At 66.9% G+C, this 54,507-nt stretch carries 50 protein-coding genes, 3 tRNA genes and 3 pseudogenes; 32 read left to right on the forward strand and 24 right to left on the reverse strand.

Going from position 1 to position 54,507, the window contains the following annotated elements; all coding sequences use genetic code 11:
• The 3 genes and pseudogenes from VB777_RS15150 to VB777_RS15160 all read left to right on the forward strand — a co-directional run.
• Positions 1-143: pseudogene (locus VB777_RS15150) on the forward strand (photosystem II D2 protein (photosystem q(a) protein)); the annotation flags it as partial.
• The gene (psbC, locus tag VB777_RS15155; RefSeq protein ID WP_197154551.1) at positions 127-1,515 is read left to right on the forward strand and encodes a photosystem II reaction center protein CP43; all 1,389 of its coding nucleotides are present in this window, start codon (positions 127-129) and stop codon (positions 1,513-1,515) included. The pseudogene VB777_RS15150 and the gene psbC, both read left to right, overlap by 17 nt.
• 390 nt (positions 1,516-1,905) lie before the next feature.
• The gene (locus VB777_RS15160) at positions 1,906-2,766 is read left to right on the forward strand and encodes a hypothetical protein (protein ID WP_323249958.1); all 861 of its coding nucleotides are present in this window, start codon (positions 1,906-1,908) and stop codon (positions 2,764-2,766) included.
• Here VB777_RS15160 and VB777_RS15165 read toward each other — a convergent pair.
• Complete coding sequence (locus VB777_RS15165; RefSeq protein ID WP_323249959.1) at positions 2,763-3,425, reverse strand: nucleoside triphosphate pyrophosphatase; 663 nt, start codon at positions 3,423-3,425, stop codon at positions 2,763-2,765. The two genes, VB777_RS15160 and VB777_RS15165, sit on opposite strands and share 4 nt — an antisense overlap.
• A gap of 157 nt (positions 3,426-3,582) precedes the next feature.
• Here VB777_RS15165 and VB777_RS15170 point away from each other — a divergent pair, with 157 nt between their 5' ends.
• Together VB777_RS15170 and VB777_RS15175 are read left to right on the forward strand one after the other, a co-directional pair.
• A complete protein-coding gene (locus tag VB777_RS15170; RefSeq protein WP_197154538.1) occupies positions 3,583-3,993 on the forward strand; it encodes an Npun_F0494 family protein in 411 nt (136 codons plus the stop codon).
• A 59-nt stretch (positions 3,994-4,052) separates the two neighbouring features.
• Entirely contained in the window at positions 4,053-5,564 is a 1,512-nt protein-coding gene (locus tag VB777_RS15175; protein ID WP_197169923.1) for a cobyric acid synthase, read from the forward strand.
• Here VB777_RS15175 and VB777_RS15180 read toward each other — a convergent pair.
• Positions 5,480-7,102: a nitrilase-related carbon-nitrogen hydrolase gene (locus tag VB777_RS15180; RefSeq protein ID WP_197154535.1), complete on the reverse strand. Its 1,623-nt coding sequence runs from the start codon at positions 7,100-7,102 to the stop codon at positions 5,480-5,482. The genes VB777_RS15175 and VB777_RS15180 overlap by 85 nt on opposite strands.
• A gap of 54 nt (positions 7,103-7,156) precedes the next feature.
• Between VB777_RS15180 and VB777_RS15185 the strand changes: the two genes are divergently transcribed.
• From VB777_RS15185 to VB777_RS15195, 3 genes are all read left to right on the forward strand, one after another.
• Positions 7,157-7,498: a phasin family protein gene (locus VB777_RS15185; RefSeq protein WP_197154534.1), complete on the forward strand. Its 342-nt coding sequence runs from the start codon at positions 7,157-7,159 to the stop codon at positions 7,496-7,498.
• 78 nt (positions 7,499-7,576) lie between these two features.
• Positions 7,577-8,290: an FKBP-type peptidyl-prolyl cis-trans isomerase gene (locus tag VB777_RS15190; RefSeq protein ID WP_197154532.1), complete on the forward strand. Its 714-nt coding sequence runs from the start codon at positions 7,577-7,579 to the stop codon at positions 8,288-8,290.
• A gap of 199 nt (positions 8,291-8,489) precedes the next feature.
• Positions 8,490-9,089, forward strand: coding sequence for a superoxide dismutase (locus VB777_RS15195; RefSeq protein ID WP_197154530.1), 600 nt, complete (start codon positions 8,490-8,492; stop codon positions 9,087-9,089).
• Positions 9,090-9,337: 248 nt separating this feature from the next.
• Here VB777_RS15195 and queA read toward each other — a convergent pair whose 3' ends face one another.
• From queA to lipB, 6 genes are all read right to left on the reverse strand, one after another.
• A complete protein-coding gene (gene queA / locus VB777_RS15200) occupies positions 9,338-10,429 on the reverse strand; it encodes a tRNA preQ1(34) S-adenosylmethionine ribosyltransferase-isomerase QueA (RefSeq protein ID WP_323250020.1) in 1,092 nt (363 codons plus the stop codon).
• A gap of 50 nt (positions 10,430-10,479) precedes the next feature.
• A complete protein-coding gene (locus VB777_RS15205) occupies positions 10,480-12,327 on the reverse strand; it encodes an APC family permease (RefSeq protein ID WP_323249964.1) in 1,848 nt (615 codons plus the stop codon).
• 11 nt (positions 12,328-12,338) lie between these two features.
• Positions 12,339-13,742, reverse strand: coding sequence for a dihydrolipoamide acetyltransferase family protein (locus VB777_RS15210; protein ID WP_323249966.1), 1,404 nt, complete (start codon positions 13,740-13,742; stop codon positions 12,339-12,341).
• A gap of 51 nt (positions 13,743-13,793) precedes the next feature.
• A complete protein-coding gene (locus VB777_RS15215; RefSeq protein ID WP_197154524.1) occupies positions 13,794-14,237 on the reverse strand; it encodes a YlqD family protein in 444 nt (147 codons plus the stop codon).
• A gap of 102 nt (positions 14,238-14,339) precedes the next feature.
• Complete coding sequence (locus tag VB777_RS15220) at positions 14,340-16,331, reverse strand: AMP-binding protein (RefSeq protein WP_323249968.1); 1,992 nt, start codon at positions 16,329-16,331, stop codon at positions 14,340-14,342.
• A 30-nt stretch (positions 16,332-16,361) separates the two neighbouring features.
• Positions 16,362-17,057, reverse strand: a complete 696-nt coding sequence (lipB, locus tag VB777_RS15225) for a lipoyl(octanoyl) transferase LipB (RefSeq protein WP_323249970.1) — start codon at positions 17,055-17,057, stop codon at positions 16,362-16,364.
• Between the two features lie 51 nt (positions 17,058-17,108).
• Between lipB and hpf the strand changes: the two genes are divergently transcribed.
• From hpf to VB777_RS15250, 5 genes are all read left to right on the forward strand, one after another.
• Entirely contained in the window at positions 17,109-17,699 is a 591-nt protein-coding gene (gene hpf / locus VB777_RS15230) for a ribosome hibernation-promoting factor, HPF/YfiA family (protein WP_197154518.1), read from the forward strand.
• Positions 17,700-17,779: 80 nt separating this feature from the next.
• Complete coding sequence (gene deoC / locus VB777_RS15235; protein ID WP_197169917.1) at positions 17,780-18,469, forward strand: deoxyribose-phosphate aldolase; 690 nt, start codon at positions 17,780-17,782, stop codon at positions 18,467-18,469.
• Entirely contained in the window at positions 18,450-19,244 is a 795-nt protein-coding gene (gene recO / locus VB777_RS15240; protein ID WP_197169916.1) for a DNA repair protein RecO, read from the forward strand. Before deoC ends, recO begins: the two co-directional genes overlap by 20 nt.
• Entirely contained in the window at positions 19,241-20,635 is a 1,395-nt protein-coding gene (locus VB777_RS15245; protein ID WP_197169915.1) for an MFS transporter, read from the forward strand. Before recO ends, VB777_RS15245 begins: the two co-directional genes overlap by 4 nt.
• 82 nt (positions 20,636-20,717) lie before the next feature.
• The gene (locus VB777_RS15250; protein WP_323249974.1) at positions 20,718-22,010 is read left to right on the forward strand and encodes a glycosyltransferase family 4 protein; all 1,293 of its coding nucleotides are present in this window, start codon (positions 20,718-20,720) and stop codon (positions 22,008-22,010) included.
• A gap of 74 nt (positions 22,011-22,084) precedes the next feature.
• Here VB777_RS15250 and VB777_RS15255 read toward each other — a convergent pair.
• Positions 22,085-22,156, reverse strand: a tRNA-Thr gene (locus VB777_RS15255).
• A 10-nt stretch (positions 22,157-22,166) separates the two neighbouring features.
• Positions 22,167-22,248, reverse strand: a tRNA-Tyr gene (locus tag VB777_RS15260).
• Positions 22,249-22,357: 109 nt separating this feature from the next.
• Between VB777_RS15260 and aroQ the strand changes: the two genes are divergently transcribed.
• From aroQ to VB777_RS15275, 3 genes are all read left to right on the forward strand, one after another.
• Positions 22,358-22,801, forward strand: coding sequence for a type II 3-dehydroquinate dehydratase (gene aroQ, locus VB777_RS15265; RefSeq protein WP_322757244.1), 444 nt, complete (start codon positions 22,358-22,360; stop codon positions 22,799-22,801).
• Entirely contained in the window at positions 22,798-23,496 is a 699-nt protein-coding gene (locus VB777_RS15270; RefSeq protein WP_322757245.1) for a tRNA-(ms[2]io[6]A)-hydroxylase, read from the forward strand. The genes aroQ and VB777_RS15270 overlap by 4 nt, the downstream gene beginning before the upstream one ends.
• A 331-nt stretch (positions 23,497-23,827) precedes the next feature.
• Positions 23,828-24,826, forward strand: coding sequence for an aKG-HExxH-type peptide beta-hydroxylase (locus VB777_RS15275; RefSeq protein ID WP_323249977.1), 999 nt, complete (start codon positions 23,828-23,830; stop codon positions 24,824-24,826).
• On the opposite strand, the gene VB777_RS15280 is transcribed toward VB777_RS15275, so the two are convergent.
• Together VB777_RS15280 and VB777_RS15285 are read right to left on the reverse strand one after the other, a co-directional pair.
• Positions 24,800-26,569: a hypothetical protein gene (locus VB777_RS15280; RefSeq protein WP_323249978.1), complete on the reverse strand. Its 1,770-nt coding sequence runs from the start codon at positions 26,567-26,569 to the stop codon at positions 24,800-24,802. The two genes, VB777_RS15275 and VB777_RS15280, sit on opposite strands and share 27 nt — an antisense overlap.
• A gap of 1,239 nt (positions 26,570-27,808) precedes the next feature.
• The gene (locus VB777_RS15285; RefSeq protein ID WP_197154490.1) at positions 27,809-28,429 is read right to left on the reverse strand and encodes a 1,2-dihydroxy-3-keto-5-methylthiopentene dioxygenase; all 621 of its coding nucleotides are present in this window, start codon (positions 28,427-28,429) and stop codon (positions 27,809-27,811) included.
• A 130-nt stretch (positions 28,430-28,559) separates the two neighbouring features.
• Between VB777_RS15285 and VB777_RS15290 the strand changes: the two genes are divergently transcribed.
• Positions 28,560-29,282 carry a precorrin-2 C(20)-methyltransferase gene (locus tag VB777_RS15290; RefSeq protein ID WP_323250022.1) on the forward strand — a complete coding sequence of 241 codons (723 nt, stop codon included), beginning with the start codon at positions 28,560-28,562 and terminating at the stop codon, positions 29,280-29,282.
• Here VB777_RS15290 and dusB read toward each other — a convergent pair.
• Positions 29,279-30,295, reverse strand: a complete 1,017-nt coding sequence (gene dusB, locus VB777_RS15295; protein ID WP_323249981.1) for a tRNA dihydrouridine synthase DusB — start codon at positions 30,293-30,295, stop codon at positions 29,279-29,281. The two genes, VB777_RS15290 and dusB, sit on opposite strands and share 4 nt — an antisense overlap.
• 28 nt (positions 30,296-30,323) lie before the next feature.
• On the opposite strand from dusB, the gene VB777_RS15300 reads away from it, so the two are divergent.
• Complete coding sequence (locus VB777_RS15300; protein WP_323249983.1) at positions 30,324-30,803, forward strand: DUF1823 family protein; 480 nt, start codon at positions 30,324-30,326, stop codon at positions 30,801-30,803.
• Between the two features lie 54 nt (positions 30,804-30,857).
• On the opposite strand, the gene VB777_RS15305 is transcribed toward VB777_RS15300, so the two are convergent.
• Complete coding sequence (locus VB777_RS15305; protein WP_323249985.1) at positions 30,858-31,172, reverse strand: linear amide C-N hydrolase; 315 nt, start codon at positions 31,170-31,172, stop codon at positions 30,858-30,860.
• 204 nt (positions 31,173-31,376) lie between these two features.
• On the opposite strand from VB777_RS15305, the gene alsS reads away from it, so the two are divergent.
• The 5 genes and pseudogenes from alsS to VB777_RS15330 all read left to right on the forward strand — a co-directional run bounded on the left by alsS (position 31,377) and on the right by VB777_RS15330 (position 38,338).
• Complete coding sequence (gene alsS, locus VB777_RS15310) at positions 31,377-33,020, forward strand: acetolactate synthase AlsS (protein ID WP_323249987.1); 1,644 nt, start codon at positions 31,377-31,379, stop codon at positions 33,018-33,020.
• 13 nt (positions 33,021-33,033) lie between these two features.
• Complete coding sequence (budA, locus tag VB777_RS15315) at positions 33,034-33,888, forward strand: acetolactate decarboxylase (RefSeq protein ID WP_323249989.1); 855 nt, start codon at positions 33,034-33,036, stop codon at positions 33,886-33,888.
• 234 nt (positions 33,889-34,122) lie between these two features.
• Positions 34,123-35,901: pseudogene (locus tag VB777_RS15320) on the forward strand (amidohydrolase).
• The gene (locus tag VB777_RS15325; protein ID WP_323249991.1) at positions 35,898-36,824 is read left to right on the forward strand and encodes a CobW family GTP-binding protein; all 927 of its coding nucleotides are present in this window, start codon (positions 35,898-35,900) and stop codon (positions 36,822-36,824) included. The pseudogene VB777_RS15320 and the gene VB777_RS15325 overlap by 4 nt, the downstream one beginning before the upstream one ends.
• Positions 36,821-38,338: an MFS transporter gene (locus tag VB777_RS15330; RefSeq protein WP_323249993.1), complete on the forward strand. Its 1,518-nt coding sequence runs from the start codon at positions 36,821-36,823 to the stop codon at positions 38,336-38,338. The genes VB777_RS15325 and VB777_RS15330 overlap by 4 nt, the downstream gene beginning before the upstream one ends.
• A gap of 20 nt (positions 38,339-38,358) precedes the next feature.
• On the opposite strand, the gene VB777_RS15335 is transcribed toward VB777_RS15330, so the two are convergent.
• A complete protein-coding gene (locus VB777_RS15335) occupies positions 38,359-38,742 on the reverse strand; it encodes a L,D-transpeptidase (RefSeq protein ID WP_197154467.1) in 384 nt (127 codons plus the stop codon).
• Positions 38,743-38,860: 118 nt separating this feature from the next.
• Here VB777_RS15335 and der point away from each other — a divergent pair, with 118 nt between their 5' ends.
• From der to proC, 6 genes are all read left to right on the forward strand, one after another.
• Positions 38,861-40,225 carry a ribosome biogenesis GTPase Der gene (der, locus tag VB777_RS15340; protein WP_323249995.1) on the forward strand — a complete coding sequence of 455 codons (1,365 nt, stop codon included), beginning with the start codon at positions 38,861-38,863 and terminating at the stop codon, positions 40,223-40,225.
• Entirely contained in the window at positions 40,226-41,182 is a 957-nt protein-coding gene (locus VB777_RS15345) for an energy-coupling factor transporter transmembrane protein EcfT (RefSeq protein WP_323249998.1), read from the forward strand.
• A gap of 22 nt (positions 41,183-41,204) precedes the next feature.
• Positions 41,205-41,471 (forward strand): PipX family protein, encoded by a 267-nt coding sequence (locus tag VB777_RS15350; protein WP_197154455.1) that lies wholly within the window; start codon positions 41,205-41,207, stop codon positions 41,469-41,471.
• Between the two features lie 12 nt (positions 41,472-41,483).
• The gene (locus VB777_RS15355) at positions 41,484-42,143 is read left to right on the forward strand and encodes a YggS family pyridoxal phosphate-dependent enzyme (RefSeq protein WP_197154453.1); all 660 of its coding nucleotides are present in this window, start codon (positions 41,484-41,486) and stop codon (positions 42,141-42,143) included.
• Positions 42,144-42,213: 70 nt separating this feature from the next.
• A complete protein-coding gene (locus VB777_RS15360) occupies positions 42,214-42,786 on the forward strand; it encodes a cell division protein SepF (RefSeq protein WP_197154444.1) in 573 nt (190 codons plus the stop codon).
• A 14-nt stretch (positions 42,787-42,800) separates the two neighbouring features.
• Positions 42,801-43,646 carry a pyrroline-5-carboxylate reductase gene (gene proC / locus VB777_RS15365; RefSeq protein WP_323250000.1) on the forward strand — a complete coding sequence of 282 codons (846 nt, stop codon included), beginning with the start codon at positions 42,801-42,803 and terminating at the stop codon, positions 43,644-43,646.
• A gap of 65 nt (positions 43,647-43,711) precedes the next feature.
• Here the strand turns inward: proC and plsY are convergent, their stop codons facing one another.
• The 5 genes from plsY to VB777_RS15390 form a co-directional block, all read right to left on the reverse strand.
• Positions 43,712-44,368, reverse strand: coding sequence for a glycerol-3-phosphate 1-O-acyltransferase PlsY (gene plsY / locus VB777_RS15370; protein WP_323250002.1), 657 nt, complete (start codon positions 44,366-44,368; stop codon positions 43,712-43,714).
• Positions 44,369-44,463: 95 nt separating this feature from the next.
• Positions 44,464-45,510: a DUF3086 domain-containing protein gene (locus VB777_RS15375; protein ID WP_416238372.1), complete on the reverse strand. Its 1,047-nt coding sequence runs from the start codon at positions 45,508-45,510 to the stop codon at positions 44,464-44,466.
• A gap of 68 nt (positions 45,511-45,578) precedes the next feature.
• On the reverse strand, positions 45,579-46,052 hold the full coding sequence (locus VB777_RS15380; protein ID WP_323250004.1) for a DUF3119 family protein: 474 nt from the start codon (positions 46,050-46,052) through the stop codon (positions 45,579-45,581).
• Complete coding sequence (locus VB777_RS15385) at positions 46,052-46,819, reverse strand: ABC transporter permease (RefSeq protein WP_323250006.1); 768 nt, start codon at positions 46,817-46,819, stop codon at positions 46,052-46,054. Before VB777_RS15385 ends, VB777_RS15380 begins: the two co-directional genes overlap by 1 nt.
• A complete protein-coding gene (locus tag VB777_RS15390) occupies positions 46,816-48,159 on the reverse strand; it encodes an MFS transporter (RefSeq protein WP_416238373.1) in 1,344 nt (447 codons plus the stop codon). Before VB777_RS15390 ends, VB777_RS15385 begins: the two co-directional genes overlap by 4 nt.
• Positions 48,160-48,385: 226 nt before the next feature.
• On the opposite strand from VB777_RS15390, the gene VB777_RS15395 reads away from it, so the two are divergent.
• Positions 48,386-48,456, forward strand: a tRNA-Gly gene (locus VB777_RS15395).
• Positions 48,457-48,469: 13 nt separating this feature from the next.
• On the opposite strand, the gene VB777_RS15400 is transcribed toward VB777_RS15395, so the two are convergent.
• From VB777_RS15400 to VB777_RS15410, 3 genes are read right to left on the reverse strand one after another with little or no spacing between them, the layout of a single operon-like run.
• Entirely contained in the window at positions 48,470-49,627 is a 1,158-nt protein-coding gene (locus VB777_RS15400; protein WP_323250010.1) for a glycosyltransferase family 9 protein, read from the reverse strand.
• A gap of 24 nt (positions 49,628-49,651) precedes the next feature.
• Complete coding sequence (locus tag VB777_RS15405) at positions 49,652-51,022, reverse strand: WcbI family polysaccharide biosynthesis putative acetyltransferase (RefSeq protein WP_323250012.1); 1,371 nt, start codon at positions 51,020-51,022, stop codon at positions 49,652-49,654.
• Between the two features lie 8 nt (positions 51,023-51,030).
• The gene (locus tag VB777_RS15410; protein WP_416238374.1) at positions 51,031-52,548 is read right to left on the reverse strand and encodes an APC family permease; all 1,518 of its coding nucleotides are present in this window, start codon (positions 52,546-52,548) and stop codon (positions 51,031-51,033) included.
• Between the two features lie 68 nt (positions 52,549-52,616).
• Between VB777_RS15410 and VB777_RS15415 the strand changes: the two genes are divergently transcribed.
• Positions 52,617-52,775, forward strand: coding sequence for a hypothetical protein (locus VB777_RS15415; RefSeq protein ID WP_323250016.1), 159 nt, complete (start codon positions 52,617-52,619; stop codon positions 52,773-52,775).
• A 282-nt stretch (positions 52,776-53,057) separates the two neighbouring features.
• Here the strand turns inward: VB777_RS15415 and VB777_RS15420 are convergent, their stop codons facing one another.
• On the reverse strand, positions 53,058-54,179 hold the full coding sequence (locus VB777_RS15420) for an ATP-binding protein (RefSeq protein WP_323250018.1): 1,122 nt from the start codon (positions 54,177-54,179) through the stop codon (positions 53,058-53,060).
• 199 nt (positions 54,180-54,378) lie between these two features.
• Between VB777_RS15420 and VB777_RS17505 the strand changes: the two are divergent.
• Positions 54,379-54,507 (forward strand): annotated as a pseudogene (locus VB777_RS17505) (IS256 family transposase); the annotation flags it as partial.

Here is a 54,507-nt window from a genome sequence, read left to right on the forward strand (position 1 = left end):
CTGAGGATCCTGAATTCGAGACCTTCTACACGAAGAACATCCTTCTGAATGAAGGTCTGCGGGCCTGGATGGCCCCGGCCGACCAGCCGCACGAAAACTTCGTCTTCCCTGAAGAGGTTCTGCCCCGTGGTAACGCTCTCTAATCCCAACCTCAGTTCGGTCGGGGGCAAGGACCTCGATTCGACTGGTTACGCCTGGTGGGCGGGCAATGCCCGCCTGATCAACCTCTCCGGTCGCCTGCTCGGCGCCCATGTGGCCCACGCTGGCCTGATGGTGTTCTGGGCCGGCGCCATGATGCTCTTCGAGGTGAGTCACTTCACCTTCGACAAGCCCATGTACGAGCAGGGTCTGATCCTGTTTCCCCACGTCGCCACCCTTGGTTACGGCGTTGGTCCCGGCGGTGAAGTCACCGATCTCTACCCCTTCTTTGTGGTGGGGGTGCTCCACCTGATCAGTTCCGCCGTTCTTGGCCTGGGCGGCCTGTATCACGCCCTGCGTGGTCCGGAAATTCTGGAGAACTATTCCGCCTTCTTCTCCCAGGATTGGCGTGATAAGAACCAGATGACCAACATCATCGGCTACCACCTCATCCTTCTCGGTGTGGGCGCCCTGCTGCTGGTGTTCAAGGCCATGTTCTTCGGCGGTGTCTATGACACCTGGGCCCCCGGCGGCGGCGATGTACGCATCATCACCAACCCCACCCTCAGCCCTGGTGTGATCTTCGGTTATCTCACCCGAGCCCCCTTCGGCGGCGAGGGCTGGATCATCGGGGTCAACTCGATGGAAGACATCATCGGTGGCCACATCTGGATCGGTCTGATCTGCATCTTCGGTGGCATCTGGCACGTCATCACCAAGCCCTTCGGCTGGGTGCGTCGTGCCTTCATCTGGAATGGTGAGGCCTATCTCAGCTACAGCCTTGGCGCCCTGAGCTTCATGAGCTTCATCGCTTCGGCCTACATCTGGTTCAACAACACCGCCTATCCCTCCGAGTTCTACGGCCCCACCAACGCCGAGTCCTCCCAGGCCCAGAGCTTCACCTTCCTGGTTCGTGACCAGCGCCTCGGCGCCAACATCGGTTCGGCCATGGGCCCCACCGGTCTGGGTAAGTACCTGATGCGCTCCCCCACCGGCGAGATCATCTTCGGTGGTGAAACCATGCGCTTCTGGGACTTCCGCGGCCCCTGGCTGGAGCCCCTGCGTGGCCCGAACGGTCTGAGCCTCGACAAGCTGCAGAACGACATTCAGCCCTGGCAAGTGCGCCGCGCGGCTGAATACATGACCCACGCGCCGAACGCCTCCCTCAACTCCGTGGGCGGCATCATCACCGAGCCCAACTCGGTGAACTTCGTGAATATCCGCCAGTGGCTGGCCTCCACCCAATTCGTGCTGGCCTTCTTCTTCCTGGTGGGTCACCTCTGGCACGCCGGTCGCGCCCGCGCCGCTGCCGCCGGTTTCGAGAAGGGAATCGACCGTCAGGCCGAGCCCACCCTGTCGATGCCTGATCTCGACTGATTCAACCCAGGGCTTGCCCTGCGAATCAACCACGACTGGTGCCTGATCTGCCCTCACCTCGCGGTGGGGGTTTTTTATTGTTTCTGCGTCTGTGACTTCTTCCCAGATCCACAACCGCCGGATCAGCAGCCGGGAAGGATCAGATGAACAGGAATGAATAATCTCGGCTCATGCCTGCCTACGGCACCGCGATTCGCAGCATGATTGCCAGGGACGTGCAAGAAGACGCCATCAACGCGCCATCAACGCCATCAGAATAAATAGGAATAGTTGCAACTAAGACAAGAAATGACTGTCAAACCGTCTACAGTTGCTTCTAGGAACGCCTGTTCAAAGACAGAATTCACTCCACTGCCACCTCTACCCAGGCACGGCAGCGCAAGCCAACCGATGACTGCACAGCCCATCCGCCTCACCGCCATGCATCGCACCTCTAGCGTCTATCCCCTTCTGATTGCAGCCCTGGTCGCTCCGCTGATCGCCCTGGAGCCGGCCCGTGCTGACACCAAGACGCTCGATCTCTCTCGCAACGGCTTTGTCTGTGATCGGAGCCAGAAAATCTGCTACAACAGCAGAGGAGCCTCCACCGAGGCCACCCGCAACGAATTCGGCAGCAAAGCGGAGCGTGATCTTGTGAATCGGCTCTCCGGTAAGCCGCGCCAGGAGGAGATCCGATTCAGCACCGGAGCGGAGTGCGACCTGCGGCAGCAGATCTGCTGGGAAGATGGTCGCAAGCGCAAGAATGTGAGCCAGCAGCTCAACAAGCAGCTGTTCGGCAACAGCAGTGGTGGATCCACCCAAAGCTGGCGCAATCCGGCTGACGATACCGCCACTTGCCAACTGAGTGATCGGAACCGGCGCATCTTCAGCGGTCGATGCGATCTGCAACGGCGTGCCACCAGCAGTGGCACCTCCTATGTGGTGGATCTGCGAGACGGTCGCCGCTACACCTTCTACAACCGCATGGGCCGGCTGGTGATGAGTGATGCGACCGGAACCTATCCCGTGACCTACAGCACCCGCGGGCGTTCAACCGTCTTCCGCTGGGCCAATATGGAATTGGAGACCTACCGCAATGACAGTGGCAGCAATTCCAGTGGCCGCTATCCCGACAACCGCTATCAGGACAACCGTTACCCGAACAACAGTTATCCCGATAATCGCTACCCCAGCAACCAGTACCCTGGCTACGGCAATCCTTCCAGCGGTGGGTCGGGCTTGCAGAACCTGATCGAGAACCTGTTTCGCTAAGGACGCCTCAGCCAGTTGTTCAGCAGCGGCAGGCTCAGACCGATCACGTTGCTGAAGCAGCCTTGGATCTGCTCCACCAACAGCCCGCCACGACCCTCCAAGGCAAAGCCACCGGCACAGCGCAGCGGTTCGCCGGTGGCGACATAGGCGGCGATCTCCGCCTCGTTCAAGCAGGCAAACTTCACGCGAGTGGTGACGGTGGCCAGCTGCACAGCCGCTGCCAGCACTGACGGTGTGGAAACGCAGGAATCAGTCGGAGGGTCAACGGGCTGGCTGGCCCCGCTGAGCCGAATCAGGCAATGGCCTGTGTGCAACTCGGCCCAACCTCCGGCCATGCGGCGCCAGCGTTGGCAGGCCTCGTCTGCATCGACAGGCTTGCCATAGACGTCGCCATCCATGCTGAGCACGGAGTCGCAGCCCAGCACCGCCGAGGTCTTCATGGCCTCCGTTGCCTCCAGCACCGACGCAGGGTTGCGTGCATCTGGCAACTGAGCCAGCACCGCCGCCGCTTTCGCCTGGGCCAGCCTCTGGACCAGCTGTTCAGGATTGGGGTGATGAATCGCCTCCTCATCGACCCCACTCACCTGGACCCGATGGGGAATACAGGCCTGCTCCAGGAGGCGGCGGCGGGCAGGAGAGGCGGAGGCCAGCAACAACATGGGGCGCGGCGGAAAGGGCAGTGAGGATCAGTCCGGTGCAGACGATTCCGGTGCCGCGCCCAGGCGCGGGATCTCCAGGACGTCGTCCAATTGAATCAAAGACCCTGCGGATTCAAGGGTGTGGTCTGTGGGGAGGACAAGCGGCCACAATCGCCTGATGCATCCACAGCCGACGAACGACACGGCTCCTCAAGGAGACGCCGAGGAACGCGACCAGCGCTCCTGGAAGCGGGCCGAGCGGGCCGTCTGCTCCCTCCCCTACCGGCGTACGTTCTATGGGTTGGTCAGCGATCAGGCGATCAGCAGCGCCGGCTTCTGCCAGCGGACCGACCTCGATCGCCTCTTCCGGGGCAGGGTTGCTGCGCCCGACTCGGTCGAGAACGACTGGATCTGGTTGATCCGGCTCGGCGTCCTGCGGCGCGAGGTGGATGGGCAGGGCCTGACGGAGCGGGTCCGGCTGACCCCGATGGGACGCCAGCTGCTGGCCACCTGGCCCGCAGAGATCCCCACAGCCACTCCCCTGCAACGCCTGCAGCACTGGGTCAGCCGGTACCGGCCACGGCGATGACCGAATGCGTCGATCCACGATCCAGCTGCCAACCTCCGTCAGCCTCCCTGCCGCCGCTGATGGTGCTGGGCACCAGCAGCGGGGCCGGCAAGTCGCTGATGACCGCCGCCCTCTGCCGGGTACTGAAGCGTCGCGGTGAAACGCCCGTGCCCTTCAAGGGGCAGAACATGAGCAACAACGCCTGGGTGGATCCGGCCGGCGGCGAGATGGCCTACTCCCAGGCCCTGCAGTCCTGGGCCGCGGGGCTGGAGCCCCTGGCGGCCATGAACCCGGTGTTGCTCAAGCCGCGGGGCGACAGCACCAGCGAGGTGATCCACCTGGGCCGCTCGGTGGGCACCGCCCGGGCCGAGCACTACTACCGCGATTGGTTCCGGCCCGGTTGGCGGGCGATCCGCCAGGGCCTGGCGGAGCTTCAGCAGCAGCACCCTGGCGGCCGGCTGGTGCTGGAGGGAGCCGGCAGCCCGGTGGAAGTGAACCTGCAGGCCCGCGATCTCACCAACCTGCGCCTGGCCCAGTTCCTGCGGGCCCGTTGCCTGCTGGTGGCCGACATCGAGCGTGGTGGTGTCTTCGCCCAGATCGTCGGCACCCTGGCATTGCTGCGTCCGGTGGAGCGCCCGCTGATCCGGGGTCTGTTGATCAATCGCTTCCGGGGACGCCGGGAGCTGTTCGATGCCGGTCGGAGCTGGCTGGAGGCCCAGACCGGGGTGCCCGTGCTGGGGGTGATGCCCTGGCTGGAGGAGCTGTTTCCACCGGAAGACTCGCTCGATCTGCTGGAGCGGCGCGGCCGCAAGAGCGGTGCCGAGCTGGAGATCGCCGTGCTGCGGCTGCCATCGCTGAGCAACTTCTCCGATCTCGATCCGCTCGAAGCCGAACCCAGCGTGCAGCTGCGCTGGGTTCGGCCCGGCGAGGCGCTCGGCCGGCCCGATGCCCTGATCCTGCCGGGCAGCAAGCAGACCCTGCGCGATCTGGCCGGCCTGCAGGCGGCTGGCCTGAGCGAGGAGATCGCCGCCTACCTGGCCGGCGGCGGCCAGGTGTTCGGCCTCTGCGGCGGGCTGCAGATGCTGGGCCAGCGGCTGCAGGATCCCGAGGGTCTCGAAGGCGCCACGCCAGGGGTCTCGACCAGCACACTGCCAGGCCTCGGCCTGTTGCCGCTGGCCACCACGTTCAGCCCCGCCAAGACCCTGCGCCAGCGCCTCAGCACCGCCCTCTGGCCACCGGGAGACCCGCTGCAGCTGGAGGGCTTCGAGCTGCACCACGGCCGCACGGAACTCCTGCAATCGGGCCCTGGCCCTGGCCCCTGCGCCCCCCTGGCGGCAGAGGCAGGGCTGGGCTGGTGGCGTTCGGCTGGTGAGCAGGGCGGCGAAGTGGCGGGCACCTACCTGCACGGCGTCTTCGAGAACGGACCCTGGCGGCGGCGCTGGCTGAACCAGCTGCGCCGGCGCCGCGGTCTTCCCCCCCTGAGCGAGCACCAGCCCCACCACGGCCGTCAGCGCGACGCGCTGCTGGATCGCCTCGCCGATGCCTTCGAAGCCCACGTGGACCTGGACCCGTTGCTCGGAACCACCCGGTAGCCAAGCGTGCCCCAGGCCCCTCCAGCCAGGGCGAGCCCCAGCAACGGCAGCTCCCCGAACCGGTCATAGGGGGTCATGGCGTCGCGCGGCTCCAGGCCGAGCACCGTCGTGACCGGCCTGCCCGGGGGGAGGGCGGTGCGCAGGCGACCGGAGCTGTCGACCACCAGGCTGGGTCCGGTGTTGGCCGCACTCACCAGCCAGCGACCTGTTTCCAGGGCCCGCAGCTGGGCCAGGGCCTGGAACTGGCCCTGGAGCTGGGCGGGGTAGGGGTCGAGATTGGCGCTGGCCAGCAGCCACTGTGCCCCGGCGGCCACCGCGGCTCGCTGACCGACACCGTCGGCGATCTCGTAGCAGATCGCCACCCCGATCGCCCCGCCGGGCCTCTCCAGCAGCCGCGACGGCGCCCCCGGTGTGATCCCCCCCACCGCCGAGAGGCCACTCCAGCGCCACAGGTGGGCCAGGGGGACCCATTCCCCCAGCGGCACGACCCGGGCCTTATCGATCCAGCCGCTGGGCCGAGCCTGATCGCCAGGCGCAAAGCGCAGCACGCTGCTGCGCACCTCCGCGTCCTGGCGACGAAAGCCGCCGCTGAGCACTTCGCTCGGTGCTGGATCAGGCAGGGGCTGATCCAGCGGCAGGGCACCCTCGGGCAACAGCAGCGCATCGATCGGCTCCCCGGCTGCCCCTGCCGCCACGGCCAGCTGTTGTGCTGCCGCCAGCCTCTGCAGCAGCTGCTGCTGCTGGGCTGCTTCGAATTTCTGCCGGGTGGGAATCGCCGGCTGGACCACCAGAAGCCGCTGGCCATGGGCCGGTGCCGGCAATGCCGATGGAGACTGGGTGGCATTCGCTGCCTGGGCAGCTGGGGCCTGCTCAGAAGCCCGCAGCAGGGCGGCTCCCACACCATGCAGCAGAAGGACGGCCAGGAGCCAGCTCAGCAGCGCAGCAATCCCTTCAGACCAAAGCCGGCGGACCAACAGCAGCAGAACGCGCCACAGCAGCCAGGCGATCAGGAGCTGCAACGCCGCCACGAGGCCGGCGCCGCCGAGGCTCGCCCAGGCCGCCAGGGCGCGATCACCCGGCAGGGCTGAAGCCCCCAGGCCGATCCAGAAGAGCGGGCCGCGGGCCAGTTGCACCTCGGCCAGTCCCCAGAGCGCCGCGGCGGTGATCGCGGCCGCGAGACCACCGCCTCCCCACCAGCCCTCCAGACGCATCAAGACAGCCAGCCAGAGGGCCACCAGCAGGGCCCCAGCCAGGCCGCACAACCCCCAGAGCAGCAGGCAGAGGGGCAGGCTGAGGGGCAGGGGCACCCCCACCCAGTCGAGGGGATGGAGCCAGAGCAGCCAGCGGTGGCTCACCAGCACCGCCGCCGCGCCCCAGGCCCAGCCGCCGCGCCAGCCAAGCGGCGAACGCGGCAGGGCCCAGAGCAGCGCCAGGGCCGGCCACAGCAGCCAGGCAGCTCCCCAGGGCGGCAGAGCCAACCCTGCCCCGGCACCGGCGACAGCCGCTCCGATCCACCAGCGACACCGGTCTGCTCCCATGGCGGTGGAGCCTAGGAACGGCCAATCTGTTCAGAACAAGAAAGCAGCCGATCCATGGACCAGGGCAACCTGCTGCAGATGCTGCTGTTGCGCGGCCTCGGCACCACATCGCTGGTGGGAGACCGGCTGCGCCTGGTGAGTCAGGACTGGGTCCGCAGCGGTCGGCTCGATCCCGGCCAGGCCTCCGCGTTGGTGGAGGACGTGCTCAAGGCCCTGCGCGGCGAAACTCCGGAGCTGGAGCAACAGGCGGAGCGGCAGCTGGAGCGCAACCGCGATCAATTGCTTGAGGATCTGGGCCTGGCACGGCAGCGGGAGCTGGATGAGCTGCGGGGTCGCATCGACCGGCTGGAGCAGGCCCTGCGGCAGCGCCAGATCAGTGCCGACACCCCAGACTGAGCCAGCCGGCACCGCCCGGGGGCGAACGGTTCAGGAGGCAGAATCGGCGCAGCCCACCTGTTCCTTGCCAGCTGCCCCATGCGCGACATCCTGATCAGCTCGGCGGTGTTCGTGGCCTGCCTGATGGTGGCCTTCGTGAGCCAGCTGGTGGCCCCCTCCACCGTGATCGGCGCGGCCAGTGCCGAGTCTTCCGTGGCCGAAGCATCAGCCAGTCCGGCAGTGGCCGTGACCAACGCGGCAGCAGCCAGCACCGGTCTGGCGGCTCAGGCCCTCAACGCCCCAGAGGTGAGCCGGACCGCTCGGGCCGTTGTGCAGGCACCGCTGGAACTCGACCCCAACGATCCCAACCCCACCCTGTTTGCCATGGCTTCTGATTCGCCGATCTCCAGCTCCTCCGATGCGGCCCTGGCCCAGGGAGCGTCTTCCCTCGGAGGTCCCATGGACGCTGCCAAGGAGCGGGTCACCCCCAGTGGCCTGCGCATCACCGACCTGGTGATCGGTGATGGCCCCGAGGCTCAGAGCGGTCAGACGGTCGTGGTCAATTACCGCGGCACCCTGGAAAGCGGCAAGGAGTTCGACTCCAGCTACGGTCGCGGCCCCTTCTCCTTTCCCCTCGGCGCCGGCCGGGTGATCCGCGGCTGGGACGAAGGCGTGGCCGGCATGCAGGTGGGTGGCAAGCGCAAGCTGGTGATTCCCGCTGATCTGGCCTACGGCGAACGGGGCGCCGGTGGTGTGATTCCCCCCAACGCCACCCTGATCTTCGAGGTGGAGCTGCTGCGGATCGGCAGCTGAGGCCTTGGTTGCTGGACACTGAACGCCAAGGCCAATGCTGGAGAGGCGCCTGACATCGAAAACCTGTAGCAATCGTTAGGATGCCTCTGACAAGGCTCCATCGAGCCTGAATCCCGTCCTGCCCTGGCGGCACCGAGCCCACAACTGACCGGCCCGGCCCTCCTGCGGCAGGGTTTTCCAAAGCCCTTTCCCTTCCCCCATGGCTCACACGCTGCCCGCGCTGCCCTATGGACTCGATGCGCTCGAGCCCCATATCAGCAGCCGGACCCTGGAGTTTCACCACGGCAAGCACCACAATGCCTACGTCACCAACCTCAACAACCTGGTGGCCGGCACCGATCTGGAAGGCAAGAGCCTGGACGACGTGATCACGGCCGTGGCCGGTGATGCCAGCAAGGCCGGTGTGTTCAACAACGCCGCCCAGGTGTGGAACCACAGCTTCTACTGGCAGTGCATGAAGCCCGGCGGTGGCGGTGCTCCCAGCGGCGCCCTGGCCGACAAGATCGCCGCTGATTTCGGCAGCTTCGAGGCCTTTGTCGAGGCCTTCAAGGCTGCCGGCGCCACCCAGTTCGGCAGTGGCTGGGCCTGGCTGGTGCTGGATGGCGGCACCCTCAAGGTGACCAAGACCGCCAATGCCGATCTGCCCCTGGCCCACGGTCAGAAGGCGCTGCTGACCATGGACGTGTGGGAGCACGCCTACTATCTCGATTATCAGAACCGTCGCCCTGATTACATCACCACCTTCCTCGACAAGCTGGTGAACTGGGACTTCGTGGCGGCCAACCTGGCAGCGGCCTGATCCCTCTTCCCGAGAAAACTTGGCCGAAGGATATTCAGCGAAAGTTTTCTCAACTCAAGACTATTTCGCCAAAACGATTGCTGCGAAAGCAGTCTTCAGTGAGCCCCCGAATCTTCCGGGGGCTTCTTTGTTGGCTCAGTCTGTTTTCAGTTCAGTCTCTGCCTTGATCCAACCAAGCTGTGTTGGCTGTGCCTCAAGGCTTTCCATGTCTTGATTCGTCGTGCGTCTGACCTTGAGTGCCGCCTCGATCAGACCTTGAGCACCGCCTCCGGCGGAATCCACATGGCGTCGCCATAGGAAAAGAAGCGGTAGTTCTGTTCAATCGCCTCGCCGTAGAGATCCAGCAACCGCTGCCGGCCGATCAAGGCACTCACCAGCAGCAGCAGCGAACTCCTGGGCAGGTGGAAATTGGTGAGCAGACCCTCCACCACCGCGAAGCGGAAACCGGGCTGGATCACCAGGTTCACCGGGCCGGCGTGGGGGTGCAGCTCGCCGCCATGCAGGGCTGCCACCCCCTCGAGGCTGCGCACGCTGGTAGTGCCCACGGCGATCACGCGCCCGCCGCGCACGCGGCAGCCTCGCACCGCCTCCACCAACTCCGGGCTCACCTCCACCCATTCGCTGTGCAGCTCCAGCTGGCTGAGGTCTTCGTCTTCCAGGGGCCGGAAGGTGCCCAGCCCCACATGCAGGGTCACGGTTGCTCGCTGCACGCCGCGGCTCTCCAATGCAGCCAGCAACTCATCGCTGAGGTGCAGACCCGCCGTTGGGGCCGCCACGGCACCGGGCCGTGCCGCGTAGCGGGTCTGGTAGCGCTCGTTATCGCTGGCGTCGTGTTCGTGGATGTAGGGCGGCAGTGGGATCGCGCCGTAGGCCAGCAGCAGCGGCTCGAGGCCGGCGGCATCGGTGCACTCCGGCGGAAACTGCACGATGCGGCCACCGGTGTCGGGATCGCTGTCCAGCACCTCCACAGCCAGGGGCGGCTGCCCCTCGGCCAGCAGCTCCAGCTGGTCACCGGGGCGCAGGCGCTTGGCCGGACGGGCCAGGCAGAGCCAGCGGGCCTCCCCCCGCGGTTCGAGCACCAGCAGTTCCACGGCGCCGCCGCTGCCGACCCGGCGGGCCTGCAGCCGCGCCCGCAGCACCCGAGTGTCGTTCACCACCAGCAGATCACCGGGCCGCAGCTCCTCCTGCAGATCCCAGACCGTGCGGTGGCGGCAGCCCGCATCGGCTTCCACGGCCAGCAGACGGGCCGCATGGCGGGGCTCCACGGGGCGCTGGGCAATGCGCTCGGGCGGCAGCTCGAACCCATAGCTGGACAGGACACGATCCTCCGGATCTCCCAGGGAGGACACCGCAGAGTGGGAGGACAGGGGCTGCAACCGCCGATCGGGACTCAGGCCGGCAAGTAATAGCGCACCACGGTGAAGACCCGGTTGTGCTGGGCATCGAGCGCCTGGCGCATGTTGATGGCGCGCTGGTTGAGCAGCAGGCTGTCGAAGCGGTAGCGGGGGATCGCCATCGGCATCACGATCGTGAGCGTGGAGGCGGGGTAGCGGTTCTCCTCGGCTTCCACCACGGCCACGAAGGGTTGGATCAGGGAGGCAAAGGGGCTGTCCACCAGCCGCAGCTCCACCTGTGGGTCGTCCCCCACCAGGCGCAGCCAGTCGGCCTGGATGGCGGCCGGATCCTCGTTGTCCGAGAGCACCCACACCGCCACCACCTGATCGGAGACCCGGGCGGCGTAGTGGAGGGCATCGAGGCTGGGGCGGCTGAAGCCGGCGATCCAGACGATGCTGCGGTTGCCGATCGGTTCATGGCGTTGCGGCAGCCGCACCGGCTGGACCTGATCGGGCTGCACGGCGATTTCGGCGTAGACCCGCCGGTAGCGCCGCCGGATCCGGGCCAGCAGCGCCACCAGCAGCGGGATGGCGATCACCACGGTCCAGGCTCCTTCGCTGAACTTGCTCAGCACGATCACCACCAGCACCACGCAGGTGGTGCTGGCCCCCAGGGCATTCATCAGCAGCCGGCCGTGCCAGCCGGGGCCGCGCTGGCGCCACCACAGCACCACCATGCCGGTCTGGGACAGGCTGAAGGCCATGAACACCCCCAAGGCATAGAGGTTCACCGCCACGGTGGTGTCACCCCGGCAGACCACGATGATCACGGCGGTGGCCAGCACCAGGGTGGTGATGCCGTTCTGGAACACCAGCCGATCCCCCAGCCAGCCCATCTGACGGGGCAGGAAGCGGTCCTGGGCGAGCATCGCGGCCAGGCGTGGGAAGCCGGCGAAGGCGGTGTTGGCCGCCAGCACCAGGATCAGCAGGGTGGTGATCTGCAGAGCCCAGAGCAGCGGACTGCCGGCCCCGAACACCCGCAGGCCGATCTGGGCCAGCACGGTGCGATTCGGATCGGGAGCCACGCCATAGAGGAAGCCGAGGCCGCTCACGCAGAAGAACATCGCGGCGAGCATCAGCCCCATCACCAGCATCGTGGCCCGCGCCCGGGTCGCCGCCGGCTGGCGGAACAGCTTCACCCCGTTGGCGATCGCCTCGATGCCGGTCATGGCGGAACAACCGGAACTGAAGGCCCGCAGGATCAGAAACAACCCCAGCGGCTCCACCGCCTGAATCAGCGGGGGGGGATCGGGCTGGAAGCCATGGTGGAAGACCAGGTCCTGCAGTCCGCCGAGGGCCAGAAGCGCCACCATCAGCACAAACGCGTAGGTGGGGAGAGCGAAGGCCTGTCCCGCCTCCCGGACACCACGCAGGTTCGCCCAGCCCACCAGCAGCAACAGCAGCAGGGCGAAGGCCACCTCGTGGCGCAGCAGGCCCGGCAGCAGTGAGGAGAGCGCCTGGGTTCCCGCCATCAGGCTCACCGCCGCTGTGAGGGTGTAATCCACCAGCAGGGAAGCGGCCGCCACCAGGCTGGCGGCGGTGCCGAGGTTTTCGCGGGCCACCACATAGGAGCCGCCGCCCTGGGGGTAGGCCTCGATCGTCTGGCGGAAGGAGAAGACCACCACGGCGATCAGGGCGATGATCGCCAGGGTGATCGGCAGTGACAGCTCCAGGGCGCGGCTGCCGGCCAGGATCAGAACCCCCAGAGCGGCCTCGGTGGCATAGGCCACGGAGGAGAGGGCATCGGACGACAGGATCGGCAGGGCTTCGTAGCTGGGCAGCCGTTCAGCTTCCGCCTCGCTGCGTGGCAGAGGCTTGCCGAACAGCCGCCGGATCAGGTCCATGGAGCCATCGCTCAGAAGGCCAGGCTTTCGGGGTTGGTCTCGATCAGCTGGGCCAGGTCCTTGAGGAAGGCGGCGGCGTGGGCGCCATAGATGGTGCGGTGATCACAGGTGAGGTTCACCTGCATCTGGTTCTTCACACGGATCGCGCCATCCTTGCCGGCCACCACCGTGGGACGCGACGCCGCCACAGCCAGGATGGCGCCGGTGCCGGGGGGAAGGATCGCGTCGAAGCGATCCACTCCGAACATGCCCAGGTTGGAGAGGGTGAAGGTGCCGGTGCTGTATTCCTCCGGCTTGAGCTGCTTGGTGCGGGACCGGGCCACCAGATCGGCCCAGTTGCGGGCCAGGGAATAGAGGTCGGTCTTGTCGGCGGAGGCCAGCACCGGGGTGATCAGGCCGCCGTCTTCCATGGCCACGGCCACGGCCACATTCACGGAGCCGGGGTAGGTCATGCCGGCCTCGGTGGTGGCGGCATTCACCTGGGGATGGCGGGCCAGCACCACACCCACGGCCTTGGCCAGCAGGGCCGTCATGGTGACGCCCTTGCTCTTCACCTGCTTGTAGAAGGCATCGAGCTTGTCGGTGGTGATGGTGTAGCCCACCCGGAAACAGGGCACCTCCAGGCTGGCCAGCATGTTGCGGTTCACCGCCTGCTGGAGGGTGTTGAAGGCCACGGTTTCACCGGGTCGGCCGAAGGCCTGTCCCGCCGGGGCGGGAGTTGCAGCGGGGGCTGCGCCAGCACCATTGCCAGCGGCAGCACCAGCCGCGGCCACGCTCACCGCGGCGGCCGAGCCCTCGGCGACCCGGGGCACACTCACCGGCTGACCGGTGGCGGCCAGCACGTCGTCGGCCTGGATGCGGCCATGGGGACCGCTGCCGCGCAGGCTCTCCAGCGCCACACCCAGCTGACTGGCCAGTTTTCGGGCGCGGGGGCTGGCCACAACGCGGCCATCGGCGGCCGCCGCGGAGGAGGAAGCCAGCTGGGAGACCGCAGCGGCAGGAGCAGGAGCCGCCACAGGTGCGGGGGGCGCTTTGGCCACAGCTGCAGGGGCGGCCGGCACGGAAGGGGCTGCTGGCACGGAAGGCGGCGCAGCGGCAGGGGCCGGCGCTGCGGGCGCCGCTGCTGCTGCGGGAGCGGCAGGAGCCTTCGCTGCCGCTTCCGCGATCTCCGCCTCGGATTCCACGATCAGGCCGATGGTCTCGCCCACCGGCGCTGTGCCACCCGCTGGCATCAGCACGGCGGCCAGGAAGCCTTCGTTGAAGGATTCCACGTCCATGTCCGCCTTGTCGGACTCGACCACGAGCACCGACTCGCCGCGCTCGACCCGATCACCGGGTTTCTTGAGCCACTCCACGATCTTGCCCTCCGTCATGGTGGAGCTGAGGGCAGGCATGAAGATGTCGTGGGTGGCCAAAGTCCGCCGCGCGTTTCGCGGATTTTACGAGTCGCGCGGGGAGCCAGCGGTTCAGACGCCTTCGATGGCCTCGATCACGCCATCACGCACCAGCACGGAGGCCTGCAGACGCTCCACCAGATTGTCGCCCACCTGCACATCACAGAAGCTTTCGAGCTGGCCCTGCTCGACGATCTGCTCCATCTCCAGGTCACGCACCTGGCGCTGCTGCTCCAGGATCTGGCGCTTCTGTTCTTCCAGTTCCGCCCGTTTCTGCCCCACCTGCTGCTGCACCGAGCCCACCTGCTCCTGGACGCGGGGATCGAGCGGATTGAGGCTCTGGCGGCGGATCTCATCGATCAGCTGCTGGCCTTCCTGCTCCAGCTGGGCCAGCTGCTGATCGCTCATCTGCACGGCGTTGCTGAGCTCGCGCTCGGCGTCCTCCTTCCAGCGGGGCGTGACCACGGCGCGCACCGTGATCGTGCGCTTGATCGAGAGGCTGGGGCCGTTGGCCATGGGCGAGCAAAAGCAGCGTCCACCCTCTCAGCCCCGGCATCCAAGGTCAACGCCGGTTCGCCGCACTGTTAGGCCGCAGGCTGAGCGGCTGGGCTCGCGACGTCAGCTTGTGTAGATCGCCTCGATCGCCGCGCCATCGCGCTCCGCGATGCGGTCGCGCCGTTGTTTGAGGGTCTGGGTGAGCAGGCCGTTGTCGAGCGTGAAGGGGGCCACCAGTGCCACCCCCGCCAGGCGCTCATCCGGCCTTGAGCCTGGCCGCGCCGCCAGAACTCGGTTGAACTCACTCTTGAGAGCCCGCAGCAGCGCTGGATCGACCGGCTCCAGTGGGGTGTCCGGATCCAGGTTGAGCGGGGGCAGGCCCGCCGCCGCGGCAAAGGCGGCAAGGGCCTCCCTGCGCGGAACCACCAAGGCGCCCAGCTGGCGACGATCCTGTCCCACCAGCATCACCTGCTCCACCAGCGCACTCTCCACCAGGGCCTCCTCCAGGGGGCCGGGTTCGATGTTCTCGCCGCTGCTGAGCACGATCGTGTCCTTGGCGCGGCCGGTGAGCACCAGACAGCCATCGGCCAGCAACCGCCCCAGATCGCCGGTATCGAACCAGCCCTCGGCATCGAGCACCTGGGCGGTGGCGTCCGGTTTGCCGAAGTAGCCGCCCATCACCTGCGGCCCGCGGGCCAGCACCCGGCCGCGTTCGCCGAGGCGCAGCAGGGCGCCGCTCTCGGGATCGACGATCCGCAGGGCCGTTCCAGGCAGGGGCTGGCCGGAGCTGCCGCGGCGGTTGAGCCAGGGTCGCCGGCAGGTGAGCACCGGACTGGTCTCGGTGAGGCCGTAACCCACCAGCAGCTCGATTCCGATCACCTCGAAGAAGCCATCCACATGCAGAGCCAGAGCACCGCCGCCACTGATGGCGGTGCGGAGCTGTCCGCCGGCCAGCTGCTGGCGCACCTTCGGCCAGAACAGGGTGTCCGCCAGCCGCTGCAGGGGCCAGCGCAGCCCGACCTCCAGGGCGGCGCTCACGCGGCGCAGCGGCGGCTCGGGTTCCAGGGTGCGATCGAGCGCCTGACGGCGACAGAGGCAGTAGCGGCGGCCGTTCGCCAGGGCCAGGTTCAGCAGGCGCCGGCGTGAGGCGGGCATGGCAGCAAGGGCATCCTCAAACCCAGACAGGAGGGCCTCCCAGAGGCGCGGCACGCTGATCAGGTACTGGGGCCGCACCACCTGCAGGTCCTGGCGCAGATGGCGCAGGGTTGTGTAGGTCTGGCGGCAGCCGCAGGAGAGCAGGAAGTATTCGGCGCTGCGCTCGTAGGCATGCCAGATCGGCAGCACACTCAGCACCCGATCGCCGGGGCTGGGGGCCACCGCCACCCCGAGGTGGCGCAGCTGATGCAGCAGATTGGCGTGGCTGAGCGGCACCCCCTTGGGCTGGCCGGTAGTGCCCGAGGTGTAGAGGAGGGTGGCGAGACGCTGTTCGCCCCCGGCCGGGGGTGTTGGGGGCGGCGCCTGGGCTCCGCGATCCAGAAAGTCCTCCCAGGACAGACAGGGCGGCGCCCCATCGCCGGCCGCACCGCCGTGCGCTTGGTCATCAAGGGCCTGGTTGCTGGAGGCTTTGCCACAGAGCAGCACCACAAAGCGCAGCCTGGCCAGTCGTTCCGGGCCGAGATCGAGGCTCTGCAGCAGCGCTGCCGACTCCACCACCAATCCCTTGGCACCGCAGTCGTCGAGGATGTAGCGCAGCTCTTCGGCTGGCGCCGAGCTGCCGCGCACCGCATCGGCAGCGCCGGCGCGCATCAGCCCCTGATCGGCCAGAAGCCAGCGGGGGCCGTTCTCCGCAAACAGCGCCACCACATCGCCGGGTTTCACCCCCAGGGCGGCAAAGCCAGCGGCCGCCGTCTCGATGCCGCGGCGCAGCTGGCGATAGCTAAGGCTTTCAGCGGGATCGGCGTGGGGGGCCTCCAGGGCCAGGGCCTCGCCATACAGAGAGTCGAGGGCCGGCCACAGCTCCTCGAGGCCGCGCAGATGGCTCCAGTCGGTGCGGGATTCCAGGGCCTGCCGGTCCTGTTCACTGCCGCTCCAGTGGATCTCGGCGGGCGCAACCATGGTGGAAACGACGGGCGTTGGCGCCCACGATTACCACCCCTGCAGCGCTTCTGCCGGGAGTGGAGGCCGCAGCTGCAGATCGAACACCTCGGCAAAGGCCGCGATCAGCAGGGGTTGCACCGCGGCGACCGTGAGCTGGGGAATCCAGTCGCACAGGCGCCCCACCGGTCGATCGCTCAGGCCGCAGGGCACGATCGCCCCGTACCCCTCCAGGGGCCCGTCCACATTCAGGGCCAGGCCGTGCTGGCTGATCCAGCGCCGGGCCCCCACTCCGATCGCCGCCACCTTGCGCCCGTCCAGCCACACCCCCGTGAGCCCCTCCAGCCGTTCGCCCCGCAATCCCAGGAGGGCCAGCACCCGGAGCACCACCTCCTCCAGCTGCCGCAGGTACTGGTGCAGATCGGCCCCGTGGCGCTGCAGGTTGAGCACCGGATAGAGCACCAGCTGGCCGGGCGCATGGTGGGTCACCTCACCGCCCCGATCGATGCGATAGGTGGGCAGGGGCGGATCGGCCGGGTCGAACCGCAGGAAGGCCGGATCGGCGCCGCGGCCGAGGGTGTAGCAGGGGAGATGCTGCACCAGCAGCACGGCATCGGGGCCGTCGGGATCCTGCAGCAGGCGGGCCTGCAGTTGCTGCTGCCATTGCCAGGCCTGCAGAAACGGCACCAGATCGGCCGTTGCAGCGGCGGTTTCAAAAAGGATTGCGTCGTTCCGGATCTGGGGCACTGGCTTTCGTAGCGTTGGAGCAAGCCGAGAAACCGGAGGCGGTCCAAGCTCATGAAACTCCTGATTCATGGCCGCAATCTTGATGTCACCCCGGCCATCCGGGAATACACCGAAGCCAAGCTGACCCGCGCCATCAACCACTTTGAGGGAATGGTGAAGGAGGCGGACGTGCATCTGTCCGTTGCCCGCAACCCGCGCGTCCCCCAGCAGACCGCCGAGGTGACGATGTATGCCAACGGCACGGTGATCCGCGCCCAGGAGCGCAGCGAAAACCTCTATGCCAGCATCGATCTGGTGGCCAGCAAGCTGAGTCGCCAGCTGCATCGGTTCATGGACCGGCAGCATGACCATCACCACAGCTCCGGTCACCGGGCCAGCACCACCCCCGGCACCGAAGAGATCGTGGGCGAGCTCTCGGTCGATCACTCCCTCACCGAAGGCCGGGAACCGGAGCTGCCCGCCCCCGCTGTGCGGCGCAAGTACTTCGCCATGCCGCCGATGAAGCTGGACGATGCCCTGCATCAGCTGGAGATGATCGACCACGACTTCTACGTGTTCCGCGATGCCGACGATGGCCAGATTCAGGTGGTCTATCGCCGCAACCACGGCGGCTTTGGTGTGATTCAGCCCAGAGACGCCTGATCGACCCTGAGCTGAGCAACCCCCCACCTGAGCGAACCCACGGCCGGCTTCTGCCGGTCGTTCCACCGGTGTAATCGGCCATGGCCCGCGATCGCTCCAGCCTGCGCGAGCAGCCCGACCTTGCTCCCCTGATCGACCACGCCCTGCTCGACCCGTTGCAGGGCGTGGCTGCAGTGCAGCGCTGCTGCGAGGAAGCGCGCCATTTCGGCTTTGCCGGCGTCTGCCTGGCCTCACGCTGGGTGGCGGCGGCCCGCGAGCACCTGCCGATCGGAGGGCCGGTGAAGCTGATCTCGGTGGTGGGCTTTCCCTTCGGTGCCGTGCCAGCGGCCATCAAGCGAGCCGAGGCGGAAGCCGCCGCCGCCGCCGGGGCGGATGAGCTCGATGTGGTGCCCGATTTCGGTGCCCTGATCGACCGGGACAGCGGCAGCCTGCACGATGATCTGGCCGCGATCGCGGAGCTGGGCCTGCCGATCAAGGTGATTCTCGAGGTGGGCCGTCTGGAGCCGGAGGCGCTGGAGCTGCTGGTGGAGGTGAGCCTGGATGCCGGTGCCCGCTTCCTCAAGACCGGCAGTGGCTTCGGTCCGCCCGTGACCACAGACCAGGTGGGTCGGCTGCGGGACCTGGCCCGCGGCCGGGCCGCGGTGAAGGCCTCCGGTGGCATCACGGATCTGGAGCAGGCTCGGGCCTTGGTGGAGGCCGGCGCCGCCCGACTGGGAACGAGCCGTGGCGTGGCCCTGATGCAGGCGCAGCGTGCCGGATCGCCGTCTTGAAGGCCTGGCCCTGAGTGCCCGCCCCCTGGGCGAACACGATCGCCTGCTGACCCTGATCAGTGAGGAGGAGGGCCTCTGCCGGCTGGCGGTGCCCGGTGGCCGTCGGCCCCGCAGTCGGCTGGCGGCCGCGGTTCCTCTGGCCCACCTGACCCTGCAGGTGAGCGGAGGCCGGGGGCTGCAGCGGGTGCGGCAGCTGGAGGTGCTGCACAACTACACCCTGCTGGGGGAACGGCTCGAGACCCTGGCCGCCGCCCAGTCGCTGCTGGAGCTGGCCTCCCTGCTGGTGCCTGAGCACCTGCCGGTGCCCGGTCTGCTGGGGGATCTTCTGATGCAGCTGGGCCGTCTGGAAGAGGTGGTGCGGCAGCACTCCCCCAATCCCGAGGCTATGGCCATCGCGGTGCAGGGCAGTGTCCATCTGCTGGCCCTGGGGGGTTACGGCCTGCCCCTGCAGCACTGCGCCCGCAGCGGTGCAGCCTTGCAACCGCCCGTGGGCAACTGGGAGTGGCGCTGCAGCCTGCTGCCGGGCGAAGGCCTGGTGGTGGGGGCGCTGCCGGGCGCCCGGGTGGTGCTCAATGCTTCGGAAGTCGCCCTGCTGCAGCGTCTGCCCCGGCCCCAGCTGCCCCGCCGCCGCGATGGAACCCTGCTCGGCCCCGAGCCGGTGTGGCTGCACCTGCTGGCGCTGCTGGAGATCTGGTGCGGCGAACACCTCAGCCGCCGACCGCGGGCCTGGCGCCTGCTGCGTCGGGACGGGCCAGACGGCCCTGGGGCAACATGAAGCCGCATGACACGACCCGCAGCGCCAGCGTGAGCGCCCCCAACGTTCCAGGAGCTGGCGGCCGCGCCACCGGACTGCAGGCCGTGCTGGCGCTGCCGGGCTTCCGGCGCCTGTGGATCGGCCAGGTCTTTTCGCAGCTGGCCGACAAGTTCTACATCGTGCTGATGGTGTTCCTGATCGCCCAGTACTGGGTCACGGACACCCCCGGCACCAATCCGGCGCTGGCGGAGGCCGCGGCGGTGATGCGCATGGACGTGGAGACCCGCGCCCAGGTGATCACTCTGCTGGCCACCGGCATCTACGTGGCCAACACGATTCCGGCCATGGTGCTGGGCACCGTGGCCGGTGTCTGGGCGGATCGCTGGCCGAAACGGCGGGTGATGGTGGCCTCCAACGGCCTTCGGGCCGCCCTGGTGCTGCTGGCGCCGCTCTGCCTGATCCCCGGGCCGGTCTGGTTCGGCCTCAGCTGGGGGTACTGGGGGCTGGTGGCCATGACCTTCCTGGAATCGGTGCTGACCCAGTTCTTCGCGCCGGCGGAACAGGCCGTGATCCCGCTGCTGGTGCCCGGCCCGCTGCTGCTGGCGGCCAATTCTCTGTATCAGGCCACCAGCATGGCCGCCACGATCCTGGGCTTTGCCCTCGGCGATCCGATCCTGCGGCTGCTGCGCAGCGGCCTGGCCCAGTTCGGCATTCGGGGGGGGGAATTTCTGCTGCTGCCTCTGTGCTACGGGCTGGCGGCGGTGGCGATCAGCACCATCCAGCTGCAGGAGAAACCCCAGCTGGATCGACAGACCACGGTGTGGCAGGAAATCGGCGATGGCCTGCAGGTGCTGCGGGCCCGACCGAGCGTGCGCACCGCCATGGTGCATCTGGTGCTGCTCTACAGCTTGCTGGCGGCCCTCTACGTGCTGGCCATCAGCCTGGCCTCGGGGGTGGAGGGGCTGGGCCCCACCCGGTTCGGTGTTCTGCTGGCCATGAGCGGCGTGGGCCTGGCGGTAGGGGCCCTGGCCATGGCGCAGCTGGGCCATGGGATCAACCGGCGGGTGCTGGCCTCCACCGGCCTGGGCACGATCGCCTGGTGCCTGGTGCTGCTGGGCCAGCTGCGCGGCAGCCTGGTCTTCACCCTGCTGCTCTGTGGCCTGCTGGGGGTGGGCGCGGCGCTGCTGGCGATCCCCGCCCAGACCACGATCCAGGAGGACACACCCGAGGCCCAACGGGGCAAGGTGTTCGGTCTGCAGAACAACCTGATCAACATCGCCCTGAGCCTGCCCCTGGTCCTGGCGGGCACGGTGGTGAGTCGCTACGGCCTGCTGCCGGTGCTGTGGGGACTGGCCGCCATCGCCCTGCTGGCCGCCGTGGTGGAGCAGCCCTGGCGCGCCGAAGGCCGCTGAGCCTGAGCGCCCCCTGGCAGCCGAGCCCTGAGGCAGCCCGATGAACGCTGCTAGCGTCAACCCCTGCTGTTGCAGGTGATCGGTGGCACATATTGCCTGGCTTGGCAAGAAATCACCGTTCTGCGGCAACGTCACCTACGGGCTCACCACCACCTATGCCCTGCGGCAGCGGGGGCACGGCATCAGCTTCATCCACTTCGACACCCCGGCCACGGGCCTGAGCCTGCCTGAGTTCGGCAGTGCCTCCCGCAACCGCATGGCCAATGAGAGGGCGCGCAAGGCAAGCGCCGTGCTGCAGTCAGGCGGGCCGGCGACAGGCGGGGGGGGAAACGTTGCCCTGGTCCAGACCAACCCGACGGTGACCCTGGCAGAGGAGAACCCGGAGGTTGCTCTGCCCTACCTGATGAAGTCGCAGGTGTACACCATCCCCTCGCTGGGGGCCCAGCGAGCCCTGCGGGAATCCCTGGAGCGCCTGCGTCCCGACGTGGTGCACGCCAGTCTTACCCTCTCACCGCTGGATTTCCTGCTGCCCGACCTCTGCCAGCAGCTGGATCTGCCGCTGGTGGCCACCTTCCATCCCGCCTTTGACGCCAGCCTGCGCAATCTGGCCGGAGGCACGCAGCAGCTCACCTATCAGCTGTATGCCCCGTCGCTGGCCCGCTACGACCGGGTGATCGTGTTCTCGGAGCTGCAGGCCGAGGTGCTGATCCGGCTGGGGGTGCGGCGCGAACGGCTGGCCGTGATTCCCAATGGCGTCGACACGGCCACGTGGCGGCCTGCTTCGGTATCACCGAGTCCGGAGCTGGCGGCCCTGCAACAACGCTTCGCCGGCCGCCGTGTCTTCCTCTACATGGGCCGGGTGGCCACCGAGAAGAACGTCGAGGCCCTGCTGCGGGCCTGGCGCCTCGTGCGGCCCCGCGGCTGTGTGCTGGTGATCGTGGGGGATGGTCCCGTGCGGGCTGCCCTCCAGGGCAGCAGCAGTGACCCTGATGTGGTGTGGTGGGGTTTCGAGCCCAGTCTGGAGCGCCGGGTGGCCCTGCAGCAGCTGGCGGAGGTGTTTCTGCTGCCCTCCCTGGTGGAGGGCCTCTCCCTGGCCTTGCTGGAGGCCATGGCCAGCGGCACGGCCTGCGTGGCCACCGATGCCGGCGCCGATGGCGAGGTGCTGGCGGAGGGCGCCGGCATCGTGATCAGCACCCAGGGCGTCACCACCCAGCTGCGCACCCTGTTGCCGGTGCTGCGGGATCAGCCCGTCCTGACCCAGGAGCTGGGGCGCCGGGCCCGGGTGCGGGCCATGGAGCGCTACACCCTGGCCGCCAACATCGACAGCCTGGAACAGCTCTATGGCGAACTCTGCCACCACTCCCAGGTGGCCTGATCTAAAAACAGCGATACCCGTCTGAACAGGTCAGAAGAACAACTTCGTCCGTCTTTCGGGAAACGAAACATCAAAGCCCTTGACGAGACTTGAACTCGTGACCTCTCCCTTACCAAGGGAGTGCTCTACCGCTGAGCTACAAGGGCGTGTGGTGGATGGGCCGGGTTGGATTTGAACCAACGTAGGCAGAGCCAGCGGATTTACAGTCCGCCCCCATTAACCACTCGGGCACCGACCCGAACCACACCCCAAGAACTTACCAGCCGGCCTGCCGCCTCCACCGGAGGCCGCGGTCCAGTCCGCCCGGGCCCGATACGATCGAGTCCCTTCCAGTGGTGGAACTCTCGGTGCGAGTGCTGGTGCTCCATGGCCCGAACCTCAACCTGCTGGGCAGCCGCGAACCAGGCCTCTACGGCACCCGCAGCCTCGAGCAGATCAATGCATCCCTGCAGGATCAGGCGGTCGCCCTCGGGGTGGAGCTCGACTGCTACCAGAGCAACCATGAGGGAGCCCTGGTGGATCGGATCCAGGCCGCTCGCGACAACACCGACGGAATTCTGATCAACGCCGGGGCTTACACCCATACCTCGATCGCCTTGCGGGATGCCCTGCTCGCTGTGGCCCTTCCCTTCGTGGAGCTGCACCTGAGCAACACCCATGCCCGAGAGTCCTTCCGCCACCACTCGCACCTGGCCGATCGGGCCATTGGAGTGATCTGCGGTTTCGGCCACACCAGCTACCGGCTCGCCCTGGAAGGGCTGGTGGATCACCTTCGTCTGACTCAAGCATGACCGTCACCGCTGCATCGGAGTTCACCCGTGTGAAGTGGCTGGCAAGGCCCAGCAGTGAGAGCTGGCTTGAGAAAGCGCTGTCCCACCCGGATCTGCTGCTGATCGACCATGCCCACTGCGAGCGCAAAGCAGCCGGCGCGGCCTTGCAACTGATGTTCCGCTATCCCTCAGACACCGAGCTTGCCGCCGTGCTGAGCCCCCTGATTCAAGAGGAATTGCAGCACTTCGACCGTGTCCTGGCCCTGCTTCAACGGCGTGGCATCAGCTTGCGGGCGTTGCCGGCTCCCCCCTATGGAGCCTCTCTCGCCCAGGAAATTCGCCGGCAGGAACCCGAACGCATGCTCGATAGCTTCCTGGTGGCCGGACTGATTGAGGCCCGCAGCCACGAGCGCATGGGGCTGCTCGCCAGCCACACTCCGGATCCTGAACTGTGTGAGCTCTACAGCGATCTGCTGGCAAGCGAAGCCAGACACTTCGGCCTCTACTGGCTGCTGAGCGAACAGCGCTTCGGAAGACCGTTGACAGTGGCAAGACTGGAACAGCTGGCCGACCGCGAAACTCAGATTCTCAGCGGAACACCAGCTTCGAGCATTGAGATTCGCTTTCACTCGGCAGGCATTCAAGAGGACTTCAAGCCCTGCCAAGCGCCACAGGCAACAGGACAGGTTGACACCAACTGGCAACTCCCCACATAATCTGAACTCCCTGGGACTTTCCCCATGAGCTCCCTTCAGCTTGACATGGCCAGACTCCATGGCTTTCGCCTGGCTTCTCGCAGCTGTGCCATGACGGCCAGCGAGGCCAGCGAGCCAACCGATTCCCCTCTCTGCCTCAGTTCTCCCATCGGAGCAAAGATCGGCGAAAAGGGACCGATATGGCCAACTCCAACCCCATCCCCCGATTGACAACGGGATTCACTTCCCAGGCCAACAAGTCCAGACACCAAACAAGAACGCCAGAAGCCATAGAATTGATCTGAGCCTACATGCGCTTAAACTACAAAAGAGCCTGTAGGCCTTTGCATTCATGTGTTTTCACTTTCCACCTGACGCTTCTCGAGCCCTCAATATCGACCGCGCATTTAGGCGCAGCCTGGCTGACAGCCTTGCCTATCTTTCAGACGTGTGCGCAGAGCATCTGAAAGTGGACCCATCTTCCATTGATGGACTGGTTCATGGGCTGAAACAAGGACTTCGGCTTGGACCTGTTCCATTCGGCTTGTACAGCCAGCTCGTGCTCAAGTTGTCTGAAGGAGATCAAGAGGGAGCAACAACAATCTGGAACCGACTGGCGGCCTCCCACTCGCCACTTGAATCCATGCAGGTCATCGGATTGGATGATCCCTCTCTGGCTCCTGATCTCAGCATGTATGCCGCATTGATGGGCACGGGAGGCACGGATGAGCTTTCCATCCAACCGCCCGATCACGAAAGAGTGCCGAGCTTTCTGCATGATCTCCATGCCGCGCTGCAACTTTTAGACCGAGTCAGCCCTGATCTTTCTGGCGAAATTGCTGCTCTCGTCACCCAGCTAGTGATGGTGAGTGGAAACCCCAACGATTCGTACATTTTTGATGGAGGCTCTTGCTACATGCTTTGGGGGGCGCTCTTCATTAATATCGAACGACAAAGGTCCATCGTAGAACTATTGGAAGTATTGGTTCATGAAGCCGCACATTTACTATTGTATGGCTTCACAATTGAAGAGCCGCTGACAACCAACTCGGATCAGGATCTTTACCCATCTCCACTCAGGAGAGACCCTCGTCCGATGGATGGCATCTTTCACGCCACTTGGGTATCAGCCCGCATGTATTTTGCCATGGACACCCTTCTTCAATCCAACCTCCTGGATGCTGATAGTTGTGCCAAAGCGCAGAAGGCCAAAGCCGAGAATCGTCACAACTTTGACAATGGTATGGGGGTGATTCAGGAGCACGGTATGCTAACAATGACTGGGCGTGCTCTCCTAGAGAGTGCAGCACAGGCTGTTCATCCCTCACTCAGACTCATCAACAATGGGTGAATCCAACTTCGGCCGCATCCAACTGAGCAACGTTGTCCATGATCGGTCGTTTGGCGACGGTTGCCAATCCCCCACGATCTGAAGATGATCGGGCTGGTCGAATGGCAAACCCGTCAAGAATAAGTCTTGATCGGAAACCACCACGATGAGGGCGCCAACATTCTTGCGGCAAAGCAAAGCATGACATCGATCAAACAATCCATGCGCCATCAGGTGCAGCTCGCGACCTGAGCAATCGACGCTGCGCTGATGATCTGTCACCCAACAAGGAAAACCTGAGGAGTTGTACTCCTGCTGTTTCTGAAAAGCCTTATCCCAGGCGGCACTTCTGCCAACAAAGACCTCAATTGGGATTCGTCCATTAGCGGGAAAGTGGCTGGCGAAGACTTTCTCCAGCAACTGTGGGCTATCAGGAGACTGGGGAGAATGATTAACCTCGTTAATCGCCGCACCGTTTCGATACCAGGGTTCTGAGATATCAGTTGTAATCAAATCTATTCCAGCATTGCTCAGATCGAAAAGCTTTGCAGCCTCAATGGCCAGAGAAACATTGTCAGGATGGATCAATTGATCGACGTCCTCCACCACACCGCCCCAAGCTGGTGCATTGAAAGGCCTCAGAGGAGCCCAGTCATCCTTGGCAGGTACTGAATCAAGCGTGAGACCATGGGCCGCGAGGCACCCTACAGCAACATCATCGCAAGGAAATGGCTTCAACCGCTTCCAAGGAGGCAAGGCTTGTTGCTCAGCATTGGCGCGGTCAATCAATTCTTTCACAGTGAGGCTGCCATCACCCCGAACGGATTTGGGTCGACGTCGCCAGGCGCTGATGAGTTGACCATCACAAACATGAAGACGATGACAGAGACCGGAGATCTGACCTTCCAACAACAAGCGCTTCGAAAAATGACGTGCCTCCTGCCAGGCACGTTTCAGCTGACCAGGTTCTCGAATATTGATCGTGACGCCTTCCCCTCGATCGCGATCGGCTGGCTTGAGCACGACAGGCCATCCAAGCTCCCTGGCGGCAACCAAAGCAGCTGCTTCAGAATCAATCGTCCGCTGGACAGGAACAGGAAGACCCGCCGCACTCAGAACTCGAATGGTTGAAGCTTTATTGTGGCTGAGTATAGCCCCAATACTTGAATCCTTGTCAATACCACCGCCACGAATCCTGCGGCGCTGGGAGCCCCATCCCAACGAATAGACCCCCTCTCCAAGATGCCGAAATGGAATTCGCTGATTATAAGCATAGGAAAGCAAGGGATATGTAGACCTTCCTCGTGGAATCATCCCTTGCATCTGGTCAATATGTTGATGTTTAAGCCTGGATTGAAGCTTGGCAATTTCGCCGCTGTCCGGCTTGGTTTTTGCCATGAAAGAGACGATGCGAGCTGCGCGAAAGTAGCACTCGTAATAGACGTCCTCAGGGAAATGGTCAAGAACGGCAGTGGTTGCTCGAATGTTCCACAAACCTGACTGGGAATGATCTTTGCGAACGTGATGAATCATTCCTGACTGGAACACGGGAACTTCCAACATCTGAAGCAGCACCTTGCCGAGCTCAAGAATGTGCCAGGCAGCTCGCTCCAAACTGGCCCCTTGTTTGGATGCACTGAACTTCGACTTCGTTTTCAGAGTAGTAGGCTGAACATTGAAGGCGTCTCGCAGCCAGTGTTCAAGGGTGGCCAGCGTCTTCGCAGGATGGTCGAGAAGAGACTGCGGGGCTTTCCACTGGAGCACGATGTGCCTGCTGGGCTGATCAAACCCATCGAGATGGCCATGGAGCCCGGACGGCGCCGTGCCACGAAGGATTACCCCTGTCATGCTTGACGCAACCAACCCCACTTCAGGCCAATTGAAAGCCCTAGCAGTTTAATGCTGCAGTGCATGGGCTCAATCACCACTATCGGGAACCACTTGTTTTCTAACGGTAATCGTGCTCTGTCCCGCCAAGAGTTATCTACGCCATCGCGGGGCTGGGCAGGTCGGCAGTCTTCCATCGAGAATAAAGATGCAAATCAGATAGAATGATAGGAGCTATGGTAACGCCCCTTTGACATCCGATGGGAACCAGACTCAGTCTCATGAAATCAGAAGTCAACTGGTGAGTTTCTGTTACGTGGTGAGCCATCCGAATGGAGATCCATTCGATACTGGAAAACGCTCTTCGCAACGGGGAAGTCCAATCCGGCCAGGATCAACTCAGCTGGAATCAGGAGACAGTCACGGTTTGGAGCGATCGATTGATTGACAAGCGAGGGAGATTGTCCGAAAATTGGTCAGCCTCTTCTGGGTTCTGATGCAGCCTCTTCAACTTGATCATGTCAAACTTCATGGCTTCCGCCTTCTGGCTCGCCCTAGTCATCAGGGAGAATCTGTCAAGCTGAACAATCAGGCGATCGCCATCGCTGCCAAGATTGGAGCCAAGGTTGGGTTAAAGGGTCCTGGTCCGATTCAGCCTGGTCAAAATTGATGGATGAGCCTGGGGTATCAGCACCCCGAAGCGAAAACCAGTCTTGACTCAGACAATCAGCCCGCCTGCCAAGACTGGATTTCGAGACAAAATCATGGCTTTAGCCTATCGTTGACAATCACCGATAGGCTTTTTTGTGTTTAACCACCATTCCCCTGATGCCTATTTCCCGCAGATAGAAGTTCACACACAATAATTCTGTCAACATACAAACTCCATCCACTGCCTAGCCGGGCACGATGTCAACCAGTGACGAATTCTCACTGGCCCTTCAAGCCGTCGATTGATCCAATCTGCTTTCTGTATATTTTGGGCACGAATGGCTGAGCATCAACATTGCCTAAGCCGTTACTTCTGGAGCAGCGACACTACAAGTTGCCGTTCAACTGACTGATCTGGACAGGTGTGACCAAGCCGCAGATGCTGCAAAGCAAGACCATTGAAGACGTTCGGAATCGTGCTGGGGGAAGCGCTGAACAAGTTCAGTGAACCCGACTACGGTGTGATCAGGTACCGCGAGCGGAGGGAATGGGGCGACTCTCGAAATCATGTTCCTCGAACCCTCCACACGCCAGTTCGTCCAACCTGGGGTAGCGGTCGGCGATCGGGTCACCGGTGAACTGGGCCACCCAGCCCTCCGGGTTGTTGAAGAAGCGCAGGGCGCAGAACGACGGAGCCTCCCCCATATCGAACCAGTGGCGGGTGCCGGCCGGCACGGCAATCCAGTCGTTGCGTTCGCAGAGGATCTGCACGACCTCATCACCAAGGTGCAGGCAGAACAGGCCCCGCCCTTCCACGAAGAAGCGCACCTCGTCTTCGCTGTGGGTGTGCTCCTGCAGGAATTTCTGGCGCAGGGAGTCTCGATCCGGGTGGTCGGGGGTGATGCGGATCGCATCCACGGTGGGGTAGGTGCCCCCCTGTTGAACCCGCGCGATCTCGGCGGCATAGAGGCTGAGAATCTGCGCCTGGCCTGCCTGATCGGGCAGATCCTGGCGCGCAGGCCAGCGCTCGAAGCGGATGCCCCGTTCCGCCAGGGCGCGCTGAATCAGCCGCTCATCCCCTGTCACCAGCTCCGGCATGGGGCTTCCCTGGGCAGGGGTGCTGGGGTAGAGGCTCAGCTGACTCAAGGATCAGGTCCAGGGATTGACGTGGCTCCAGCCTAGAAAGATCGGCGCTGATCGCCTGATGCCCGTGCCGCTGCCGGCCACGTCCCCCCCGTCGAGCCTGCCGCCGGACACCCCAGCGGCTCTCACCCTGGTGGGGGTGGGTCCAGGCGATCCCCGCCTGCTCACGGTGGCGGCCGTGGAGGCCATCAGGGCTGCCACTGTGGTGGCCTACCCGGTGGCCCGCCTCGGCGCCAGTGGCATGGCCGCCACGATCGCCGCCCCCTGGATCACCCCAGAGCAGCGGCAGCTGCCGCTGCTGTTCCCGATGGTGAGCGCCGCGGCGCCGCTGCGGCAGGCCTGGCACGCCGCGGCCGATACCCTCGCGGCCGCCACGGTTGAGGCCTCTGGCCAGGGCGGATCGGTGGTGCTGCTCTGCGAAGGGGATGTGTCGCTGTTTGCCTCCAGCTCCTACGTGCTGCTGGCCCTGCGTCAACGCCATCCGGCCGTGCCGGTGCAGCTGATTCCCGGCGTCAGTGCCGCGGCAGCCGCGGCCGCAGCCGGTGCCTGGCCCCTGGCGCTGCAGCAGGAGGGCCTGCTGATCCGGCCCACGCCGGAGACGCCGGAAGCCCTGGAGGTCCTGCTGGATCGCGCTGCCGCGGGTGCCGAAGTGCTGGCCCTGCTGAAGCTGGGCCATCGCTGGGCCTGGGTGCAGCCGCTTCTGCAGCGGCGCGGGTTGCTGGAGCACGCCCTCTTCGCCCAGCGGGTGGGCTGGCCGGATGCGCTGGTGGCCCCAGCCCGCGAAGTGGCGGCCACAGCCTCGCCCTACTTCTCCCTGCTGCTGATCCGCCAGGGCTGGCCCACTGTGCTGCCCTAGGGCGTGCTGCCCTGATCGGCCAGGGCGCGCTCCAGGAGCTCCAGGGCATCGGCGGGGGTGGGGGCGCGCATGAGGGCATGACGCAGCTGGGGCACCCCCGGAAATCCCTGGCAGGTCCAGCCCATGTGCTTGCGGGCGATCAGCAGTCCGTGGTCGCCCTTGGCCGCCACCAGGGCCAGCAGCTGCTCGCGGGCCAGGGCGATGCGCTCGGCGGCGCCGGGGGTGGGCGGCACCGGCCGGCCGCTGAGGGCGGCATCGATCTGGCCCACCAGCCAGGGGGCCCCCATCGTGCCCCGGCCCACCATCACGCCGTCGGCACCGGTGAGCTCCAGGCAGCGCAGGGCATCCTCGGGGGTGTGGATGTCGCCGTTGGCGATCAGCGGGATCCGCAGCGCCCGCTTCACCGCAGCGATCGCCTGCCAGTCCGCCCGGCCCTTGAAGCCCTGCTCGCGGGTGCGGCCGTGCAGGGTGAGCAGCTGGGCACCGGCCTGCTCGAGCTGGCGGCACCAGGCCACGGGCTCGGCATCGCTGCCGCACCAGCCCAGGCGCGTCTTCACGGTCACCGGGATGCTCACGGCCCGGGCCACCGTGTCCACGATGCGGGCCGCCAGATCGGGTTCGCGGATCAGGCCGCTGCCGCCCCCCTTGCGGGCGATCTTCTTGACCGGGCAGCCCATGTTGATGTCGATCAGGAAGGCGCCGGCGTCCTCGGCGCGGCGGGCCGCATCGGCCATGGCGGCGGGCCGGTGATCGAAGAGCTGCACGCCGATCGGCCCGCTCTCCTCGGCCAGGTCCTCCACCTTGCAGCGGCCATGGCCCAGCTCGAGGCTGGTGGCGTTCACCATCTCGGTGAACAGGAGCGCATCGGCGCACCAGCGGCGCACCAGGCCGCGGAAGATCCGGTCGCTCACCCCCGCCAGCGGCGACTGCAGCACCCGGCAGCGCAGGCTGCGCGGACGGCCGTGGCCGGGCAGCGCCAGGGGGCCGCGCAGGGGGGAGGGGGCGGTGATCATGGTGATCCGATTGTGATGCTTCAGGCCGATGGCTCCCGATCAGGCCGCCACCACCCCCGTCCCCTACCCCCTCAGCCGGGCGCTGCTGGAGGCGGTGCTGGCTGATCGGCTCAGCGACCGCTTCGTGTGTGAACTGATCTGGCCGCGCCTGGGGTATGCGCCCGATGGCTCCGGCACCTGGAGCGCGGGCCCGGCTGCAAGCGATGCCTGGCGGGAGTCATTCCCGATCGAGCCCCAGTTCATCGCCCAGCGGCCGCCCGCGGTGGCACTCACCCGCTCGATTGCCAAGGAGCACAAACAGCTGCTGAAGGAGCAGCTGGGCTTTGCGGGTTATCGCATCGGCGAGCTCTACCCGCGCCGCACCCGCCGGGCGACCGCCGTGAACTGGCTGCTGGCCCATCTGGCCGAGCGCGGCGAGCCCCTGCCCGAGACCGGTCCGATGCCTGAGCTGCTGCCGGCGCCGGCTGATCCGGTGGCCGGCCATCCGGGTGATCTGCCAGTGAGATGAGCTTCCAGCTTCAGGGCTGGAGCGCGGTGATCTGCGTTTGCTGATTGAGGAGCATCACTTTGATCTTGCCACCGTCGCGGGGGAGTTGATCAAAGTTGAGACTGCGCAGGTCTGGATTGTTGTCAATGTGGTGAGGTTGGTCGGTGCTGAGCGGCTGAACAGCAACGCGCGAATCAAGCGTGAAGCGGAGAGAAAATCGCCTGGTAAGCCATGCATTCCTCCACCGCTGCTCACCGGCGGCATCAGGAGGCCGTTGACGTTCATCTCAGCTGGTGGAGATGCACGGAGATTGGCGTCATTCCCTGCCGTGGCGAGATGATAAGCAACAGGTGGATTGTTGGTGTACTCCCCGGTTGGGTTGTCCGTCATGACGAGTTCGCTGTCCCTTGATGCATTCCTCCGAGAGGCTGTGACCTGTGCTGTCGTGCAGGGTCATGGATCTCGGCAGAGGGCCGCCAGGACGGCGGGATTGTGTTCAGCCTTGTCGCCCTTGCCGACTTGTAACAAGGTGACATCCGGGATTGCCCTGATGACACGCCATCGACATGCTTGGCCGATAGCCGAATGCTTTGGATGAACGGCGCCCAGGTTCTGGTGAAGCTGCTGGAGCAGCATGGGGTCACGCATGTCTTCGGGATTCCGGGTGCCAAGGTCGACAGTGTGTTTGAGGCCCTGCTCGATTCCTCGATCGAGCTGGTGCTCTGTCGGCACGAGCAGAACGCCGCCTTCATGGCCCAGGCGATGGGCCGGATCACGGGCACGGTGGGCGTCTGCCTGGCCACCTCCGGGCCTGGGGTCACCAATCTGGTGACCGGACTCGCGACCGCCACCTCCGAAGGGGATCCGGTGCTGGCCATCGGCGGGGAGGTGCCGCTCGACGATCGCTTCAAGCACACGCACCAGGCCCTCGACGGGGTGGATGTGATGCGACCAGTCACGAAATATGCCCAGTCGGCCCTCAACATTCACAGCCTGCCGGAGGTGTTCGCCAATGGCGTGCGGGCGGCCGAAAGCGGCCGGCCGGGGGCGGCGTTTCTGGGCCTGCCCAAGGATGTGGGCCTCGCCGAGTATCCGGGCGAGCTCTCCACCGGCTGGGCCCGGCCGATCCGCCAGGGGCCAGCGGCTTCAACGGAGATCCACCGGGCCGCTGAGCTGATCAATGCCAGCCGCAAGCCCCTGCTGCTGCTGGGCATGCAGGCCTCGCAGCCCTCGATGGCCGATGCCCTGCAGCGCTTTGTGCGCGGCAGCGGCCTGCCCTACTGCGCCACCTTCCAGGGGGCCGGCGCCTGGGTGGCACCGGAGCAGTTCGCCGGCCGGGTGGGTCTGTTCCGCAACCAACCGGCGGATCACCTGCTCGATGGCGCCGACTGTGTGATCACGGTGGGCTTCGATGCGGTCGAGTTCGACCCCAGCCTCTGGAACACGGGCGCATCGCGCCCGCTGGTGGTGATCGATGCCCTGGCCCCCGATCAGGATCAGGCCTTCCTGCCCGCTGCCGAGCTGATCGGCGACATCGGTGCCAGCCTCGCGGCCCTGGCGCCGTTGCTGCAGGTGCAGGTGGATGAAAGCTTCCGCCGCTGCGGCGACCGTGCTGCCGCCGAGCTGCAGGCCACGGCCGACGAGGGCGCCCAGCTCTCCGGCACCCCCCTGCATCCGCTGCGGGTGATCCACGAGCTGCGTCAGGTGGTGACATCTGACACCACCCTGGCGCTGGATGTGGGCTCTCACTACATCTGGATGAACCGCTATTTCCCGTCCGGCCATGCCCGCCAGGTACTGGTGAGCAACGGCCAGCAGACCCTCGGGGTGGCGGTGCCCTGGGCGATGGCCACCAACCTCTGCCGGCCTGGTCAGCCGGTGATCTCGGTGTCGGGCGATGGCGGCTTTCTGTTCACGGCCACGGAGCTCGAAACGGCCACCCGCATCGGCAGCCGCTTCGTGCACCTGATCTGGAACAGCTGCAGCTACAACATGGTGGCCTTCCAGGAACAGGCCCACTACGGCCGGACCGCCGGTGTGCAACTCGGTCACTACAACGTCGAGGCCTTTGCCGAGGCCTTCGGCTGCAAGGGCTATCGCATCACCGACGCCGACCAGCTGGGCCCGGTGCTGCGGGAAGCGCTGCAGCAGAGCGTGCCGGTGCTGATCGACATTCCGATCGATTACTCCCAGAACCTGAAGCTGATGCAGGACGTGCATCAGGATTTCATCCACTGAGGGGACCGCATCGATGACCTGCCGCCCCGACTCCAGCCATCACCTCAACGTTCACCTCGGCGATGGTCTTTCCGCCGCGCTGCAGGAGCGCTGCCGCCGCACCGGTGAAAGCGCCAGCCATGTGATCCGCCAGGCCCTGGCCGATGCGCTGGATCTCGAGCACCACACCATCTATCAGGTGTCCACCTCCGGTGCCCTGGTGCAGGGGGTCTATCAAGGATGCGTGCGGGTGGCTGAGGTGCTGCAGCACGGCGATTTCGGCCTGGGCACCTTCGATGGCCTCGATGGCGAGGGGATCCTGCTGGATGGCACCTGTTGGCAGGCCTGCGGCGATGGCACGGTGCGGCAGGCCCCGGCCGATGCCCTCGCCCCGTTCTGGGTGGCGACCCGCTTTTCAGCCGATCACCGCGAGGTTCTGAAGCATGTGGCCAGCTGGGGCGATCTCACCGCACGGCTCGACGGACTGCGGGACAACGCCAACCTGTTTGTGGCGATCCGTCTCCGTGGGGTGTTCGAGCGGATCCGCTACCGCGTGGCCTGCAAGGCCGAGGCCGGCGTGGATCTCGTGAGCGCCACCAGCGCCCAGGCCACGTTTGAGCTGGAGACCGTGGCCGGCACCCTGGTGGGCTTCTGGACGCCCAGCTTTGCCCGCACGATCAATGTGCCGGGCTACCACCTGCACCTGCTCAGCGACGACCACCGCCATGCGGGTCATGTGCTGGAGCTGCAGAGCCATGAGCTGAGCCTGGAGCTCCATCGCGAGAACCATCTGCAGCTGGTGCTGCCCGAAACACCCGCGTTCCTGAACGCCGACCTCAGTGGTGATCCAGCAGCGGCCCTGGCCAGGGCCGAGGGGGATCACCGTTGAGCCAGGCATGGCCGTCGTTGTGTTGTGCTCCCTCACCGTCTTGATGGCGTCCACGATGGGATCCGGTGACCTCAGCACCGTGCTGCCATGGGTGAGGACAGGCGCCTGGGCGATGAACAGATCTCTCGGGGCGATGACTTGCGCACAGGCTCCGGTTAGCCATGGGCCAGACAACCGGGCTTCATGACCAGCACCCCCGCCGACCTGATCTTCCACGGCGGCCCCATCCTGACGATGGAGGCCTCCCAGCCCCGGGCTGAAGCGATCGCCATCGCAGGCGGGAAGATCGTGGCGGTGGGAGCCAAGGATGCGGTACTGGGCCATGCCGGGCCCGCCACGCGCCAGATCGATCTGGCGGGCCGCACCCTGCTGCCGGGCTTCATCGACGCCCACGGCCACTTCGCCAATGCCCTGCAGGTGGTGGGCTGGGCCAACATTCAGCGGCCGCCGGCCGGGCCCGTCACCAGCATCGCCAGCCTGCAGCAGGTGCTGCGCGAGCACGTGGCGCGCCGTCCCGTGGGCAAGGGCAAGTGGGTGATCGCCTACGGCTACGACGTCGACGGTCTCTCCGACGGGCGCCCCCTGGACAAGACCGATCTGGATGCGGTGCTTCCGGAGAACCCGGTGATGGTGCTCCACAACTCCAACCACGGCGCCGTGCTTAAGAGCCTGCTGAAAAAGTCCCGAGGTCGCCATGACTTGAGTCTGACCTCTGGGCGCAGCGCCCGTGAACACTGGGCTCGGAGTCAGGCGTTCCCGGGCTGAATGGCCCTTGAAGGGGTTTTTCAGCAGTCTCTTAACAGCGCTGCCCTGGCCCTGGCGGGCTACGACGCCAGCACCCCCGATCCGGCCGGTGGGGTGATCGTGCGCCGGCCCGGCAGCACCGAGCCGGCTGGGCTGGTGATGGAGACGGCCTTCATCTCGCTGTTCGTGCACATGCCCCAGCCCTCGGACGACGAGCGGCTGGCCCAGTTCGAGGCGGCCCAGCGGCTGTACACGTCCAAGGGCATCACCACCGTGCAGGACGGAGCCACGGTGGCGGGCGATCTGGACCTGTTTCAGCGGGCCGCCCGTGAAGGGCACCTCTGCATCGACCTGGTGCTGCTGCCGCTGGTGCTCGAGGTGCCCGGGATGCTGCGCGAGCGCTTCCCGGCGTTTCAGGGCCAACCGCTCGAGCTGCCCCAGCCGGCGCGCGACGCCTTCGGCCACTACCGCGATCACCTCAAGTTCCAGGGCATCAAGCTGCTGCTCGATGGCTCCCCCCAGGGCAAGACCGCCTTCTGGGGCGAGCCGCTGCTCACCCCCGGCCCCAACGGCGAGGCCCACTGGCGCGGCCAGCCGGTGTTCCCGCCCGAGCAGCTGTTCGAGGCGGTGGCACGGCTTGCGGGCCAGGGCATCCAGCTGTTTGCCCACTGCAACGGCGATGCCGCCATCGACCTGATGATCGAGGCCTGCCGCCGGGCCGGCCTCAGGCCCGAGCAGGACCACCGCACGGTGATCATTCACTCTCAGTTCATGGCGCCGGGGCAGCTGGAGCAGTACGTGGAGCTGGGCCTGCACCCCAGCTTCTTCACGGTGCATGCCTTTTTCTTCGGCGACACGCACCTCGCCAACCTGGGGCCCGAGCGGGCCGGCCGCATGAGCCCGATGGCCAGCGCCATGGCCCTGGGGCTGCACTGCTCCAACCACAACGACTTCTCGGTGACGCCGATCGAGCCGATGCGGATGGTGGAAACGGCCATGACCCGCCGCACGCGAACGGGCGTGGTGCTGGGCGAATCGGAGCGGGTGAGTGCCGAAGCCGCCCTGCGGGCCCTCACGATCGAGGCTGCCTGGCAGATCCGCGAAGAGGACAGCAAGGGCAGCCTGGCTCCGGGCAAGCGGGCCGACCTGGTGATCCTCGACGGCGATCCCACAGCCACCGCGCCCGAACAGCTCAACGACATCGGCGTGGTGGCCACGATCAAGGACGGCGCTTGCGTGTATGGCTCCTGGGAGGGGGCCAAGCCATGAGCCCCGTCTCCGAAGGAGGTTCGCCGCTGGCGCGGTTGAGCGGGGTGCCGGCCACCGTGGTGGGGGGCTACCTGGGGTCGGGCAAGACCACCTTGATCAACGGCTGGCTGCAGGCCGGCGCCTGCCCGGGCTGGGCCCTGCTGGTCAACGACCTGGGCAGCATCAACGTGGATGCCGAGCGGCTGCGCCAGGGCGATGGCCGGGTGCTGGAGCTGGGCGGCGGCTGCGTGTGCTGCACCCTCCGCGATGGCCTTGGGGCGGCCCTTGTGGAGCTGGCCCGGCGCGAGCTGCCCCCGGCCCATGTGCTGATCGAGACCAGCGGCATGGCCCTGCCCGAGCGGGTGGCCAGCCAGCTGCAGCTCCACGGCCTGGCCCTGGCGCGGGTGCTGCTGGTGGTGGATCTCGAGCGCATCGAAGCGCTCTGGCACGACCGCTGGGTGGGTGAGCTGGTGCAGCAGCAGTTCGATGGCGTCGATCTGCTGCAGTTCAGCAAGGGTGATCTGCTGCCCCCAGGCGAGGCCGGACGCCGTCAGCAGTGGCTGCGCCAGCAGCTCGAGAGCCGCGCGCAGCATCCCGCCCCGCCGTTCCACAGCGAACGGCAGCTGGTGCGCAGTGATGCCTGGCTGCAGCTCGAGCCGCTGGAGCGCAGCCAGGTGCTGGCCTGGGCCGCCCAGCTGAGCCCCGAGCTGCTCCGCGCCAAGGGTGAGGTCTGGCTCACCGATGCCCCCGATGGCCCGGTGCGCTTCGATCGCGCCGGCGATCGGTTGACCCTGGCCACCGCGCCCAGCCGTCCCTGGAGCCACCCGCTGCAGCGGCGCGGTCACCTGGTGGCGATCAGCCGCGCCGACGCGCCGGCTCCCCGCTGGCCCTCCACCTTCTTGCAGGCAACTCCTGATCCCTCTGCCCCTTTGATCCCCGCATGAGCGACAAATCCGCAAGCGCCCTGGCGGTGCCCTTTCTGGGGGTTCTGGCCAGCCTGCAGCTGATCGATCCCACGGTGGCCAACACGGCCCTGGTGAAGGCGGGGGCGGCCTTGCACATGCAGGGAGCCACCCTGGCCCTGGCGGCCAGCATCTCCACCCTCGCCCAGGCCGCCACCGTGCTGCTGATGGGCTTTCTGGGCGATCGCCTGGGCCGTCGCAAGGTGCTGATGGGCAGCTTGCTGCTCTCGATCGCCGGGGATGGCATCGCCCTGGCGGCCCCCGGCGCGGCCCTGTTTCTGCTGGGACGCGCCCTGGTGGGCATCGGCGTGGGCGCCGTACTCGCCCTCACCTTTGCCTCGGTCCGCTGCGTGAGCCGGCCCGACCAGCTGGGCAAGGCCCTGGGCCTGTGGAACCTTCTGATCATTGCGGGCTTCATCGGCGGCTCGCTGCTGGGCGGTGTGCTGGCCGACACCAGCTGGCGCCTGGCCCTCGGCCTGGTGCCCCTGATCGCGCTGCTGTGTCTGCCGCTGGTGCCGCTGCTGCTGCCCGACATGCCCGCCAACGCGGCCCTGCGGGCCGACTGGCCAGGCCTGGTCAGCATCGCTCTGGCGATGGTGCTGTTTCTCAGTGGGGTCAGCCATGCGGTGAGCGGGTTCACGGCGCCCCAGTTCCTCCTCCCGACCCTGGGCGGTGTGGCGGTGTTCGGCGTGCACCTGTGGATCGAGCGCCGCCGCCAGGAGCCGATCTTTCCGGTGGGGCTCTACGGCCGCGGCTGCTTTGCCGCCGCCATCGTGAGCGGGATCGCCTGGAACTTCGCCCAGGCGGTGGTACAGCTGCAGACCAGCAACTTCTGGCAGACGGTGCAGCGCTACAGCACCAGCCAGGTGGCTCTGGCTCAGCTGCCGCTGTTGATCTGCTTTGCCGCCGGCGGTGTGGTGGCGGGCCGGCTGATGGCGCCGGGGCGTCGCACCACCCAGCTGATGGCGGGCGGCATCCTCGTTCTCGTGCTGGGGCTTGTGCTGCTGGCGGGGGTGCGTGCGGATACTCCCTACGCCTCGTTCGTCCTGCCCTTGCTGCTGGTGGGTACGGGTCTGGCCTTCCTGTCGGTGCCCCAGTCGGCCCTGTTTGTGCAGGAGGCGCCGCAGCGCTATTTCGGATCGGTGACCGCCTTTCGCACCACCACCGGTCAGCTGGGTTTTGCCCTGGGCTTTGCCGCCAGCGGGGCCCTGGTCAATGGCTTTGGCTTTGCCAGCCTGCGGGACCGCCTGCTCCAGCTGGGCGCCACGCCGGAGCAGATCCCCGCCCTGGAAGCCAAGGTGCGGGCAGCCCTGAGCAGCGGCGTGCTCACCCACAGCCATGGGGCCCCGTCGAAGGCCATCGAGGTGATCACCAGCTCCTACGCCAGCGGCCTGGCGGGCACGATGCTCGTGGTGGCGCTGCTGGTCGCGTTGTTGGGGGCGATCAGCCTGCTGCTCCTGGTGATCGGCAACCAACAGCGGCAGCTGGAGGCCTGAAGGCTGAGCGCGGTGCGGGTTCAGGGGCGGATCGTCACCGGCGTGCCGAGGGGGGTGTGCTCGAACAGCCAGCGGGCGTGGGGGCTGGGCACGCGCACGCAGCCGTGGCTGCGCGGCACCCCGAAGCGCTGACCGGCGGCCTCCTGCCAGGGGGCACCGTGCAGGCAGATCACCTGATCCGGTGTGACACAGAGGGCCCACGGCACATTCGGCGCCACGAAGCTGCTGCCGCGCATGGTGACGCTGCGGTGCTTGCCGTAGACCTTCCCCTCACCGGTGGGGGTCGGACTCGACGCCAGCCCGGTGCTGACCGGCACGGTGCGCAGCAGCGTGTCTGCCGCGCCGTAGGCGTAGAGCTTCTGGTCGGAGAGGTCGACCACGATCGCGGCAATCAGCTCCACCATGGGGCGTCTCCGCCGGAAGGCGGAGGGCAGAGAGGGTTACTTCCTCCCTAGCCAGATCAGCCAGGCGCGCGGCCACTCTGTAGTGTCAGGAAACGCAATGTCGTTGAGATAAGCCGCTTTGGCGCTACCCGTCGTCGCCATCATCGGGCGACCCAATGTGGGCAAGTCCACCCTCGTGAACCGCCTGTGCCGCAGCCGTGAGGCGATCGTGCACGACGAACCGGGCGTGACCCGCGATCGCACCTACCAGGAAGGCTTCTGGCGGGATCGCACCTTCCGTGTGGTCGATACCGGCGGCCTGGTATTTGACGATGACAGCGAATTCCTGCCGGAAATCCGCGAACAGGCCAACCTCGCCCTGGCGGAGGCCTCCGTTGCCGTGGTGATTGTCGACGGCAAGCAGGGGTCAACCGCTGCCGACCAGTCGATCGCCGAATGGCTCAGGGGTCAGAAGGTGCCGGTGCTGCTGGCGGTGAACAAGTGCGAATCGCCGGAAGCCGGTCTGTCGATGGCGGCGGAATTCTGGGGTCTGGGCCTGGGCGAGCCCTATCCGATCTCAGCGATCCACGGAGCCGGCACCGGCGATCTGCTTGATCGGGTGGTGGGTTTCCTGCCCCCCACCGAAGAGGTGGAAACGGAGGAACCGATCCAGCTGGCGATCATCGGCCGGCCCAATGTGGGCAAGTCGAGCCTGCTCAATGCCATCTGTGGCGAGAACCGGGCGATCGTCAGTCCGATCCGCGGCACCACCCGCGACACGATCGACACCACGATCGAACAGGAAGGCAAGGCCTGGAAAATCCTGGATACCGCAGGCATCCGCCGGCGCCGTTCGGTGAACTACGGCCCCGAGTTCTTCGGGATCAACCGCAGCTTCAAGGCGATCGAACGCTCGGATGTGTGTGTGCTGGTGATCGACGCCGAGGATGGGGTGACGGAACAGGATCAGCGCCTGGCGGGCCGGATCGAGGAGGACGGCCGCGCCTGTGTGGTGGTGGTCAACAAGTGGGATGCGATCGAGAAGGACAGCCACACCATGCCGGCGATGGAGCGGGAGCTCCGGGCCAAGCTCTATTTCCTCGACTGGGCACCGATGCTGTTCACCTCCGCCCTCAGCGGCCAGCGGGTGGAAGCGATTTTTCCCCTGGCCCTGCTGGCCGTGGAACAGCACCGCCGCCGTGTCACCACCTCGGTGGTGAACGAGGTGCTGCAGGAGGCCCTCAGCTGGCGCACTCCCCCCACCAGCCGCGGCGGTCGCCAGGGGCGGCTTTATTACGGCACCCAGGTGGCCAGCCGTCCGCCCAGTTTCACCCTGTTCGTGAACGATCCCAAACTGTTCGGCGACACCTACCGCCGCTACGTGGAACGGCAGATCCGTGAAGGGCTGGGCTTCGAGGGCTCACCGATCCGCCTGTTCTGGCGCGGCAAGCAACAGCGCGATGCCGAGAAGGAGCTGGCCCGCCAGCAGAGCCGCAGCCGCTGAGTGGACTGGCTGCGGCAGATGCCGATCGGCCAGTACGTGGCCGACGACGACTCCCCGACGGAGAGAGGAACCGGCAGCTGGCTGAAGCGGCTGGATCCGCGCCTCAAGCTCGGCTGGACCGTGGCTTTTCTGGTGACGCCGATCCTGGCCGGCCCGATCTGGCGCCTGGGCCTGGTCGCCCTGTTACTGCTGATCACGGCGGTGTGCGGCCTGCCCTGGCGCCTGTGGCGCCGCAGCCTGCCGCTGCTGCTCGCCCTGGCTCTGTTCGTGGGGGTGCTGGCCTCTCTGCTGCCGGCCGGATCGGCTCCAGCGGCCCCCCTGCAGCGCCCTCCGGACGAAGTACGTCTCGAACCGGGTCCACCGGGCAGTCCCGCCCCCAGCCGCTCCGGCCAGCGCTGGGAGCTGGTCCACTGGGGGCCGGTCCAGCTGGGCCCCCTTCCCCTGGGACCGCTGGTGATCAGCCGTCGCTCGGCCGAGCTAGGCCTCAACGGTGCCACCCTGCTGTTCACCCTGATCCACAGCGCCAACCTGCTGCTGCTCAGCACCAGTCCGGAGGCACTGGTCTGGGCGATCGGCTGGTTCCTCAAGCCCCTGGCCTCCCTGGGCTGGCCGGTGGACCGGCTCGGCTTCACCCTGCTGCTGTCGCTGCGCTTCCTGCCTCTGGTGCAGGAGGAGTTGCAGAACCTGCTGCGCTCGATCTCCACCCGGGCGGTGAACCTCAGGCAGCTCGGCTGGAAGGGAAGCCTGGCGCTGGTGCTGGCCGTGGGAGAGCGCCTGCTGGCCAATGTGCTGCTGCGGGCCGAACAGGGGGCCGAGGCCCTGCTGGCCCGGGGCGGCCACTGGCTGGCGCCTGACCGATTGCACCAGCCTCCGGCCTCGCTCGGCGTCGCCACCGTGCTGGGCGGAATCGCTCTGGTGGCCCTGCTGCTGCTGCGCTGGCAGGTCGGTGCTCTTTAATGGCGCCAGTCCAACGGACGACGTGAGCGCAGAGCGTTATCTCAACCATCCCACCTTCGGGATGCTCTACCGGGTCGCACCGACCGGTGAGAACTGCGATCTCTATGCGACCCTCTACGCCCAGAGAATCTTCTTTCTGGTGACGCTGCAGCCGCGTGGCGCCAACTTTGAGGTGATCCCCCTGATGGATGCCCGCCACTACGCCGAGCAGAATCTGGCCCGCTCCCGCCGGGAAGGCCCCGAAGTGCACGCCCGCTGGCGCCAGCTGTTCGATCAGACCTTCATCTGAAATCCCCTGGTCATGACAGCGGCAGGGTTGGCCGAACGACTCACGCAGATCCGCCAGCAGCTGCCCTCCTCCACCCAGCTGCTGGCCGTGAGCAAAGGCCAGCCCAGCGAGCAGATCCGGGCAGCGGTGGCCGCCGGCCAGCGCAGCTTCGGTGAAAGTCGGCTGCAGGAGGCCATCACCAAGCAGGAGGAGCTCGCCGATCTTTCAGGGCTGGCGCCGCCCCTCGACTGGCACTTCATCGGGCGCCTGCAGGCCAACAAGGCCCGTGGGGTGCTGCGCCGGTTCGGCACGATCCACTCGGTCGACAGCCTGGGCCTGGCCGAGCGCCTGGCCCGCATTGCCGGCGAGGAGGGCCTCAGCCCAGCGGTGTTCTTTCAGGTGAAGCTGCGGCCCGATCCGAGCAAGACCGGCTTCGAGCCGGAGGAGCTGCGGGAGGCCTGGCCGTGGCTGCGGCCCCTGGCGCCGCTGCGCCCGCTGGGGTTGATGACGATCGCTCCCCAGGGCCTGGAGGCCGCGGATCGGCAGGCCCTGTTCCAGGACTGCGCGAACCTGGCGGCAGACCTGAATCTGGGGCAACTCTCGATGGGGATGAGCGGCGACTGGCGGGAGGCTGTGGCCGCCGGAAGCACCTGGGTGAGGCTCGGCAGCACCCTGTTTGGGCACCGCCCCTGAGGGGAAGCGCTTGCAACCGTTCTCATGGGACGCTATTGAGGTGCCAAGCATCACAACAGAGGCCCCATCCGTGTCGTTGTTCTCCCGCCTGCGTGCCGTCGTTTCCGGTGATGACTATCTCGACGGCGAGTACGACGACGATCTCGACTATGACGCCGGCGACGTGAACGCCACGACAAGCACCAGCAGCAGCACCCGTTCCAGCAGCAGCACCAGCGCCTTGGCCCTGACCAGCGATTTCAACGCCGAGGATCCCTTCGGCGGGACCAATGTGATCGGCATGCCAGGCCTCTCCTCCTCGGCTGCGGAGGTCAGCCTGATGGAGCCCCGCAGCTTCGATGAGATGCCGCGCGCCATCCAGGCGCTGCGCGAGCGCAAGACCGTGATCCTCAACCTCACGATGATGGAGCCGGATCAGGCCCAGCGCGCCGTTGACTTCGTGGCCGGTGGCACCTTCGCCATCGACGGTCACCAGGAACGGGTCGGGGAGAGCATCTTCCTGTTCGCCCCGTCCTGCGTCACCGTCACCACCACCGGTGGGGAGGAGTCGTCGTCTCCGACGGTGGTGAGCAGCCGCGATCATGCCGCTGAGACGGAGGCCGCGCCCAGCCCCGCCTGGGGACGGCAGGATGTGGGTCTCTGATCCCACCCTCCGGCTTGAGCTCCGCTGAATCCCCCCGCTTCGGCGTGGTCGGCCTGGGCCGCATGGCCCAGGCCTTGCTGTTTCCCCTGATCGAGAGTGGCCAGCTGGCCCCCGCCGACGTGCGGGCGGCCGTTGGCAGTGCGGCCTCAGCCGAGCGCCTCAGCCAAGGCCACGGACTGGCAGTAAGCACCGATCCCGCCGAGGCCTGGGCAGCGCCGGTGGTGTTGCTGGCCGTGAAGCCCCAGCAACTGCATCAGGCGGCCACTGCAGCGGCCGGTGTGGCCGGCGCAGGCGGTGCAGCTGGGCAAGGCCTGCTGATCTCCGTGCTGGCGGGCGTGACCCTGGAGCGGCTGCAGCGCCTGTTTCCTCATCGGGTCTGCGTGCGTGCCGTTCCCAACACCCCCTGCCTGGTCCGCCAGGGTCTCACCGGCCTGGCCTGGGGTGGGGGATCTGGGGGCTCCACGCCGCAGCCCACGCCGCAGCAACGCCAGCTGGTGCAGGACCTGTTCGAGCGGGTGGGCGATGTGATGGAGCTGCCCGAGAGCCAGCTCGATGCCTTCCTGGCGCTGACCTCCTCGGGGCCGGCCTTTGTGGCCCTGATCGCCGAGGCCATGGCCGATGGAGCCGTGGCTGCAGGCCTGCCGAGGGTGCTGGCCCATCACCTGGCACACCGCACCCTGGCCGGCACCGCAGCCCTGCTGCACGAGCAGGAGCTCCATCCGGGCCAGCTCAAGGACATGGTCAGCAGCCCGGGCGGCACCACCATCGCCGGCCTGCGGGAACTGGAGCGGGCCGGAGCCCGATCGGCCTTGATCGAGGCGGTTGTGGCCGCGGCCGAGCGCAGCCGGGCCCTGGCCTGAGCAGGCCTCAGGAGCTCCGGATGACTGGAGAAGCCCTCAGGAGCTGCGGATCACTGGAGATGCCCTCAGGGGCGCGGTTGGCCCAGCCGTGGCTCCGTACCGGCCAGCAGGCGCCGGATGTTGCTGCGATGGCGCCAGACCACCAGCAGGGTGGTGATCACGGCGAGGGCGAGGTAGGGAAGCCGCAGGCCCATGCCGTTGCCCGCAAACCAGCCGAGCATCAACAGGGGCAGGGAGAGGGCCGCCACCACGCTGGAGAGGGAGACGATGCGGCTGATGGTCAGCACCGTCAGGAAGATCCCGAAGCAGGCCAGACCCACCGGCCAGGTCAGGCCGATCAGCATGCCCAGCCCGGTGGCCACGGCCTTGCCCCCCTTCCAGCCCAGCCAGACCGGCCAGATGTGCCCGGCCAGGGCCGCCAGACCGGCCGCCACCACCCCGCTGTCGATCAACCAGGCGCCGCTGCCGAGCGGTTCGCCCAGGGGCTCGAGCACGGCCCGTGCCAGCACCACGGCCGCGATGCCCTTGCCCACATCCAGCAGGAACACCGCCAGGGCCGGGCCCTTGCCCACCTCGCGCAACACGTTGGTGGCGCCGGTGGAGCCGGAGCCGTGCTGCCGCAGATCGATGCCGCGCAGCCAGCGACCGGCCAAATAGCCGAAGGGGAGGGACCCCAGCAGATATCCGGCCAGCAGCACGATCAGGGGGAGCAGCAGGGGCATGGGGCAGGACGCCGCAAACGACCGCTGCGAGCTTGCCGCAACGCAGGACCAGGACCCTTGAGCTCTGCTCAGTCGCAGCTCAGTGCGGCACAGCCCTAGTAGGTGAGCTCGTCATCAACCAGTTCACCGGGACCGGCCGCGAAGGCGAGCCAGAGGGGGAACTGCAGGATCGGCACCTCCACCACCCGTTCGGCCGCATCGATCACGATGAAGGGCAGCTCGCCCCGCTCCTCCAGCCGGTCAGCCCGCTCGATCAGGGCATCGGCCCGCTCGAACAGCACGATGCCGCTGTTGGGGCCGAAGTCTTCCCGTCCGAGGCCGAGGCAGTCCTGCAGACCCCGGCGCCATTCACCCAGCCGCTCGGGTTGGCCTGCCAGCACCAGGGTCTGGAAGCGTTCGCCGTACAGCTCCCCGAGGATCGACACCGCCGCACCGGCGATCAAGGCATTGCGGCTGCGGCTGCCGGCACTGGCCTGGGCGCCGCGGCCGCCCTGATTCAGGAACCAGTCCTCCAGCAGGGCGGCCTGTGCGGCCTCGAGGGTGCGACGCAGGGTCCACGGATCCGCGTAGAAATCAGGCTGGCCGCTGTAGCGGTCCAATCGGGAGCGAATCAGGGCGTCGTCCTGGCTGAACAGGCCCGCCGCTGCCACAGGCGCCGCTGCAGGGGCTTCCGGAGTAGCTGATGCAGCGGCCACCTGATCGAGGGGTGAGGGCTGCACCACCAGGGGTTGGGCCACCAGTTCCACCTGCTCGGCCGCCACCACCAGATCCTGCAGGGCCCCCACCAGGTAGTCCTGAAAACCCTTGAGCCGGCGGGCGATCGCATCCGACTGGCCACTGAAGCTGCTGCCGATCTCGCGCTGGATCTGCTCCCGGCGCCGCTCCAGCAGGCGGATCTCCTCTTCGAGGCCGCTGCGGCGTTCGGTCAGATCCTGAAGCGCCAGGGTCAGCAGGGTCTCCCGGGTTTCGTCCAGGGGCTCCGGCTCCCCAGCCACCGATGTCTCCTGGCCCGCTGCAGGCTCGTCGATGCCCATCCCCTCTCCTGTCTGATTCTGCTCAGGAGCTTCGGGGCTTTCCGCTGGAGAGAGCGGAACGCCGTCGAGCGGGGTGGGCGAATCGGGCAGCGAGCGGCTCTCAGTCATCAGGCCAGGATTTCAGAGGCAGGGAATGGAACCCGCGGGGGCGGAGCGGTGGACGTGGCGACTTTGGCTCAGGCGTCGCCAGCGGACGTCTCCGGCGACAGATGCGGAAGATGGCGACGCAACTGCTCAGCCAGGGCCTCGGCCTCGAACAACATCGGCAGCAGGTGGATGCTGCGCTGCTCCCGGAAATAGAAGATCACCGGGAACGGAGGCCAGTACAGCCGCCAGGCGATCCACTCGGCATAGGGGAAGCGGCGGATGCAGGTCGAACCGCGCCACACCAGCAGCTCGGCAGGGGCGAACTGCAACCGCAACAGTGCCGTCTGCAGGGCCAGTACCAGGCCAAACAGCGCCACCGCCACCGCCACCCAGAGGACACCGCCCCAGAGGGGCTGCAGGGCCAGCAGGGCGATGCCCAGGACCACCACGCCGGCGCACACCCAGTAGCGCGGGGCCAGAACGGTGCCGATGGCGGGATCAGGACCGCTGCTGGCGGGATCGTCGATCACCGGTGGTTCCGAGGGACTTGGTGCTGACGCCATTATCCGAACAGCACCTGGGTGAGCACCACGTCCATCAGCGCCACGGTCACCAGGATCATCACCACCGCGCCGGTGGTGCTGGTGCCCACTTCCTTGGGCCCGCCGCTGGTGGTCAGACCCCAACCGCAGGCGAGCACAGCGATCTGGAGCCCGAACACCACGGCCTTGATCAGCATCGAGGGCAGATCGTTCGGCTCCATCCAGGTGCGGACGGAATTCCAGAACACCGTGGGAGGAATGCTGTAGAGCAGGGCGCTGCTCACCTGCCCGGACCAGATCGCCACGCCGAAGAACAGCAGGCACTGCACCGGCGCCATGATCACCATGGCCAGCACCCTTGGTACCACCAGGTATTCGACCGGGTCGGTGCGCAGCATCGTGATCGCGTCGATCTGTTCGGTCACCTTCATGGTGCCCAGCTGGGCGGCAAAGGCGGTGGCCACCTTGCCGGTGAGCAGCATGGCGGTGAGCAGAGGCGCGATCTCCCGCGACATGCCCAGGGCCAGCAGGCCCCCCACCGTGGCTCCGGCCCCCTGGCGAGACAGCTCCGCCGCCACCTGGATGTTGAACACGGTGCCGGCGGCCAGGCCGGTGATCAGCACGATCAGGAAACTGCCCGGGCCGGCCTCCTGCAATTCCATCAGCAGATCGTTGAAGCCGATCCGCCCGCGGGCGATCGCCGCCAGGGCCTGGCCGCCGATCATGCAGCTCGATCCCAAGCGCCGCAACCAGCGGGGCGCAAGCCAACGCCTGGACAGGAGCCTCATCGGCCAACCCCGCCATCGGCCCTCAGGCGATGGGCACCGCGCTCCGGCCAGCGGCGCATCACCACCAGGCCCAGCACGATCAGCACCGCAGGGATGATGCCCATGCAGAGGCGGATGGCGGTGAGGGCACTGCCGGGCTGGTCGACACCACGGGCGGCCACGTAGCCGCTGAGGCTCATCAGATTGCCGAAGAAGAAGAGGGCAAGGCTGATGCAGATCTTCTGGGCCAGCACCATCCAGGCGCTGTACTGGCCTGCGGGCTTCTCCGGATCGGCATCGATCGCGTCAGGCAACAGCGCCCAGGGAATCAGATAGGCCGTGGCGGCCCCCAGGCCCGCCGTGATGATCGCCAGCACCAGCAGGGACAGACGCAACAGATTGGAGGCGGAGCCGGTGGGCTGGATGGCGGCATCGAGGGCCGGCAAGAGCATGGCCATCAGGCAGCCGATGATCCACAGGGCACTGCCCCACTGCAGGGCCTTCACCCGGCCCCAGCGGTTCGAAACACCGTTCCAGATCCACAGACCGAGCAGGGAACTGACGATGAAGGGCAGCAGGATCCAGTTGCTCCAGCCCTCAGGCAGGCCCATCACCACCGGCAGGTACAGGAGGGCGGCGGTCTGCATCAGCTGCAGCGCGCACCAGAGCAGCAGGTAGAGGCCAAGCACGCGCAGAAACCGGCCGTTCTGGCGCACGCGGCGCAGCAACCGACGCGTGGTGCCGCGACGCGACTCCGGCTTCTGGCAATGCAGCGCGGCCGGTGCGATCCCCCAGCCGCAGAGCAAGGTGGTGAGGCTGATGATGCCGCCGGAGATCATCCCCACCCGCCAGTAGCTGCTGGGATCGGAATGGTTGGCCAGCAGCAGGCCGCCGAGCACGAGCCCGATCAGGCTGGCGATGATCGATCCGGTGAAACGCAGGGTGTTGAGCCGCGTGCGCAGGCTCACATTGGCGGTGAGCTCAGCCGCCAGGGCGGCGTAGGGCAGGTTGACGCAGGTGTAGAGGGTATTGGCCACCACCGAGACCAACACGAAGATGGCAAAGCGCTGCCAGGGGCCTCCTGGTGGCAGCCACCACATCAGGGCCATCGCGACCCCGAGCGGCACGGCGCTCCAGAGAATCCAGGGAAGGCGCGGACCGGAGCGCGATTTGGTCTTGTCGCTCAGCCAGCCCACCAGGGGATCGTTGATGGCATCCCAGAGCCGCGCCAGCATCAGCACCAGCCCTGCCATCCAGGCCGGCAGGCCCGCAGCCGAGGTGTAGAAGATGAACAGGTAGAAGCCGATCAAGGAGGCGGCCATGCCCGTGCCGGCATCGCCGATGCCGTAGGCCAGCAGCATGCGTTGACGGGGCCAGCCCACCAGATCGTCTGCGTCGCTCACCGGGCGCCTCCCGGTGGTGGCGGCGTCAGGGCGCGACGGGTGGGGTGGGGAACTGGAATCGCGCACTCGGCCCTGGACGGCACGCAGGCCATAATGCAGCAGTCGAACGGGGGCCGCCCCTCGGGTCGGCAGACCAGCGCAGGATCGACGTTGACGGCCCAGCCGGAAGCAGAGATCTGTCGCTGCGGGCGTAGTTTAGTGGTAAAACCTCAGCCTTCCAAGCTGATGATGCGGGTTCGATTCCCGCCGCCCGCTTCCTGCTTCGTTCTCAGGATTTCTCTCCTCGGGAGGGGCCGTCGGCCTCTGCAGTCCCTGGCGTGCCGTTGCGGGAGCTGCTCCAGGCTTCCTCCAGCAGGGGCCACACTGCGGTGGGGGTCAGATCGGCCATGCAGAGGTGCTCCGACCGCAGGCAGCTGGCGTTGCGGTAGTGCTCGTCGTGGCAGAGGGTGCAGCGGCTGACGCTGCTGGGGATCCACACGGTTGGACTGCGGGGGGCCCAGAGGCCTTGGGGGCTGGCGCCGATGCCCTCTGGATCGGTGCCGAAGAGGGCCACCGTGGGGCAGCCGGCGGCCGCGGCCAGGTGGAGTGGGCCGGCATCCACGGCGATGCAGAGACGGCTGCGGGCCAGGGCTCCCACCAGCTGCGGCAAGGACAGGTGCCCCCGCAGGTCCCGCAACGGCAGGGCCGCCAGCAGCGCCTGCTCCAGGAGATCCCCAGGCAGGCTGATCTGCCGGGGCGGTGGGCCGCCGATCAGGCCGATCTGCTGAGGGCTCAGGCCAAGCTCCTGTTCCATCAGCGCCAGCAGGGACAGCCAGTGCGAGAGGGGCCAGAGCTTGGCGGGGCGTTCGCCGTTGACAGCGATCAGCACCGCGGGCAGGTCAGGGGGTGGCGCCTCCATGGGCAGCTCAACCCTCTCGAAGTCGGTGTCCACCCAGGCCACGCGGCAGTGCAGTTCCCGGATGCTGTTTCCCGTGATCCACCCGGCATAGCGTCGCTCCAGATCAGGGCGGGCCCAGTGGGGATCAGCGGCGAGGCGCTGCATGGGATGGTGGCCGGCGGGGATCGCTGCCGCGCCCACCACGTAGCGGGGCGCCAGGGCCTCCACCCAGCCAGGGGTGTGGGGGGCATGGCCATCGGCATTGATCACAAGATCAATGGGCCCATCGGCCCGGCACTGCCGTAGGGCATCCTGGGCCGCGGCGCCCCGTTCTGCCAGGGGAAGGCAGGCATGTAGCCAGGGGTTGCGCTGTTCGAGCTCCGCGGTGCGGCGGCTGCCCACGTAGGTGAGTTCCAGGCCGGGGTATTTCTCGTGCAGTCCGCGCAGCAGCGGCTGCAGCACCACATAGTTCCCGAGCTTGGCGGCCCCCAGCACCACGATGCGTGGCCGGGGGGAGAGAGGCTGATTCTCGAAGCGCTGAAGACTCACGTCTGGGCCAGTATGTGTCGTTGCTCAGCTGGGAAGCAGATCGAGGCATCGCTGGGCGAAGGCCAGCTTCGGGTGGGTGGCGTTCACGGCTTCGATCCAGGGATGCCTGCGGTAGAAGGCGATCGATTCGTCCAGTTGGGTGGCGATCAGGAAGGGAGTGTGGCGCCGCTGGCCCCAGGTGCTGGCCCAGGCGCCGAGATTCAGGGCCTGCTGCACCCAGGGATGGATCGGCAGGCTGAGGCTGCCGAGATGTTCCTGGCGATCGAAGAGGTCTGGACCGAGCTGGTGGTTGGGGCGGAGTTGCGCCAGCAGGCGGCGCAGCAGCGTGTCGAGGCTGGCCTGGGTGGGGTGGTTGATGGTGTGGCCGATCGGCTGCTGGCGATGACGCTCCGCGATCCAGTCGGAGAGGCCCACACTGCAGTCCGCTTCGCGGCTGCGCAGTTCGGCCAGGGAGTGGTGATGGGCCTCGCGAAGGATGGAGGCAACCGCTTCGGGGCAAGGGACCCCATGCAGCGCGGCGGCGTCGAGTCCCCGGCCGGCGGCGGCCATGGCGAGGAAGTCGTGATAGGGGCCGAGGGGCGATTCGGCCTCCAGGGCGGAGAGGCGACCCTCGGGATCCTGCCCGTAGGCGATCCAGGGGAGCTGGCCTTCGTAGTGGAGATTGGGCAGCACCACGCAGCGGGCCCCGGGGGCCAGCAAGGCCTGCAGGGTGGCGGTGTCGAGGCCGATGTTGTTGCGGTAGCCGGTCTGCACCCGATGCATCACCAGCAGATCGGCCTGCGGCAGGGCCTGGTGCAGCTCCGCCACATCCGCGGCCGTGGCCAGGTGCACCGAGGGGCAGAAGGTGATCTGGGCGGTGGGCAGGGCCTGCTGCAGGCCGAGCATCAGGGGGAAGGCCTGGCAGTTGCCCACCACCACCAGCGCGAGGCTGGGCGGCTCGGGTGGGGGGGCCGTGATCCTGCGGCCGAGATCCTGGTGGAGAGCCTGAATCCAGGCGGGCGGCGGGCTGTGCAGTTGCTCGAGCCGCTCCAGCAGCCCCAGGGCCGTGCCGCCCCAGGCGGTGGCCTGGCCGGGATCGCTCTGGTGGTCGCTCTGCTGGAGGGCCTCGTGGATCCAGATGGCGCCATAGCGGCAGCACTGCTCTTCATGGACCTGCACCCAGTCGGGTTCCAAGGCGGGGTGCCCCTGCAGAGCCGCCAGCAGGCGGGCGCCGGCGAGGGCGTGCTCGATCGCAGAGGTGCGGTGCAGATCGCCCAGCTCGAGCATGCGGCCATGACAGGCCACCGCGAGGGATCGGAGCTGTTCGGGTCCCTGCGGTTGATCGAGAAGCTGGGGGATCAGGCGGAGAAGCTCGTCGGCCTGGCTCAGGAGGGAGGCGCCAGGGTGGGCATCCATGGGGGGGATCATGCGGAGCCGATCCTGGCCCAGGGGGACACCACCGATAGGCGCGAGCGCACCGCCAGCGGGAACACCAGCAGGGCCCAGGCCCCCAGCAGGATCAGCTCGGCGGCCAGCTCCAGCGGCCAGGCGGTGATCGCCACCAGACCACCGAGATAGAGGAACCACCACAGCCCCTGGCGCAGGTTGAGTGGAGCGTGGGGCTCTTCATGTTGCCGGCCCCGGAGAGCCAGCAGCACGAAGCCGATGGCCGGCAGCAGCACGATCAGCACGGCGCCCCGCAGGGAGGTGGTGCCGCACCAGCTGATCGCCCAGGTGGCCAGCACGAAGGCCAGCGGGCACCAGAGCCTGGCCCAGGGCAGGCGGTAGGGGCGGACGCTGTCGGGGAGCTGGAGGCGCAGGGCGGCCAGGCTGACCGGGCCCATGGCCAGGGCGATCACCAGGGTGGCGGTGAGCAGGCTCACCACGCTCTGCCAGCCGGGGCCCAGCAGCAGCAGGCCGATCCCCAGGGCCAGGCTGATCAGCAAAGCCACCGACGGCACCGCCTGGCGATTGATCCTGCCCAGAACGTTGGGCAGCAGCCCGCAGCGGCCCATCATCCAGCCGACGCGCGAAGCGGCCCCCATGTAGGCCATGGCGGTGGCCGTGGGCGACACCACCGCATCCAGGAGCAGCAGCCGGCCGACCCAGCCCAGGCCCAACCCCAGGGCCAGGGCCACCAGCGGCCCGCCGTGGGCGGTGAGGCGGAGCGCGGCCCAACCGTCGGTGAGCTGATCGGGGGGCACCGCCACGAGAAAGGCCAGTTGCAGCAGCAGGTAGATCAGCAGCGAGAGGCCCAGGCCCAGGGCCATGGCGATCGGCACGGTGCGCTGCGGTTGGCGGGCTTCTCCAGCCAGGTCCATGGCGGTGCGAAAGCCCAGCAGGGAAAACAGAATGCCGCCGCTGCTGATCGCCCGCACCATGCCCTCCAGGGTTGTCCCCACCGGCTGGGCCAGGGGCACCAGGTTGCCCCAGTGGCCGGACATCAGCATCAGGGTGATCGAAACCACCAGGGGCACCACCAGCTTCCAGCTGGTGAGGCCGTCGATCCAGCGGGCCAGCCAGCCCACGCCGGCCAGGTTGATCCAGGCCAGCACCGCGAGCAGCAGGCTGGCCAGGGCCAGGCCGGCGCCGCTGAGCACCTGGCCGGCGCCCGCATCGGCGGTGAGCCAGGGAACACTGCTGGCCAGGTACTGCATTACCGCCATCACCTCGATGCTGGGCAGGGCCAGGTAGGAGACCCAGGCGCACCAGCCGCCGATGAAGCCGGCGGTGCGGCCGTGGCTGAGCAGGGGGATCTGGGCGAGGGCGCCGGAGCTGGTCACCAGGGCCCCGAGCTCGGCAAACACCAGCGCCAGGGCAAAGGCCAGCAGGCCGCCCAGCAGCCAGGCGCCGAGGGCGGCCGGTCCGGCGAAGCGCGCGGCATAGAACGGAGCGAACAGCCAGCCCGATCCGATCGTGCTGGTCACCACCGCCAGGGTCATCGACCGCAGGCCGAGCTGGCGGGAGAGGCCGGTGTCGCTCCTGAGGTTCAAGGGCTTCAATGGAGGGGATGGATGGAGAATCCGCCCACGATCCCATCGGCGTTCACAGCCGCCGGAGACCAGGCCTGATGGCAGAAGACATCCGCTGGCAGCAGCGTTTCAGCATCGAGCAGGGAGAGGCCTGGATGCTGATGATTCAAGACCGCAATCTCACCAGCCACACCTAATAACCCCTCCACGGCTGATGCCATCGTGGCTCAGATCATCGGCTTCTGGAGGAAGCGCCATGAGCCTCACGGCTGACCGATCCGAGAGCCTCTCCATCCCCGGGATCCCGAAGCCTGCCCAGCATCAGCTGCTGGAGGTGTTGGCCGCGTTGGCCGTGATGCGCACCCGGAGGCGCGCCAGATACGGGGGTGCCCACGTTCAACCCATGGACGGACGAGGCCCCGACGACCTTGCCGCCTGGTTGACCGCCCACGGCGGCAGCCAGCTCACCGGGGGTGTGGCTATCCAGCCACGTGGGCGGCCAGTTCGGCCAGGCCAACAGCATCCACCCCTGGCGCCAGGGGAAAGCGACCCTCGCGGGGAATCACCACGAAACTTTGGCGGGGGTTGAGGTCGGCCTGGGCCTGATGGAAGCCGCGGCTGAGGGTTGGCGTGAGGCTGCGCTTCACCTCAATGGCCCAGCGTTCACCGCCGGGGTGGTCGATCACCAGATCCATTTCGGCCCCGCCTGCGGTGCGATAGAAGAAAGCCTGGCAACGCTGGGGCATCACGGTGAGCAGGGTTTCGATCACAAATCCCTCCCAGCTGGCGCCGGCCACGGGATGGCCGAGCACCGCTTCGGCACTATCGAGCCCCAGCAGGGTGTGCACCAAGCCGCTGTCGCGCACGTAGACCTTCGGGGCTTTCACCAGGCGCTTGCCGGCATTGGCCACAAGCGGCTGAAGCTGCCGCACCAGCAGCAGATCCACCAGCAGATCGAGATAGTGGCGGATCGTCTTGCCATCCACACCGAGGGCACGGCCAAGGGCAGCAGCATTCAACAAGCCTCCCTGGTGATGGGCCAGCATGGTCCAGAAGCGGCGCAGGGTCTCCGCCGGAATGCGTGGTCCCAGCTGGGGGATGTCGCGCTCGAGACAGGTGCGAATGAACTGTTCGCGCCAGATGCTGCTGCTGGCGTCATCGGAGGCCTGCACGCTGTCGGGGAAGCCGCCGCGAATCCAGAGGCGTTCACTGGCTGCAGCGCCCAGCTCCAATACGGAGAGACCACTCAGCTCGAGGTAGCAAATGCGCCCGGCCAGGCTTTCGCTGCTCTGCCGAATCAGCTCCACCGAGGCCGAACCGAGCAGGAAGAACTGGCCACTGCGGCGGCCTCCATAGCGGTTGGCGTCAATCACCCCCCGCAACACCTCAAACAGCCCAGGTAGGCGCTGCACCTCATCGAGGATCAGGAGCCGATCCGGATAGTGGCTCAGGAACAACTCAGGCTCCTGCAGCTTGGCTCGGTCAGCTGGTGATTCCAGATCGAGCATGAGGGCCTCATGCTGCAGGGCGATCTGGCGCGCCAGCGTGGATTTGCCAACCTGGCGGGGCCCCAGAAGGGCAACAGCCGGAAATCGATCCAACTGATCCAGCACAAGCGGCTCCAGCCGCCTGGGAATCAAGCCAACCCCGCCATGCTGGCGTCCCCAGCAGTGGTGTAAATCCCCTGGGCCTCAGCCCCGGCGTAGCCGGGGCTGAGCGAGCACACCTCAGACGCCTGGCGTTGCAAGGGGTGGGCAGGCCCGTTTCCCTGGTTCGAGAACCACCTCAACCAGACGAACCATGCCCAAGACCCATCGTGCCGCAGTTGACCTGGCGCCGCTACTGGATGGCAGCAGTGCCGGCGAGCTGATCCCGGAGCTGGCCCGCCACGGCCTGCAGCAGCTGATCGAGCTGGAGGTTGCCGCCGTT

Source organism: Synechococcus sp. CCY9202 (genome assembly GCF_034931685.1).
GTDB lineage: Bacteria > Cyanobacteriota > Cyanobacteriia > PCC-6307 > Cyanobiaceae > CBW1002.

What these genes read in the sequence shown, in the direction of transcription:
- deoC (WP_197169917.1), top strand. Translation starts at nt 17,780, where the DNA reads ATGGCCCGCGATCGCTCCAGCCTGCGCGAGCAGCCCGACCTTGCTCCC.
- VB777_RS15180 (WP_197154535.1), bottom strand. Translation starts at nt 7,102, where the DNA reads ATGGGAGCAGACCGGTGTCGCTGGTGGATCGGAGCGGCTGTCGCCGGT.
- VB777_RS15325 (WP_323249991.1), top strand. Translation starts at nt 35,898, where the DNA reads ATGAGCCCCGTCTCCGAAGGAGGTTCGCCGCTGGCGCGGTTGAGCGGG.
- VB777_RS15160 (WP_323249958.1), top strand. Translation starts at nt 1,906, where the DNA reads ATGACTGCACAGCCCATCCGCCTCACCGCCATGCATCGCACCTCTAGC.
- VB777_RS15215 (WP_197154524.1), bottom strand. Translation starts at nt 14,237, where the DNA reads ATGGCCAACGGCCCCAGCCTCTCGATCAAGCGCACGATCACGGTGCGC.
- VB777_RS15355 (WP_197154453.1), top strand. Translation starts at nt 41,484, where the DNA reads ATGACAGCGGCAGGGTTGGCCGAACGACTCACGCAGATCCGCCAGCAG.
- VB777_RS15245 (WP_197169915.1), top strand. Translation starts at nt 19,241, where the DNA reads ATGAAGCCGCATGACACGACCCGCAGCGCCAGCGTGAGCGCCCCCAAC.
- hpf (WP_197154518.1), top strand. Translation starts at nt 17,109, where the DNA reads ATGAAACTCCTGATTCATGGCCGCAATCTTGATGTCACCCCGGCCATC.
- VB777_RS15270 (WP_322757245.1), top strand. Translation starts at nt 22,798, where the DNA reads ATGACCGTCACCGCTGCATCGGAGTTCACCCGTGTGAAGTGGCTGGCA.
- VB777_RS15175 (WP_197169923.1), top strand. Translation starts at nt 4,053, where the DNA reads ATGGTGCTGGGCACCAGCAGCGGGGCCGGCAAGTCGCTGATGACCGCC.
- VB777_RS15305 (WP_323249985.1), bottom strand. Translation starts at nt 31,172, where the DNA reads ATGACGGACAACCCAACCGGGGAGTACACCAACAATCCACCTGTTGCT.
- VB777_RS15415 (WP_323250016.1), top strand. Translation starts at nt 52,617, where the DNA reads ATGGATGGAGAATCCGCCCACGATCCCATCGGCGTTCACAGCCGCCGG.
- VB777_RS15190 (WP_197154532.1), top strand. Translation starts at nt 7,577, where the DNA reads ATGCGCGACATCCTGATCAGCTCGGCGGTGTTCGTGGCCTGCCTGATG.
- VB777_RS15170 (WP_197154538.1), top strand. Translation starts at nt 3,583, where the DNA reads ATGCATCCACAGCCGACGAACGACACGGCTCCTCAAGGAGACGCCGAG.
- VB777_RS15165 (WP_323249959.1), bottom strand. Translation starts at nt 3,425, where the DNA reads ATGTTGTTGCTGGCCTCCGCCTCTCCTGCCCGCCGCCGCCTCCTGGAG.
- VB777_RS15385 (WP_323250006.1), bottom strand. Translation starts at nt 46,819, where the DNA reads ATGAGGCTCCTGTCCAGGCGTTGGCTTGCGCCCCGCTGGTTGCGGCGC.
- budA (WP_323249989.1), top strand. Translation starts at nt 33,034, where the DNA reads ATGACCTGCCGCCCCGACTCCAGCCATCACCTCAACGTTCACCTCGGC.
- VB777_RS15330 (WP_323249993.1), top strand. Translation starts at nt 36,821, where the DNA reads ATGAGCGACAAATCCGCAAGCGCCCTGGCGGTGCCCTTTCTGGGGGTT.
- VB777_RS15380 (WP_323250004.1), bottom strand. Translation starts at nt 46,052, where the DNA reads ATGGCGTCAGCACCAAGTCCCTCGGAACCACCGGTGATCGACGATCCC.
- VB777_RS15205 (WP_323249964.1), bottom strand. Translation starts at nt 12,327, where the DNA reads ATGGACCTGATCCGGCGGCTGTTCGGCAAGCCTCTGCCACGCAGCGAG.
- VB777_RS15375 (WP_416238372.1), bottom strand. Translation starts at nt 45,510, where the DNA reads ATGACTGAGAGCCGCTCGCTGCCCGATTCGCCCACCCCGCTCGACGGC.
- alsS (WP_323249987.1), top strand. Translation starts at nt 31,377, where the DNA reads ATGAACGGCGCCCAGGTTCTGGTGAAGCTGCTGGAGCAGCATGGGGTC.
- VB777_RS15220 (WP_323249968.1), bottom strand. Translation starts at nt 16,331, where the DNA reads ATGGTTGCGCCCGCCGAGATCCACTGGAGCGGCAGTGAACAGGACCGG.
- VB777_RS15195 (WP_197154530.1), top strand. Translation starts at nt 8,490, where the DNA reads ATGGCTCACACGCTGCCCGCGCTGCCCTATGGACTCGATGCGCTCGAG.
- plsY (WP_323250002.1), bottom strand. Translation starts at nt 44,368, where the DNA reads ATGCCCCTGCTGCTCCCCCTGATCGTGCTGCTGGCCGGATATCTGCTG.
- VB777_RS15390 (WP_416238373.1), bottom strand. Translation starts at nt 48,159, where the DNA reads ATGCTGCTGGCCTACGGCATCGGCGATGCCGGCACGGGCATGGCCGCC.
- VB777_RS15185 (WP_197154534.1), top strand. Translation starts at nt 7,157, where the DNA reads ATGGACCAGGGCAACCTGCTGCAGATGCTGCTGTTGCGCGGCCTCGGC.
- VB777_RS15275 (WP_323249977.1), top strand. Translation starts at nt 23,828, where the DNA reads ATGTGTTTTCACTTTCCACCTGACGCTTCTCGAGCCCTCAATATCGAC.
- VB777_RS15300 (WP_323249983.1), top strand. Translation starts at nt 30,324, where the DNA reads ATGGCTCCCGATCAGGCCGCCACCACCCCCGTCCCCTACCCCCTCAGC.
- dusB (WP_323249981.1), bottom strand. Translation starts at nt 30,295, where the DNA reads ATGATCACCGCCCCCTCCCCCCTGCGCGGCCCCCTGGCGCTGCCCGGC.
- VB777_RS15335 (WP_197154467.1), bottom strand. Translation starts at nt 38,742, where the DNA reads ATGGTGGAGCTGATTGCCGCGATCGTGGTCGACCTCTCCGACCAGAAG.
- VB777_RS15410 (WP_416238374.1), bottom strand. Translation starts at nt 52,548, where the DNA reads ATGACCCTGGCGGTGGTGACCAGCACGATCGGATCGGGCTGGCTGTTC.
- VB777_RS15405 (WP_323250012.1), bottom strand. Translation starts at nt 51,022, where the DNA reads ATGGATGCCCACCCTGGCGCCTCCCTCCTGAGCCAGGCCGACGAGCTT.